Raw genomic sequence first — 57,308 nt, 5'->3', positions numbered from 1 at the left:
CGGCCCAGTATGGCTCGGATGCCATTGCCGGAGTCATCAACATCGTTTTGAAAAGTGCAGTCAACCACTTCGACGCCAACGTGACGACGGGCGGGTACATCACCCAGAGCAACGGAAAGAATATTCAGGATGGACAAAACGTACAGGTCGCACTGAATTACGGGTTGCCCTTGGGTGAAAAAGGTGGTTACATTAACTTCTCCGGCTCATTCGACCAACGCGAACCGACCAATCGGGGAGGCGTATACAACGGGGTCATTTACCCGACGTATCCCGGCGGGGCAGATGATACCGAAGGCTTTCTGGCCCGCACCAACACTACGCGTGAAGATTACAGCCTGATTGTCGGACAGTCGCAGTTCCGGAGCGGTCAGTTCTTTTTCAATGCCGCCGTGCCGCTGGGAAACAACGCCGAGATTTATTCTTTCGGGGGCCTGGGTTATCGTCGCGGACTTTCGCCCGGCTTTTACCGGTATCCCAATGATGCCCGAAACGTACTGGAGGTCTACCCCCTGGGTTTTATGCCGTATATCGGGTCAGACATTTACGATCGCTCGGTCTCCGTGGGAATTCGGGGAGATGTAAACGACTGGCACATTGACTTCAGTAATACCCTGGGACAAAACCAGTTTGAGTTCCGGGTTGAAAATTCGATCAATGCTTCTTTGCTGACGGCGTCGCCTACGGTATTCCGGGCAGGTGGTCCACGGTTTACGCAAAACACATTCAATCTGGATTTTACCCGAAAATTCGATGTTCTGAGCGGATTGAATCTAGCGTTTGGGAGTGAATACCGCTTCGAGCGTTACCAACTGCTGCCCGGTGATCCGAACTCGTATACGAATTACGGTACGGCCCGGCAGGTTGGCGTAGATGCCACGGGTAAACCTATTCTGATTCCCGATCCAGCCGGTCCGGTCAATACCCTGTTTGGACCCAACGGTTCGCCGCGTCCCGGTGGGGCTCAGGTGTTTCCGGGCTTCCGGCCGGAGAATGCGGTGAATGCCAATCGGACGTCGGTAGCGGCATACGGTGAGGTTGAATTAAATCTGAGTGAAGCCTTTTTGGTGGATGGAGCCATTCGGTACGAGAACTACAGTGACTTCGGCTCGACGCTGAACGGGAAAATCTCGCTTCGCTACAAAATCACCGATCAGATCGCCGTCCGGGCTTCGACCAATACGGGTTTCCGGGCTCCTTCGCTGCAACAGCGATATTACACGAATACGTCTACAGTCTTTACGAATGGAGTAGCGAATGAAGTAGGCGTATTTCCCAACAACAGCCGGGCGGCCCAACTGGTGGGTATTCCGAGTCTGCGTCCCGAGAAATCACAAAGTGTGAGTGCAGGTGTAACCGGTAATCTGGGGTCGTTTAAGGTAACGGTCGATGGCTATTTCACCCGGATCAACGACCGGGTTATTTTCACGGATCAGTTTGCGGGAAGTAATGCCGCCAACGCTTCGGAAGCCGACCGGCAGTTGTACGACATTCTCTTACAGGCTAATGCGACCCGAGCCCAATTTTTCGCCAACGCTATCGATACGGAAACCAAAGGAATCGATGCGGTATTGACCTACAGCGAGCGACTGGGGCGGGGAACCTTGCGGGCGGATTTAGCGGGTTCTTTCTTCCAGACTCGGCAGGTCGGTGCGGTAAAAGCCTCCGAGTTGCTGCAGGGCAAAGAGGATATATACTTCAGTAATGCCAGCCGGATTTACCTGGAACGGGCCATTCCCAACAAAAAAGTGAATCTGACACTCACGTACAATCTGGGTAAGTTCAACGTTTTTTTGCGGAATAATTACTTTGGTGGCGTGACCGAAGCTGTCAATGCGATTGAGCGACAACAGTATTACACGCCTAAAGTCATTACGGATGTTGGTTTAGGCTACTCGATTGCCAAACCCGTCCGGATCACGATCGGGTCTAATAATCTGTTTGATGTATATCCCGACCGTATGACCGTCGCGGCGAATTCCAACAGTGGTCAGTTTCTGTATTCGCGTACGGCTAATCAGTTTGGTTTCAACGGTCGTTATGTCTTTGGCCGGGTAGAGATCAATCTGTAACGAAGTATCGAATCCTGCTTTGTAAGCTCCGGCTCTTTCTGGGTTTATGAAGCAGGATTTTTATTTTATATCTGCTTGCTGTTACCCCGTATTGCATACGGGGCTATTCCTGTTGGACCCCTGCGGGGTTGGCGAGGGTCAATGGATAGAGGTTTCTTACCCCTTGGTACAAGTTTGGAAACCTGCACCAGTATTCGCCTCTTTAAGCGAATAGCATTTACGACTAATTACCACGCAGGACAGCTTACGGCAACCGGTTTACCGATAACACAAAACTCTGCAAATCCTGATTTAGTGAACGAATGCTGGATTGCAACTGATTGAGCAAATCGGCCCGGTCGTGCAGATCATCGGCCTTGTACTTGCCGCCTTTACCGAAAAGCAGGTTTTGCTTCCGGCCTTCCGTTTCACCATCAAACTGTAAGGTCAGCCAGCGATCGCGAATGGAACGAATGATGCCTTGTTTGTGCTCGTTACTAAAGCTCTTTTCGTTCAGCATGTACCAGATGAAAGGCGTATAGATGCTGGATTGCTGGGGTACCTCCCAAATGTCTTTCAATACATTTCTCGGATGATTGAAGGGTACTTTCCGACCCTTAATCAAGCTACTGCCCCCCAGACCCCCACTCAACAAACCGCCTACCAGACCTACAACGTTCTGCGTAGCATCGGATGAAATACTAACGGTAGCGATGGTCGTAACGGCTCCCACGGCGATAGAAGCTACGGTAAGCACGTCGTTGCGGTTGTTGGCTCGTTCATCCAGGTACGAAGCCAGCTGATCGGCCCGTTCACCTTCACAATCCAGCTCAGCCGAGAAAGAATTCAGTTCGGTGGTGACAAGCAACAGCCGATTCTGTAATTCATTCTTGATGTGCAGGCGTTCAACTTTTCCCTCTAGAGAAGTATCAGACTGATTGTGAACTAGTTTGTGTAGAAAAGACAAGGTTCCCGTAGCATTGGCCATCAAAATATCGTGGTCAGAGAAATAGGGTATTAAGTCCGTCGCACGACGCAAAAGAGAGTCCGCATTGGAGCTTGGAACATGCGTATTTTTTAGGTTAAAGGCTGGCGTACAATAACTAGATCGCACGGATGGATGAAACCGCGAACAACTAGTTGTAAGAAAGAATACTCCTAAGAAAAGTACAATAAAAATGTTTTTCATACGCAAGGTGCTTCAGGTTGATTGAGCTAATAGTGCACTGGGTTAGTGAGACGTATATAGGAATTTTTTGGTTGGAATGCCCTTATTAAGCGACGTTCTTAACGGAAGAATTAAAAGTTAGAAATGAATTAGATTAAAAAGTACATTAAAATAATTTAATTCTTATTAAAGGAAAAAAAATAGCGATTTATCAGACCTGAAAATACATTTGCTCAATTCGTTACTCACCCCATTTATGAAATCTATCAAAGCATTCTTTTCAAAAGAAGGAACGGTGCTTCTGAGTTTTTTGCTGCTTGGCGGAATTATTGGTGTGCAGCATATTTTTGAAGGCCCCAAGTCCTACAACAATTACCTGATTTTCAGGCAGTCTTTCCTGCACGTACTGGCTGGTACGAATCCCTACGTCGAGTATCCTTCCGAGTACTTCGATATTTTTCTGTACCATCCCAGTTTTACGCTGTTTTTCAGTCCGTTTTCCTATCTGCCCATCTGGGTTGGTTTAATAATCTGGACCGTAATCAGTTCCTACGTGCTCTTTTACGCGATTCGTTCGCTACCCATCACGCATTCACAAAAGCTATTTTGCTGGTGGTTTGTTTTCATTGAACTGAGTTTCGCTCTGCATTATCAGCAAACCAATCCGCTCATTACGGCATTGGGGCTGCTGACCTTTTCAAACCTGGAAAACGGGAAAACGGGTAGAGCGGCTTTGTTTCCGCTGTTGGCCTTCTGTATCAAGGGCTACGGGCTCATTTTTGCGGCTCTGTTTGTCTTCTATCCCCGGCCCGGTCGGTACATCGCTAGTTCGGTAGGCTGGTTTTTATTATTAAACCTGTTACCGTTGCCAGTACTGGGGTGGGATCGGTTTCTGGAAGTGTATCAGCAGTGGATTGCCTGTTTGCAGGCGGACTATAAAGTAAACTATGGCTTTTCAGTCATGGGTTTGCTGAAGCTAATCTGGCCCGCGTTTCAGGCCGTTAGCACCGTGCAGATCCTGGGCGTGTTGCTACTGGCGGCAACCTGGAGTATCTACTGGTTGAAATCACGGGTTCAACCCTTAAATCTGACGACCCGTTTAAGTTTACTGGCTTATGTACTGCTCTGGGTAATCCTGTTTAATCACGCGGCCGAAGCTCAGACGTATATCATTGCCGTTCAAGGTGCAGCTCTGTACATTTTACTTGAAAAAGAACGGTATCCCCGTTGGGCGGCTCTCTGCACGCTACTGGTATTTTTTCTAACCGTTCTCTCGGCTTCCGATGTTTATCCGCCCCTGTGGCGAAGAACATTCTTCTACCCTTATCTCATTAAGGTGATCCCCTGCACGCTGGTCTGGTTTGTTTTACAATTTGAATTAATTAGTCGTGGGCTTCAACAACGTAAGCACCGAATCTCAGAAAGTCAGTATCGTTCTCCCGTGCTATAATCCGGCCCGTGGCTGGAGTGATCTGATTCTGAAACGTATGCAGGAACTGCGGGCAGTTTTACCAGCGTACGAACTTGAGTTTATCCTTTCCAATGACGGTTCCACCCGTTTGCAGACGGAAGAAGTCAATCGCATTACCCAGGAAGAAGGAATTATCTTTCTAAATCACCCGGTGAATGAAGGCAAAGGTTCCTGCATTCGGAAGGGGGCAGCGTATTCGCACGGTGAATTCATTGTGTACACCGACCTTGATTTTCCCTTTGGCATTGAACCCATCGTACAAATGGTTTCGCTCTTGCACGATAATCCAGGCTGTCAGTTCGTGTACGGAGCCCGTACGAAAAGTTACTTCAAACAATTACCGCTGAAGCGAAAGGTTATTTCGTACGGCCTCAAAATGCTAAACCGTGTATTATTGTCCCGAAAAACCAAGGATACACAAGCGGGTATTAAAGCGTTGAAACGTGAAGTGCTACAGGACTTACTACTGACGAAAACCAATTCATTTGTGTTTGAAATCGAGTATATGTGTAAGCTGATGCAGAAAAAGGTAGAAATACAATCTATCCCGGTCCAACCTGAACCTAACCTGGTATTCACGGATTTTTCTAATAAAACGATCTGGCGGGAGTTAGTAAATCTGATTTGGATCTACGCCCATCGCCGGGTAGAGGCAGTTCCGCAGCCAACCATTCGTACCAACCATTCATCCGAAACGTATGCAGGCGGTTACGCTGACTTTTGATCTCGAAGAATTTGATATTCCCGAAGAGTACGGGCAGACCGTACCCGATTCGGAGCAGATGGAGGTGACCCGACGAGGAACCGAAGCCTTACTGGCCTTGCTGGCGGCGTACAACATCAAGGCTACTTTTTTCACGACCGGTCACTACGCCCGGGTCAATCCGGACTTACTACAGGCGGTGGCCCGCGATCATGAAATCGCTTCACACGCTTTGTATCATTCACCCCGGCACATCTTTGAGATGGACGATGTCCGGCAATCCAGGGAAATTCTGGAAGAACTGACGGGGCAGCCGGTTACGGGTTTTCGTATGCCCCGTCTACAGCCCTTTGATCGGGGGAAATTGCGGGCGTATGGGTTTCAGTACGATGCTTCCGTCAATCCGACGTACTTACCCGGACGGTACAATCTGCTGCACGAAAATCCGCAACCACACGTGCGGGATGAGCTGATCGAATTGCCCAGTTCCACGACGCCCCTGTTGCGATTGCCCTTATTTTGGCTATCGTTCAAAAACCTGCCTCCGGCTCTGTTTCGGTACTGGGCTGTACGGACTTTGCAAAAACGCAAAGTCCTGATGTTGTATTTTCATCCCTGGGAATTCACGAATATTCAGGCATATCAATTGCCTGGGTACGTAAAGCGAGTGGATGGCAAGGCTTTGCTGGCCCGCCTTGAAAAGTTGATTCAGACGCTACAAAAGCAGGGAGCCTCTTTTATGACTTGTCAGGAATATATCCGGACAAGTATGGTTTGAGAATAGAGAATGTATGGAAGTGGTTAAGCGAACCGATGGAAGAGAGGCCGTCGGTTCGTTGCGTTTGTTGGAAGACATGATACCCCGCATTTCATACGGGGCTATGTGCATTGAACCCCTTTGGGGGTTAGGAGTACTCAATTGAAAGACGCCGCTGGTGCAAGTTTCCAAACGTAACCAGCTTAAAAGTCAGTAAGTCGTAACAACGTGTGTTGAGAGTTTACTGTGGAGAAGAATGCAAAGATGATTTGCTTATTCCCGATTCAAATTTGGTTTTTCTATATAAAATAGCACGAAAATTAGGACTTCTGCCTGACGTCGCAACTTTTCTTTTACTCGTCGTCGGTTTAGATAATCTTTCTTTTGTCTTTTATCAAGAAGGTTATCTTTGATTTTTGTATCATTTTCCACATCAACATCCTTCATCTTCCCATGAAGAAACGAGTACTTTTCTGGCTATGCCTCGTCCTTTGCGGCGTCCGAAGCATGGCTCAAACGCCAACGTTCCCCACGAATGGCGTACAGGACGACCGCCCCAATCGGGTCGCGTTTACGAATGCAACCATTGTGACCAATGCCCAGACTACGCTGGAAGGAGCTACGCTGCTCATCAAAGGGGCGTTGATCGAAGCCGTAGGGAAAGACGTAAAAATTCCGGCGGGTACGCAGGTCATTGATCTCAAAGGCAAGCGAATTTATCCTTCGTTCGTGGAAGGCTACGCCGCCTACGGGATGCCCGAAGTCAAGCGTGAAGCGGGCCGCATGGGCCGCGGAACACCGCAGATGGAATCCAAAAAGAAAGGAGCCTTTGGCTGGAATCAGGCGGTACTGCCGGAACTGAAGGCCGCCGAAGTGTTCACTACGGATGCCAAAGAAGCCGCTGAATTACGCAAAATCGGTTTTGGCTCCGCCATCACGCACTCGCAGGACGGAATCGTTCGGGGTACGTCCGCACTGGTGGCCCTGCTCGACGGTCGCGATCAGGAAGCTTTGCTGAAAGGCAACGTTTCGGCCCATTATTCCTACTCCAAAGGAACGTCAACGCAGGATTATCCCAACTCACTCATGGGTTCGGTAGCCCTGATTCGTCAGACGTATTACGACGCTCAGTGGTACAAAGGGCTGAAAGGCAAGACGGAAACGAACCTTTCGCTGGAAGCCTTCAATCAGAACCAGTCCTTACCGCAAGTTTTTGAAGTAACTGACAAGCTGGGCGTACTGCGTACGGCAAAAATCGGGAAAGAATTCGGCGTGAACTACATCATCAAAGGCAGCGGCGATGAGTACCAGCGACTGCCCGAAATCAAGGCGACTGGATTATCGCTGATTCTGCCCGTAACGTATCCGACGGCTTTGGATGTAGAAGATCCCTTCGATGCCAGCGTGGTCGATTTAGCCGCGATGAAACACTGGGAAATGGCTCCCGCCAACGCGGGTCTACTGGCGAAGGAAGGCATTACGTTCAGCTTCACTTCGTCGGGATTACGCAACAAAGCCGATTTCCTGGCCAACATTCGTAAAGCCATCGAAGCAGGTTTGGATGAGAAAGCGGCTCTGGCGGCTCTAACTTCCGTACCTGCTCAGTTGATGAAAGTGGAAGATCTGGTGGGTAGTCTAAAGCCGGGTATGCTGGCGAATTTTCTGATCTCTTCGGGTAGCCTGTTCAGCGAATCAAATACGCTGTACGAAAACTGGGTGAAAGGAAATCGCTACATCGTAACGGACATGAACGCCAGCGATTTCCGGGGTTCGTATGATCTCGCGGTAGGGTCACGTCAGAACCTGAAATTGAACATTACAGGTACGACCGATAAACCAACGTATCAGATTCTGGTGGATACGGCAAAGGTGACGCCGAAAGTGACTCGGCAGGGCGATCTGCTGACCCTTTCGTTTAAGTTCAACAAACAGGAAACGGGTGAAAACCGGATTGCGGCGTACTATGATGGCAAGAATATCAAAGGCGATGGCTTCGATGCGGCGGGTAATCCGTTGACCTTCGTAGCGACGTACCGTTCGGCTCCGCCCGTGGGTCGGCCCCGTCCGGATTCAGCTCGTAAAGCTATGGCTCCGATGGGTAAGCTGATTTTCCCCTTTACGGCGTATGGTGCCGAACAAAAGCCCAAAGCCGAAACGATTCTGATTAAAAACGCTACGGTCTGGACGAATGAAAAAGATGGAATCGTACCAAATACGGACGTTCTATTGCAAAACGGCAAGATTGCCCGCGTAGGCAAGAGCCTTTCTACGCCTTCGGGTGCGAAAGTGATTGACGGTACGGGCAAGCACCTCACTACCGGAATCTTCGATGAGCACTCGCACATTGGTCTGTACTCGGTGAACGAAGGTACGCAGTCCGTTACTTCGGAAGTACGGATGGGTGATGTCGTAAACTCCGAGGATGTGAACATTTATCGTCAACTGGCAGGCGGCGTAACGTCTTCGCAACTGCTACACGGATCGGCTAACTGTATTGGTGGGCAATCGGCGGTCATCAAGCTGAAATGGGGGGAAACGCCCGAAAACCTGCTGATTCCCGAAGCTCAGTTCATCAAGTTTGCTCTGGGTGAGAACGTGAAGCAGGCCAACTGGGGCGATGCCGCCCGCGTACGCTTCCCGCAAACTCGTATGGGCGTGGAGCAGGTGATGATGGATGCCTTCATTCGGGCGAAAGCTTACGAGAAGGAGTGGAAAGAATACAATGGTTCTTCGAAAAAAGCAGGTACGACGGCTCCCCGTCGCGATCTGGAACTCGATGCCCTGGTAGAAATCCTGAATAAAAAACGGTTCATTACCTGCCACTCATACGTACAGTCGGAGATCAATATGCTGATGAAAGTGGCCGATTCGCTGGGTTTTACCATCAACACGTTTACGCATATTCTGGAAGGATACAAAGTAGCCGACAAGATGAAAAGCCACGGAGCAAACGGTTCGACGTTCTCCGACTGGTGGGCGTACAAGATGGAAGTGAAAGACGCCATTCCGTACAACGCCGCGATGCTTTCGAAAGTGGGCGTGAATACGGCCATTAACTCGGATGATGCCGAAATGGCTCGTCGCCTGAATCAGGAAGCGGCTAAAACGGTACTGTATGGCGGTGTTTCCGAAGAAGAGGCCTGGAAAATGGTAACCCTGAATCCCGCCAAAATGATGCACCTCGAGAATCGTCTGGGTAGTATCAAAGCCGGTAAAGATGCCGATGTAGTACTCTGGAATAACAACCCGCTGTCGGTATACGCCAAACCCGAAAAGACCATCATTGAAGGAGCAATTTATTTTGACATCGAAAAGGATAAAACGCTGCGGAAAGAAATCGATACGGAACGTAACCGTCTGATTCAGAAGTTGCTGACGGCCAAGGCCAGCGGTGCCGCTACGCAACGCCCCACGGCACAGCGTCCGCGTCACTTCCACTGCAATACGCTCGGTGGTTTGTCGGAAGAAGAAGGCCACATGCGTTTCTTCGGTCAGTTTAACTGCGATGGTTCCTGCGGTTTTTAAAACTAGTTTGAGGTGGGATGCGGTTTGAAGTTTGAAAAGGGTTTAAGAAAGTTTGAAATGGGAGCGGGGCTACGAAAAGGTGCGAAGGACATATGTTGTTCGAACCTGACACCTATTCAAACTTGAAACTTATTCAAACCCGTTCAAACCTAAAACCCCTTCAAACGTCACTTTCCAACGATCTTTATATGAAAAAAATACTATTCACAGTACTGGCGTTCAGTGCTTTATTGAAAACGGCTCAGGCTCAGAATGAGGCGGCGGCCAAACCCCAGACGAATCCCATCGCTCTGACGGGCGGTACCATTCACGTGGGGACGGGCGAGGTTATCCAGAACGGAACCGTCATTTTTGAAAAGGGAAAAATTACGTACGTCGGCAGCGGTACGCCGAGCTTGCCCGCGGGTACGCAAAGCATTTCGGTAACGGGAAAACACGTGTACCCGGGCCTGATTTCGCCTTCCAATCAATTAGGTCTGGTGGAAATTGCTTCTGTACGGGCGACTAACGATCAGGAAGAGGTAGGCGATTACACGCCCAACGTTCGGGCTTTGATTGCCTACAATACCGATTCCGAAGTAATTCCGACCGTTCGCGGCAATGGTATACTACTCACGCAGGCCACGCCGGTGGGTGGCGTAATCTCCGGCATGTCTTCGGTCATGCAGCTCGACGGCTGGAACTGGGAAGATGCCGTACTGAAGAAAGATGACGGTGTGCATCTCAACTGGCCGGGTTATTTCCGCCGGGGGTACAACTTCGAAACGGGCTCTTTTAGCGTGGGCAAAAATGACCGCCGAGAAGAGCAATTCCGGGAGCTGGAGAAGTTTTTCGGCGATGCCATTGCCTATGCTCAGGTTCCGGCCAATGATCCCGTAAATATGAAGCTGGAAGCCATGCGGGGTTTGTTCGACGGAACGAAAAACCTGTACATCGCCGCCGATTATGGCAAGGAAATCATTGAAGCCGTACGCTTTGCCCAAGCCAAAGGGGTGAAAAAAGTTGTCATCATTGGTGGAGAAGAATCACTCATGGCGGCTGATTTCCTGAAAGAAAACAATGTACCGATTATCGTCAATACTACGCACCGACTGCCCAACCGTACGGACGACGACACGGATCTACCCTACAAACTGCCGTATCTGCTCAGTCAGAAAGGTTTGACGGTAGGTTTAGGTTACGTCGGACTCAACTGGCGTACGCGAAATCTGCCCTTTCTGGCGGGTACGGTAGGTGGTCACGGCATGACACCCGAAGAGGCTTTGAAGCTGGTTACGCTCAATAACGCCAAAATTCTCGGGATCGATAAAGTGGTGGGTTCCCTGGAAAAAGGCAAACACGCCACCCTGATCGTTTCTACAGGAGACATTCTGGATATGCGGACGGCGAAAGTGGAGCAGGCCTATGTACAGGGTAAATCCATCAATCTGGATGATAAGCAGAAACGCCTGTACCGGACATTCTCGGAGAAATACAGCAAGTGAGGGTAGTTTACCGTTTCCGGTTTGCTGTTTTCAGTGGCCGTTAGGGGTTTGGAGTTTAGGGTTTTGAGTGTTGACCGCAGCCGTTTAGGATACACCGCTCATCGCTCGCCCCGATTTATAACCGTCATGGAATGACCGTCATAAATCGGGGCGGTGATGGTCTCGCGTCTTAGATGCGACATATCAAGTGAGAGATTTAGATAGATAGATTATTAAACAGAACTGGCCTGCGTCCCAATTGCAATCGAGGACGCAGGCCAGTTCTGTAAACTGAGAACCTCAAAGGGAAAGCCTGAATGGCTGCGGTCGCCACTCAAAACCCTAAACTCAAAACCCTAAACTCCAAACTGTAAACTAACTAATCTTTATCGCCACTTTCCCCACAAAATGTCCTTCTTCTAATTTATGATGAGCCTGAGCGATTTGTTCGAGTGGGAAGGTTTGGGCTACCAGGGGTTTGAGATGTCCGTCCTCCAGAAGAAGTTTGATTTTTTCCAAATCCTCGGCATTGGGCTTAGCCATAAACATCTTCATCTGTTTCCGAAACAGTAAATCGATACCCGTTTCTACAGCACTTCCGAAGTCTTTAGCGTCTGGTCGTGTGGTTACGTAATATGCATCGTCTTTCAGGTGGCCTTTCACTTCGGAAAAGGAGAACTTGCCCGACGCATCAAAAATCAGATCGTATTTTTCGGTGGGCGGAAGAGTTTCTTTTTCATAATCGATCACTACATCGCAACCTAATTCACGGGCTGTTTCCAGATTTTTCCCGCTGCACATTCCCGTGACGATAGCCCCCCAGCTTTTGGCAACCTGCACGGCGATACTACCGACACCACCGGTACAACCGTTGATGAGCACATGATCGCCCGCTTCAATTTTCCCTTCATCGACAAGCCCCTGCCAGGCAGTCGTAGCTACCAGCGAAAGGGAGCCCGCTTCTTCGTAACTAATAGTTTCCGGTTTAAGAGCAGCGACGCTGTCATCCACCGCTACGTACTCAGCGTAGGCCCCGCCCGTAATAGGGCTGACGTGGCCGAATACCTGGTCGCCAATTTTAAACTTAGGGGACTTGGTAGCCACGACGGTGCCGCTGAAATCGCTGCCAATAATTTGTGGTCCGAACAGTCCGGAAGCCAGTTTCAAACTGCCTGACCGTACCAGTGCGTCAACTGGATTAACCGATGAGGCTTCATTACGAATAAGAATTTGTCCTTCTTTAAAATCAGGGGTAGGTACTTCCTTGATTTTAAACTGATCGGCAGAGCCGTATGATTCTAATACTGCTGCTTTCATGGTAGGGTTGGTTTTAATCAAAATCTTGGCTTGTACTAAAGTTGTTCCAGACGGACTTTAATAGCGATTTAATACTGATTTAAATCCTCCTTAACGCTCAGAGCGGAACTTTGACCCAGTCAATCGGCTATCAATTGCCTATTCTTATGCAAACGGTCACTTTCCAGCCTGAAAATCGCTTCGGTACTTTCAATGCCATCGTGAAAGCATACGAGCGTAAACTGAATTACCACATCCGCCGCTACGTTCGCGATCCGGAAGATGCCCGCGACGTTACGCAGGACGCTTTACTCAAGATCTGGCAGGGATTACCCAATTTTCGGGGTGACTCGCAACTGTTCAGCTGGATGTACCGCATTGCGACGCACGAAGCTCTGAATTTCCTACGCCGACAGAAACACCAGGTAGGGGTTCCAGCGGATACAGAATTGATGGAAAATCGAACCGTATTTGCCGACGTAGATACGACCTGGAACGGGGAAGAAGTTACCATTTGGCTAAGACAGGCCATTGAGGCTCTCCCTGAAAAACAGCAGATGGTTTTCCGATTACGGTACTTCAAGGAATTGCCCTACGAAGAAATTGCTACCCAAACGGGTACGTCGGTAGGAGCCCTGAAAGCGAATTATCACCTGGCAGTTCAGAAGGTAGAACGGTTTATCCTAAGTCGTCGGAATGACTTTTAGAAAGATTAACGAAGGGAGATACCTGATTTTTTAGCCCTTCATTTAGAGGACAAAGAGGTGTTGACAGAACCATACGTGAAAGCGAAGTTGGGGAATGAGCAACACCTTTCACGGAACGAATACAAACCAGCGACTGGATTAAATGTAAGCTAATCGGGTCACTGGTTTCGCTGTTACTGAATGCATTCAATCAATAAATAGCAGAAACGGATGATGCTCTATCAAAATATTGCTACTTTCCGGGAAGAAAATGTACCAACGATACCGATGAAAGTACTAATCGTAGAGGATGAACCTAAATTGGCGGCTTTTGTCAAACGAGGATTGGAAGCGGAGGCCTTTGAAGCACAAGTTGCCTACGATGGATTGATTGGCCAGAAAATGGCCCTGAGTGAATCTTTTGATGTGATTATTCTGGACGTCAACCTGCCTTACGTGAATGGCTTTGACTTAGTCAAGAAAATCCGAAACGAAGGAATCAATACCCCCGTGCTCATGCTGACGGCCCTGGGCGAACTGGAGGACAAAGTCACCGGCCTTGATTCAGGAGCGGATGATTATCTGGTGAAGCCCTTTGAATTCAGGGAGTTACTAGCTCGTCTGCGTTCACTACATCGTCGCAGTCAGGCGGGCCCGATGACACAACATGTATTGCAGGTGGCTGATCTGGAGCTGGATCTGGAAGAAAAGGTAGCCCGCCGGGGTGGCAAGCGAATTGACCTTACTGCCAAGGAATTCAGTCTGCTGGAATATCTGATGCGAAACCGGGGGCGGGTTGTTTCCCGGGTGGATATTGCCGAAAAAGTCTGGGATCTTCACTTCGATACCGGCACCAACACCATTGAGGTATACATTAACTTCCTTCGTAAGAAAGTCGATAAAGACTTTTCCCAGCGGCTCATTCATACCGTCATTGGTATGGGGTACGTGCTACGGGAAGAGGGGGTATAGGGGTCTCTAAACGTGTTTATATTCCAATAGGAAAGTCGTAAGTCTGTTGCGTACGGATTTACGACTTTCTGTCTTCTGGCTCAGAGAAAGCTTCGTTCGCATGTTGATCCGTAACAAACTCATCATCCTCTTTACGCTTCTGACTATGGGCGTACTGGGGTTATTTTCAACGTTCCTGTATTCGACATTTTCGCTGTACAGGCAGGTCATTTTCCGCACCCGCCTGACTGAAAAAGCCCAGACAGCGGCGAGTCTGCTGATTAATCGTCGGCATCAGTTCGACGATTTTTTCGATCAGCTCATGCAGAGCGACATGCTTACCATTGTGGATGAGCACATCATGATTTTTGACGAAAGGGGTACGATGGTGTATACCAACCGCCGGGGTCGACCTACGTCGGGCGTACTGAATTTCATCAAAACGCTGAAAACGCCGCTACCGGTATACGTTGCTTTGGATGAAAACGAAGCCGTAGGGATGGTCTATCAGGACTCGAGTCGGGTATTCCGCGTAGTAGCGATGGGCTACGACCAGGTGGGATTTACGCGTCTGATCATGCTGCGTCAGTTGATGCTCTGGGGGAATCTGGGAAGTGTGATTTTGCTGGTGGCGGTAGGGTACGTGTTTGCTCGTCGGGTTTTACGGCCCATTTCCAAAGCGATGGACGAGGTAGACACGATCTCGGTGCAGCACCTGGACCGACGGCTCGACGAAGGGAACCGTCGTGACGAAATTGCCCGCCTGGCCATGACCTTCAATGAAATGCTCAATCGATTACAGAAATCGTTTGAAGCCCAGCGTAGTTTCGTGTCCCACGCCTCGCACGAACTGCGTACACCGCTGACGAATATGCTGGGTACCCTTCAGATTTCCCACGATTACGACGAAGATCCCAGGGAACTCAAGGCTTCGATGGCGTCGACGATGGAAGAAATCCGGCAGTTAATCTCGCTGACGAATAGCTTGCTTTCCTTAGCTCGTACGGGCGAGGGACTGGTGGGGCTGGAAGTGATTTCAGTGGATGACTGCGTAACCAACGCCCTGACCCATCTGCACAATAAGTACCCCAATCGTCAGATTCGTTACGATTTTGGCCAGTTGCCCGAGGATGCGACCACGTTTTTTGAAACGTATGGGAACATGTCTTTACTGACTACCTGTATTCTGAATGTGATTGATAATGCCTGCAAGTATTCCGAAGGACCCGTAGAGGTATTGCTGAGTCAGGAAAAGATGATTACGCTATCCGTACGCGATTACGGTCAGGGCATCAGCGAAACCGATCTGCCGCATTTGATGGAACCTTTCTTCCGCAGTAATGAGGTATCGAACGTGAGCGGGTTTGGCATTGGTCTGGCCGTAGTGCAGAAGATTATCGGCTTGCACGGGGGGACCATCCAGTTTCAGTCGCAAGTGGGCAAGGGAACGACGGTTACGCTGAAACTACCCACTACTTCGAGTCAGAAAGCAATCATTGAAGAGAAATAAGTTCCAAAAGGGAAGGTTGCTTCAGGTAAAGCCAGAGATCGTCTCTGGCTTTACTTGGAAGAATTAGACGAGCATTTTTTTCAGATGAGCCATCTGGCCGCTGTGGTAGGCTTCGTGATGTAGTAAACCGTGCAGCAGCGTATAATAGTTATACCGCCGACCGGGTACGGGATCACTAAGTTTGGGCGTATGGATACGACTGAGTGTTTCCAGCAATTCGTCCTGCGTATCCTGTAAATTTTCCAGCTTTTCCTGCCACTCTTCTTCGGTCAGTTCGTTAATGACGGGCCAGTCGGCTTCGGAGTTAAGAATAATATCGTAAGTAACCGAGTCCGTTAGTTTTTCCAGAGCGAATACTCGCCAGTTGGTTAGGTGAACCACCAGTTCGGCTAGGTTATGCACCTGGGGTGAGGGACGATAAACGGCCATTTCGGCGGTTACGTCCGTCAAAATTTCACGGGTGCTGGGTCCGTGCCAGGCTTCTCCGTCATAGATCGCTTGTAATAAACCAGTAATACGTTCTACTTCTACTCGCATGATTGATGAGGCGTTTGTCGTAAGGTTATGATACGGCAACAATAGGATGGAAAATGAAGAAAAATAACCAGTTGGCGTCGATTCTTCTCAAAAAAGACCGTTTTTTGAGTTTAGTTTATCAAGGCGGGCTGGGTAGTACTAGAGAAATGGTTGGTTAGGGAAAAAGCTGATCCTGAGAGGCTCGGGAAACTCATGAATGACAATTTGAATAAAAATAGTATGCGTGTGAATAACCGTAGGAATTTCCTCAAAAAATCTGTGCTAGGCGTCGTGGGTTCGGTATGGAGCAGTGAACTAGTATATGCACTGCCTGCCGGTTACGTACCCCTGGGACTACATCCGGTAGACAACGATAAAGAAGCCCTGAAAGGGAAAAGTCCGGAGATGGTGGTACTCAACGACCGCCCCTGGAATGTGGAAGCCCCGGCTCATTTACTCGATGATGCCGTGACGCCCGCCGAGAAGATGTTTATTCGGAATAACGGCATCGTTCCCGAAACCATCGATAGCAAAAACTGGACGCTCACCATCAAGGGTGAATCGGTGAAGGCTACAAAAACGTACACCCTCGAAGAGCTGAAGAAACGCTTTAAAGTTCATACCTACCAACTCACGCTTGAATGTGGAGGAAATGGTCGGGCCGGATACTTTCCCAGTACCTCGGGAAACCAGTGGACGCAGGGCGGCATCAGCTGTGCGGAATGGACGGGTGTACAGCTAAAAGATATATTGGCCGATGCGGGTATTAAAGACGATGCCGTCTATATCGGTTACTACGGAAAAGATATTCACCCCAGTCGGGAGCCGGGTAAGGTCGTTATCTCGCGGGGTGTACCGATCAAAAAAGCCCTGGAAGACGAAACGCTGATTGCCTGGGCCATGAACGGAAAGGACATTCCCGTCGTGCATGGCTTTCCCTTGCGACTGGTTATCGGTGGCTGGCCCGCGTCCGTATCCGGCAAATGGCTCCATACGATTGCGGTTCGGAATAAAGTACACGATGGCCCTAAAATGACGGGCAAGAGCTATAAGGTTCCCATTGAACCCGTAGAGCCAGGGGTTGATCCGCCGGAAGATCAGTTTCGTATCATCGAATCAATGCCGGTGAAATCGCTCATTACGTATCCCCAAACCGGAGCGATGCTGGAGCTAGGAAAAACGCTGAAGCTACGAGGCCATGCCTGGGCGGGGGATCTGGAAGTAAAAAAACTGGAAGTGTCGATTGACTTTGGGGCCACCTGGCAAAAAGCTCAGCTACAGGCTCCGAAAAACCGTCTGGCCTGGCAACACTGGACGGCTGACGTACAATTTCCCCGAAAAGGCTATTACGAAGTCTGGGCCCGGGCAACGGACTCGCAAGGGGTGAGCCAACCGATGGTCATGCCTCAGTGGAATCCAGAAGGCTACATCAATAATTCCTGCCACCGGATTGCGGTAAAGATTGTTTAACCCCAGCCTACTGGGAATGTCAAAGGACTCGTACGTATGAAATACCTGCTCATTTTGTCCGCATTTGTGTTGCTGGGGAGCGTAGCCTTTACGACTCGGATTCCGGCGGAGGCTACTACAGGCCGGGTGTGGGCGGATTCTGTGAAGAAGGATCCGGAAACGGGTCTGGCCGTTGATTCAAACCTGCCCCTGATTAAAGCCCATTGTACCGCCTGCCATTCCAGCAAGCTGATTACGCAGAATAAGTTTACCCGCACGGGCTGGGTAGATAAAATTCGCTGGATGCAGAAATACCATAAACTCTGGGATCTGGGACCCTCGGAAGTGGCCGTACTGGATTACCTGGAAAAGTATTACGGCCCTTCCAAACAAACCTTTGATGGAAGACGAAAACCACTGGAAAAACCGAGTTGGTATAAGTTGAGGTGAGTTTTCAGTTTTCAGTTTTCAGTTTTCAGTTTTCAGTTTTCAGTTTTCAGTTTTCAGTTTTCAGTTTTCAGTTTTCAGTTTTCAGTTTTCGTAGGATAAAACCCGGTAAAGTTAGCGGGACGGGTTGTCCGTAGTATTCACTACGGACTTTTTAAGTTGGTAGGCTGTGCCTACCAGGCTGTACATACCCCGCATTGCATACGGGGCTAATGATATGGAACCCCTCCGGGGCTGGCGAGTTGGCATGCAGAAGCGGCTCTTTCGGATTTGCAATCCGAAAGCGATCGGAGAGGGATTTATAATCCCGTGCCTCACCAAGGTACCGCAAGCAAATCTCAGATTGTAATCTACAACAGCGAACATTGCTTAGCCCGTATGCTTCTTCGTAACTTTCTTTGAAGGCGTTACTTTAGTCTCACAAGCAGCGAGACTCACGGAGTATTGGATACCGTGAGTCTCGTAGATAACTTTCCGAAAAGGGCCTGAGAGAGGTCAGAAAAAAACGTTCTTATTGATACCTAAACCTCAGCTTTTCGGGTTAGATGGTCTTCCAAACGGAAGACCTTATTTCTTCTGCAACACAAACTGATTTTTTACATCAATAACCTCAGCAATTTTGGCGAAGACGAGTTTGGGTACTTCAATCTTGTGATCGACCAGAGCGACCTGTAAATCCGATTGCAGCGTGATCTTGTCCCCCTGTACGGTAAGTTTGCCCTTCATCGTACGGTCCTGCTTTACGCCGTGGATATCCAGGCTACCGGGAGCCGAAATGTCGTACGTTCCGGGTTTCGTCAGGTCGGGTAAATTCTGAACTTTTCCCCGAAACAGACCATACGGATACTTTTCCGATTCCAGGTAGTTTTCGTTGAAATGTTCCTGCATCAGTTTATTCGGAAAATTAAAATCCGTGATGGCCATGCGTACCACGATTTCGCCCGTCTGACTATTTAGCACAACGCCCACTTTCTTATTTACGGCAGAAATGTCCTCCACGGGAGTTTTGGAAAAGAAACGGGTTTCGCCCGTCTGCGTCAGGAAAAGTTGAGCATGAGCGGAAAAAGACAGAGCAAATGCCAACAGAAATGAAAGCGTTTTCATGGTCTGGATAAGAATTTAGGATGAGCAATTACCAGTCTTTTTTCGACTTCCGGTCGAAGCTAAAGGTGCGGGAAATGTTAAAGCCGTAATGAATATCTCCTTTGAAGAAATTGCCCGTAGCCTGACTCAGGAATTGCTTCTCGATCATGCCCTGCGAGTTGGTGAAGTGTAATTGAAAGACGTGACCGCCGGTTTCAATATCAACGCCTACGGCAACGGCATTGTAGGATTTTACGCCACCGGGAGCGGTTAGCTGGTCACTTTCACTGAGGAAACGGGCGTAATATTCGGCATTAATCGATACGCGTTTGCTGACTTTAAACCGTCCACCAATACCCACGGCTGGAATCGCTTTGGGGCCTTGTTCGGGCTTCGCCAGGGTGAGAAGCGTGGGCATGAGTTGCAGCGAAAAACGATCGCTGAATTTACGGGCAATCAAGGCCTGAAAAGTCCAGTTCTGGCGTTCGCCGTTGTTATAATACAGGGTGCTACTGGCGTTGCTACGCGTGGGTTCGGTGACGATGGCATCCGAAGCAAACAACGTAACACTCAGCGGTGAGCCCTGCGTACTCTGGCGAAGCAAGCGGTATTTCAGGTACAAATCGACGGTTTTCTGAATATTACTGCGACCTACGCCGGCCGTCAGTCGATCCGTAATACCGTATTCGAGGCCGAGACGGATCGAAGCTTCATCCAGGCCGTAGAAATTATCAACACCCGAATTAAGCCGACCAAAACGGTGCGAAATCAGGAAATCAAGGTGCTTACCCTTGACGGTCTCGACCGTATGACCATTAATCAGGCGAGTACCTTTAAACGTCGCTGAAGTAAACGTTTGGGTGGTAGGCTGATCCAGCGATTTAAGCAGATCATCGTCCTGAGCACGTACCGTCTGACTCAGGCATACGAATCCTAGAAGGAAGAAAAAAACGGAGGTTTTCATACAAAAGACGGGTGAAGAGCGGAACAAAAAACGACTATTCAAAAACGCGTAGCGTCGTGCCAGTAAGTTCAGTTTTGTACTGTTTGAGAGCGGCATTCGCAGGGCCTTGTACCACCGAACCCGTAGTGCTGAAGCGGGAACCGTGAGCGGGGCAATACAGATCATTCGTTCCGGTTCGGTACTCCACCGAAACGCCCTGGTGTGTACAGGCCTGAGACACGGCGATGTACGTGCCCGCATTGGTACGAGCGACGATGATGCCGTTGGTATACACGTAACCGCCGTTAGTAGCTAGTTTGGAATACGTCGCATTCGTCAGGTCAAGGGAGAGGTTGACGCCCCCAGTACCGCCATTGCCGGAATCGGGATCTACGGGATCATCTTTCTCATTTTTACAGCCCGAAAGGCATTGTTGCAGAATAATCGCACCGATACCGGTACCTACCATACTCATAAATTGTTTGCGGTCCATCGTCGCCATGTCGTTTACAGTTATAGGGTTCAAAAAGGGTAATACGTTTCAGAGTAGCCTTTCGGTTACGAATCATTACGGCCAACGCTAACGCAGCGTTGCACGCAAGAGGGAAATGGACGGTTAGCAGCTAGTAATGTTCTGTATACTAGAATTTTATAGTTGGCTTTTGTAAGTGGTAGCGAAGCGTAAAGAATATACCTTCCGTACGCAAACGCACGTTTCCAAAGCCTACACCTCCCAGCGGCATTTTTACGAAGGGTTCTATACGCAACTGCAAACGGGAGGTAATGGGTCGTTCGAAACCCAGCGATAGATTGACCGTGGCCAGCCAGTGATTTCCCGTACGCTTTTTTTCGATGTCGTACTCATAGGTGGTATATTGATACCGGTAATTCTCCCGTAGCATGAGATAAGACGTACTTCCCAGACTCACGAAAAATTGATTCTGTTTGATTTTCCAGGCATCAAAGGTCACACTGAGTGGCAGATCCAGCATCCGGCAAGTGGCGTCGATCTGGTCCGGGCGATGGTAAGTCGTCCAATATCCCTTATAGGGTCGGTAATCGTAACTGGTAGCGGCGTAGTTTTTAAGTGAGTAAATAACTCCGGCTGCTACTCGCCAGCGTGGGGCCAGCCGGTATTCCAGTTGAAGCCCCGTATTGACGCCCGTAGCCGCTCTTCTACCAGGAACGCGGGTGAAATCTGGCGACAACATCAATTGTAAGGCCCAGCGGGGTTGGGGCTGGGGTACCGAAGCCGCCGGCTCGTTGGACTGTTCTAAATCCGGAACCTGAAAAGCCAGGTCAACCGGTAACGCTTTCCAGGACAACGCGGTTAATGCCTTTATTCCCAGTTTCGTACTGCTCGTATCAGCAGAAACCGTAGGTTGAGGTACGGCTAACTTGGGTACCAGGTTCTCCTCTTCTCGCCGACGCGATTGCCGCTTGGAATAGTCGGGAATGGACTGCCTGCGAGAGTTAAAAGTCCGGGCTTTCCGAGGGCTTACGTCCGAAGCCACTAATGGAGCTTCGGAAACGTAGCGACTCGGCGTAGTTGGACGGTGTATTGGCTTTAAAGTCTTGCGTATGGTGGACGAACGGTTTACGGACGTATCCTCATTAGTTGTACGGATTGCTTTTTCTGAATCCGAAGCAGCTAATGGTGAGGCCTCCGGGTTACGCTGAGCGGATGAAGGCTGGGTTGTTGGTACTGATTCTACTTGAGTAGAGGGCTTGGTCGCACGTACGACCGCCGTTTCTGAGGGCTCCGTGCCCATTTTCGCCGGGATAGGTCCGTGACTGGCCCACCAGAATAAGCCCAGCATACTCAGCACCACCAGTGCCTCAATGAGCGTAAATCGTCTAACTGCCGATTTGAAATACTGATCCCCGCCGAGCTTTTGCTCCATGCGTTTCCAAGCCTCCGGATCGAACGGCGGTTCGTAGCCCGAGGCAGCCTGTCTGAACAGGTCATCCAGCTGATCATCAGACATATTTGGAGGATCGTTCTTCATGACTTTGTTTTAACAGCTCCCGCAGGTATTGTCTGGCTTTTGCTAAATTTGATTTGGAGGTGCCAACGGTGATGCCCAGTTGTTGGGCTACTTCTTCGTGCGAATAGCCGTCAATGACGTATAGGTTAAATACGGCCCGGTAGCCGGGCGTCAGTTGTTGTACTAATCCAATCAATTCTTCATAAGCCAGCCCGTCGAGCGGACTTTCGGTGTGGGAAACGGAAATACCTTCTTCCAGATTTACCTGGTGACTATGCTTAATGCTGCTTCGATACTGATCAATGGCTGTGTGAATGATGATTTTCTTGAAATAGCCTACGAACGACGGTACGGGTTCGTGTTTTTCAATCTGATAATGCGTCATGCCGTGAAAGACCTTCAGAAATCCGTCGTTGACTACCTCCAGACTTTCTTCTTTCGTCGGACAATACCGTGATGCAATACTCATCGCGAACGAATAAAAAAGCCGGTACAGTCGCTCCTGGCTTTTTCGTTCGTTCCGGGCACAGCCCTGTAGAAGGGGCAATAGCTCTGCGGGAGTGATTTTAATCACGTTTTGGCTAGTTTCAATCAAATACTCGCAGGGTAAGACGAAAGGGTTGCCCGGTTGTAATGAATTTTTCTGAAAAAGTAGAGAATAGTTGAATAGGCTACTGATAATCAGAATAATAAAATTGTAAAGATTTTAGAGTACTGTTCTAATTTAAAGGCTCAAAACGAGCGGTAGATGCTGAAATTTCTGAACTAAGAAATTCGATTCAGTACTTAAACTAAAAATCAGCTCCTAACGCTACGAGCGTTCAATACTAGCAACCAGAAATGACATTCGTGGCTCTCAAACCTGCACCTTAAATCAACCGTCAAACCTTATGCACCTTCGCAGCATCTCGTCTTTTTTCTGATATTTGCCGGTATGCAACGAGCTTTATTTTCTATCCTCTTTCTGGGTTGTCTGGCCTGCCAGCCCGCTTCGAAAGCGACGCAGGCGGAAGCAACTGATTCTACTTCGCAAGCTCCGAAGGCAAGTACGGATTCCTTATCGATTGACTTAGTGGCGTGGAAAGGTAAGCTGGGGCCAACGGAATCAATTACCGTACCAAATGATCCCGTTTTTCACCGCAACAAGACCTTTGATGCCATACCCTTAGCTACGGTTTTGAAACAGATACCGGCGTATAGGAGCGTCAATCCTGCCGAAACGCAGGTCGTCTTTGAATGCGAGGATGGCTATAATCCTTCCATGCCACTGACTAAGGTACTGGGCAAAAAAGCCTATCTGGCTGTTCGGGACCACGATGCTGCTCAGGGAGAGGACTGGACGACCTTGCAGAAAGGTTCGGAAACCAAGAAAATCGCTCCGTATTACATCTGTTATACCGACGTTCCGGGTGATGATGCTACCTATAAGTGGCCGTATAACCTGGTTAAAATCTCGCTGACCTCCGCTTCCAAAGAGACGCAAGCTCTGTTGCCGAAAGACGATGATTCCGTCGTCAAAGGGTACGGATTGTTCAAAACGCATTGTTTAACCTGCCATGCCCTCAACGGCGTCGGGGGTACGCTTGGTCCTGAGCTGAATTTTCCTAAAAGTGTAACCGAGTACTGGAAAACGGATGATCTGAAGGCCTTCATCGCTCACCCCGATCAGTACCGGAATAAGGTGAAAATGCCTACGTTGGGACTGGAAGCGAAAGAAATTAACGAAATTGTCGGCTACCTTTCCTACATGGCCAAACATAAATCCAGGTAGTTAAACCATTGGATCCCTTCAACATGAAAAAAATTGTATTGACGAGTGTATTAGGCCTGAGTATCTTCTCGGTACAGGCTCAGCAAACGGAAGAATCTGCGATTCGGGCCGTCGTGGATCGGCTTTTTGAGGGAATGGCCAAGAAGGATACCAACCTCGTACGAAGTGTCTTTCATCCCTCAGCTCGCCTTCAATCGGCCTTCGTTAATCGCCAGGGCCAGCCTTTACTGCTTAGTCAGAGTATTGATGCCTTCGTCAAGGCCATTGGCTCGATTCCATCGGACACGAACATTGAAGAACGACTGACGTCCTGTGAAATTCGCGTAGACGACCGGCTGGCGACGGCCTGGGCATTCTATGAATTTTACGCCAATAAGGAATTTAGTCACAAAGGGGTGGATGCTTTTCAATTCTATAAAACTGACCAGGGCTGGAAGATTATTCAGCTTAGTGATACGCGTAGAAAATAAAAACAGCTCCGGACGATGAATCCGGAGCTGTTTTCTTAAAGTACTAATGTCTATGTCTACATCATTCGGGTGAGTCGTCTCGACAACAGGAACAGCAGTACCGCTGCTACGCCGGACATCACCACAAACAGCAGGAAAAAGTCGTACAGACTCGCCATTTGATAGCCGAGGAAGTTAGTAATTTTACCCGCTTCAGGATAGTACGAACTCAGCGTACCCGCGAATTTATTGGCCGCTACGTTGGCCAGAAACCACACCGCCATCAGCAAAGAGCTGTACTTGGCCGGGGCCAGCTGGTTCACCAATGACAGACCAATGGGAGAGAGGCAAAGCTCCCCAACGGAATGGAAGAAGTACAAGGCCGCCAGATAGCCCGCACTTACCTTCACACCCGGTACCGGATCTTTTACGGCCGGTAACATAATCAGATACCCAATGGCCAGTAAGGTCAGACCAATCGCCATTTTGTAAGGCGAAGCGGGTTCAATACCCTTGTTACCTAAGTACGTCCAGATGCCAGCCATGATCGGGGCACAAGTGACGACGAAGAAGGGGTTGAAATTCTGGAACAATGCCGGTGGAATGGTCCAGCCAAACAATTGGCGATCCACCTGTTCATCGGCGAAAAATGTTAGCGAAGCACCGGCCTGCTCGAAAGCAGCCCAGAAGAAAATAACGAAAAACGAAACGATGTAAATAACAATCACCTGTTGCTTTTCTTTCGCATTCAGGGATTTATCCATCAGGATAAAAACCAGTGAACCGACGCCACCAATCAGCGGAAACCAAAGCAGAATGGGATACACGTTTACGTCAAACCATAACATGCCCAGGCCTACCACCAGCAAAACCGGCAACACCCAGTACACCGACTTTACGGCGGGAGAGTTAACGGGCGTTTCGCCTACGGGTTCACCTTTCCAGGTGACGAGGTACTTGATTTTTCCCCATTGAAAGACAACGGTACCTAGTAAGAGGGCAATGCTACAGGCGAGGAAAGCCCAGCGGAAATCTTCGGGGCGACCCGTATTTCCCACCAAGGCACAAATCGTTTGTCCAATGAACGAACCCAGGTTAATCCCCATGTAAAAAATGGTATACGCCGCATCTTTCCGCCGGTCGGCCGGATCGTACAACGTCCCTACCATCGAAGAGATGTTGGGTTTGAAGAATCCATTCCCAACGATCATCAGACCTAGCCCGACGTAGAGTAGCATATTTCCGCCGGGCTGGTCATAGATACTCCCCGAACAGAACAGGAAAAACTGGCCCAGAGCCATGACCAGTCCGCCTACCAAAATCGAGCGACGGTTGCCCCAGTATTTATCCGCGATATACCCACCAATCAGGGGCGTCAGATAGACCAGTGACGTATAACCACCGTAGAAGTTAGACGCAAAGGCTTTGTCTTGCATCAACGCCTGCGTAAAATACAGCGTAAGAACGGCCCGCATGCCGTAGTAGCTGAAGCGTTCCCACATTTCCGTGGTGAAAAGCAAAAAAAGGCCCTGGGGGTGGCCTAAAATCCGTTTCGTCTGAGGCGGTTTAATAAATTCGGGCATCCGATTTCGTTTTGATGAATGAAGTTAAGTAAACTTTGGAGTTCGTATAGACGTGTGCCGGGCAACCGCTACTTTACTAAAGCCGTTGAAAAGCTGCTGGACAGCTTTAAATCAAGTGCAGGGTAATTCGTAGCACCCCAAATATAAACGTAGATTTGGGGCTTGCCAAATACAGCCATCCATGAAACTTACTGATACGCTTCTTAAATACCAAATTTCCTTTGCTTCCGTAGTACCCTTCGACTGGCAGCGTTTTCGCGTAAAAATTCTTGATTTTACCGCCGGAAATCAGGCTCTACAGCAACAGGAACTCGTCGATACGGCCGATTTTTCCCGCTTCGTCACGCAGGAAATACAGGAAGCTGGAGCCCTTTGCGGAGTCGGGGGTTACAATGAACACCGGGTTCTGTATCGGCGGAGTCCACATTTTCAGCAAACGACCGAACCCCGGGAAATTCACCTCGGAATCGATATTTGGGCCGAAGCGGGTACGCCCGTTTCCGCTCCGCTAACGGGTACCATTCATAGCCTGCGGGATAACGCTAATTTTGGTGATTACGGGCCCACGATTATCCTGCAACACGAACTCGAAGGAACTCTTTTTCATACGCTGTACGGTCACCTCAGCCGTGCGTCGTTACGCGATAAAGTGCCCGGCCAGACCATTGCCGCGGGAGAGCCCTTTGCGGAATTCGGACCGTATCCGGAAAACGGTGACTGGCCGCCGCACCTGCATTTTCAGATCATTGAAGAGATGCAGGAATGGTCGGGCGATTATCCGGGCGTATGCAGCCTGTCGGAGCGGGCGATGTATCTGGCCAACTGCCCCGACCCCAACCTGATTCTTCGGATTCCAGGCTTGTAGGTAGCCTTTTCCCAACCATTCATCATACAGTTGAGCCCCGTTGCGAGGTTTGCCTGTAACTTTCCTATTTTACACTTTTCCCCTTATCTGTCATGCTAAAACGCTTTTGTATGTGGGGGCTGGCCTTCTGGCTGAGCGTCCCCGCTTTCGCTCAGCTAAAAGCGGAAGATGTCCAGTCGTTTACCCTGAAAAATGGAATGAAAATCTTCGTGCTGGAAGATCATTCGATTCCTAACGCGAACATGTATTTGTTCTGGAACGTGGGTTCGCGGAACGAAAAACAGGGCATCACCGGACTGTCGCACTTTTTCGAGCACATGATGTTCAACGGAGCCAAGAAATACGGCCCCAAGCAGTTCGATCAGGTCATGGAATTCAATGGCGGGCAAAATAACGCCTATACGAGTCAGGACATGACCGTGTATACGGACTTTTTCCCGGCCACCGCTCTGGAATCTATTTTCGATCTGGAAGCGGATCGGATTCGGGATCTGGCTCTGGATCCCAAGATGATTGAGTCGGAACGCGGCGTAGTGCATTCGGAATATACGACCGGGTTAGAAAACAGCCCCGAAGAAGAACTGGATCAGGCGATGCTTTCGGTCGCTTTTTCCCAACACCCGTACATGTGGAGTGTCATTGGGTATGAGTCAGATATTCTAAACTGGAAACGGGAAGATCTGGTCAACTACTTTAAAACGTATTATGCCCCCAATAACGCCATCACCTTTATCGTCGGTGACGTCAAGCTGGCCGATGTCAAGCGATTGGCCGAGCAGTACTTCGAGCCCATTCCCGTACTGGCTCCGGCTCCTCCGGTCGTCCACAACAAAGAACCCGAGCAAAAGGGAGAACGCCGGGTAATGGTAAATCGGGACGTACCCTCACCTTACGTACAGATTGCGTATCACACCCCAGAAGCCCGACACCCGGATTATTACGCCCTGGATTTGCTGTCGGCCATTTTATCCCGGGGCCAGTCCTCGCGTCTGTACAAAGCCCTCGTCGATACGCAGATCGCCAGCGAGGCCTATACGAGTTTTGCTCCCAGCATTGATCCGTACCTGTTCTCCTTTACCGCCCAGGCTTCAGATGGCAAAACAGCGGATACCCTGGAAGCCGCTCTGCTCGCTGAAGTGGATAAGGTCGTGAAAACGGGCGTGACGGAAGCAGAGTTGGAGAAGGTAAAAAATCAAAAGGTAATGGACTTTTACCGCAGTATCCAGACCAATAACGGAAAAGCGAATACGCTGGGTCGGTACGAACGCTACTTCGGCGACTACCGCAAGTTTTTCACGGCGTCTGAGGACTATCGTAACGTGACAGTGGCTGACATTCAGCGGGTCGCGAAAACGTACTTCAAAAAATCGAATCGGACGATAGGCGTATTGCAGAAGGAAACTGAATAATCATTCGACATGAAAAAGATCTTATTTTTTTTACTACTGGCTCTTCCGGGATTCAGTCAGAATTTTAAACTCCCCCGTTACGAAAAACTGGTACTACCCAACGGTCTGACGCTGCTGCTGATGGAACAACACGAGGTTCCGGTATTGGCCGTGTCGGTAGGTCTGCCGGCGGGAGCGGTTTACGATGGTGCCCAGTATGGGCTGGCGAACCTAACGGCTGAGTCGCTGAAGTTTGGCACCAAGTCTTTCCCCAAAGCCCTGCTGGATGAAAAGCTGGACTTTCTGGGGGCTCAGCTCAGTACCTACGCTACGCTGGAAACGGCCTTGCTGACGTCTTCCTTTGCGGTGAAAGATCAGGAAACGGTATGGCCCATGATTAAGGAAGTACTGGTTAATCCAGCGTTTGATGCCAGCGAGTTTGAAAAGCGGAAAAGCCGTTTACTGGTTGAATTAAAGCAGGCCAAGCAACGCCCTTCGGCTGTACTGGGTGAGTATTTCAATCATTTCTACTACGGAAACCAGCCCTATGGCTCACCCGCTGATGGAACGCCCGAGAGTATTGGCGGGATTACGCTCGATCAGGTGAAAAACTTTTATCGAACGCACTATCAGCCCAATGGTACGGTCGTGTCGGTCGTGGGTGATTTTAATACGGCGGCGATGAAAGCAAAGCTGACGACGCTATTTAAAGACTGGAAAAAAGGAACGGCTGCCACACAACCTCCAGCCCTGAAAGCCGTGCCCAATCAATCCCGCGTCCTGCTTGTCAATAAGGAAAATGCGACCGAAACGCAGATCATAATCGGGCAGAAGGGCGTGCCCATGAACAATCCCGATTACGTAGGTATTGAAGTAGTGAATACAGTACTGGGAGCCCGTTTTACGTCCTGGCTGGTGGACGAACTGCGGGTAAATCACGGCTACACGTACGGCGTTCGCAGTAGTTTCGACATGAAAAAAGCCGGTGGTACGTTTGTCATTCGCACATTTACGCCGACTAAAACTACGATTCCTGCCATCGATCTGGCCCTGGAAGTCATCGGTCGTTTGTATACGAAGGGGATCGACGAAAAGTTACTGGCTTCGGCGAAAAACTACGTCAAAGGTCAATTCCCGCCGCGTTTTGAAACGCCGGCCCAACTGGCCAGTTTGCTGACTACGATGTTTACGTATGGTTTGAACGATAGCTATATCAATGATTTTCAGGCGAAAGTCGATGCTCTGAATGTAGATTCCGTGAAACGAATCATTCAGACCTATTTCCCGAAAGATCATTTTCAACTGGTGCTGATTGGCAAAACCGCCGAGTACCGCGAAGCTGCCAAAAAGTACGGCGAGGTTTCCGAGAAACAAATCGAAACCCCCGGCTATTAAACGTGATATGAAAACAGGGAAGCCCGCGTTCACAAACGCGGGCTTCCCTGTTTTCATATCACTAAGGATCAAATCACTAACCAAACAGATTTTCGTACAAAAAACTGAAAACCGCAAACTGAAAACTAAAATACCGCCCGCCACTCATACGGCCCAAGCGTAATCGTAGCGGCACCGGGCAGGCGTATCTGTAGCTCTTCGGTCGTATGATTGGCCAGCAGGGTAGTTTTCCACTTGTTGCCCTTTTCCAGAATCAGGCTACTGCACCGCAGGGGTTGCGAAACCCGACTGGGAATGACACGTTCGGGTTTAAACTCACTCAGAAAAGCAAACCATTGGTACAGTGGCGTAGGCTGGTCATCGACAATGATACCGTTGGGGCCAAACGCTTCGTAATACGTAACCGAGGCAGCCCCGGCTTCGGCCAGGTGTTTGAAACTTCCTACCGTCCAGCTGGCGGCAAAATTTGTATGCAGGCGTTCGTCCGGATCAGGAGCGAGCAGCACGGGCGACACGTACACGGGTTTGCCCGAGCGTGCGGCGGCTGTACGAACGGTATCCGCCTGACCCGCCAGATTTTCAATGATGGAAACTTCATCGAATGTATGTACTTGTGGAGTAACGGAATAGCTGACAAAATCTACCCGGCTGTACTCGAAGGGATGGCGATTGAAATTGACAAAAAAGCCGTTAGTACCGCCACCAATTTGTAAAGCCGGCCAACGGGATTCGAGTAGGGGCAAAGCCCGGTCGAGTAATTCCGAGGTTGTGAGTCCGTTTTCGTTAAGCAGAATGACTTCCTTAATCAATGGCTTGGATTTAAACAACCTCAGACTCGGTACGTATTGCTCGTCAATCAATACGGCTAACTGTACCGGAACGCCTACTTTTTCAATCTGCTCGAACGTAGCCTGAAAATCCTGCTCCCAATCGGGCTTCCGCAAATCCAGACGGAGCAAGATATGAGCAGGGGTAAGCTTCCGAAGTAGTTCAATTTCTTTCGTGCTGACCGAACGATCCAGCTCCGGCCAGGTGAGTCCCCAGGCGGGGATGGACTGTGGGTCGCCAGCCATATCAATCCGAACGCTGGTATCGGGCGTAATGAAAGGTGGCCATTCGCCCGTAAAGGTTAGTGTAGCTCGCTGATGAAACGTTTCACCCGCCTCTACTTCGACGGGTTTGGGCAAACTCTGCGGCGTAGCATACGTTTTATAGGAAGTATCCGAGTAATTACGCTGGTCTTCCGTTTCAAATATATCGCCTTCCAGCTCAATCTGGGCTTTTAGTTTAGAGGTAACGTCCCATTCCATAGCCGCAATCGTCAGAAAGGGTTGATGCGGCATAATAAGATCCGGAAATTCGGCGGACGTATCCTCACCGTTCGGATGAATGATGCGAACGGGTTTACCCCGAAAACCCTCTACCGGGTGCAGGATACAAAGGCCTACCCGGTTTTTGGAAAAACTTTCCAGAGCCGTTCCCTCCCAGTCGAAGGTCACGGAGCCATCCATGTTCCCCTGAATATGAACGTGGCCTTCCATGCGGGGCGTTTCGGTGCTCCAGCGGTACTGAATTTCAAAGGTATCTTCTGAAGGTTCGATGCGTTCTTCCTGAATCTGAATGTCGGCCGTACCCCAGTTACCATCCCGGATGGCAACGTAAATTCGACGAAGTACTTCCTGGCCCTCTATCGTAAAATAGCGTAAAGAGCCTCCATGGTACAGTAGCGTTAGGTTTCCGGCACGTAATAACATCAGTAATTTCAGTTTAAATCTAGCGGGAATGAATAAAAAAGAATGCCTAAGCGGAAGGGTTTACTGACGGTTCGGTCGGATTTTCCATTCCTGTAACAGACTATCCCGAAAGGTACGGGCGGAACGGGACGATGGAATTTCAAACGAACCAATGGTCGGTAAACCCACTACTTCCAGACGGGTACGGAACTGACGATCGGGCAGGCTATCCGGGAAAAAATCAAAATGCAGTACCTGGTTACCCTTCGGGGTTGGATACGTATACGAGTCGGTTTCCTGCTGAAGTTTCTGTTGACGAACCCGTACTTCTTTCTTCCAGAAATGGGGACGATTCGGAGACTCAACGCGGGCCGGAATCCAGCTAATACGGGTAGTTCCGGCCGAGTCGGTGGTCAGTCGCGTTTGGTCGGTATCGAGTAAAAGCTGCATCCCCCGATTGGCTCGCTGAGCATTCAGATCCGTACCGAACGTTTTCAGATACCCCTGGTCACGGGAGGAGCGGGGGTAGGTTTGAAGCACTCGCCAGCCCAGAACACCCACGCCGATTAGTAAGAGAAAAAAAATAACACGTTCGAGTTTACGGAGCAGAGCCATGAAAATCAGGTAGCTAGAAAATAAGCGGAAATTTTTACAGCACTCATTCATGCTGTAAAAGCCTTTCGACACACCTAAAGCTAGGAGAGACCACTCATCCGCAGAAAAAATCACGGGATTTTTTGTATTCACTAAAACCATAGGGAGCAGGTAACTGTTTTACAGCTTATAAGTATAAGAGCCAGAATTTTAACGGATACGTAGAAAAATAGACCCTTTGTGTCGCAAAAAAGGCAGACCCCTTCCAATGCTTCAAAATGGTGCCGTACATTCCTTGGTAGTTTCGTAGAAAAATCCTATTTTCGCGGCCGTAGAAATCGTGAAAGAACCGAAATTAATTTTGAAGGAATTACTGGTTTAAGCTAGCCTGTTTTCAGGATAAAATCCAACCATAAAAAATTAATTTTGGTCAAGTATAAACAATAAAAATTGACTGAACGTGGCAGATATTTTTGAACGTCGTCTGGCGAATCTAGGCCCTCTTGGACAGTACTCTGATAAAGTCCATGGCTATTTTGCTTTCCCTTATCTCGAAGGTGAAATTGGTCCGCACATGAAGTTCCAGGGCAAGGAAATGCTGAACTGGAGCCTTAACAATTACCTGGGATTGGCTAACCACCCCGAGGTACGACAGACCGACGCCGAAGCTGCTGCCCAGTGGGGTATGGCAGCTCCGATGGGAGCCCGGATGATGTCCGGCCAAACGCCTTACCACGAGGAGCTGGAACGTCAGCTGGCTGAGTTTGTTCAGAAAGAAGATGCATTCCTGTTGAATTTCGGCTATCAGGGGGTCATGTCCACCATTGAAGCCATCGTCGATTATAAAGATGTGATTGTATACGATGCCGAAAGTCACGCCTGTTTGATCGACGGTATACGCCTGCATAAGGCGAAAATGGGTAAGTACTTTACCTTCAAGCACAACGATATGGAATCGCTGGAGAAAAATCTTCAGCGGGCTACCAAGCTGGCCGACGAACAGGGCGGTGGAGTGCTGGTAATTACCGAAGGCGTTTTCGGTATGTCCGGAAACATCGGAAAACTGGATGAAATCGTAGCTCTCAAGCAAAAATACAATTTCCGTCTGCTCGTGGATGATGCCCACGGTTTTGGTACAATGGGAGCCACGGGTTCTGGCGTAGCCGAGCACCTGGGTGTACAGGATGGTGTTGATTTGCACTTCTCGACGTTTGCCAAATCGATGGCAAGCATCGGCGGATTCATCGCCGGCCCTAAAGCGGTCATTCAGTACCTGCGGTATAACCTGCGTTCGCAAACGTACGCTAAATCACTACCGATGCCGCTGGTTATCGGAGCGATGAAGCGTCTGGAATTGCTGCGTACGCGTCCGGAATTGCGTCAGAATCTCTGGAACATCGTAAATGCCGTACAAAACGGTTTACGTAGCCGGGGTTTTGATATTGGTACTACGCAGTCACCCGTTACGCCGGTATTCCTGCACGGTGAACACGCCAATTCCGTCGTGACGCAACTTGTTGTGGACTTACGCGAAAATCTGGGAATCTTCTGTTCGATTGTTGTTTATCCCGTTGTTCCGAAAGGTGTAATCATGTTACGGATCATTCCGACGGCCGTGCATACGCTTGAAGACGTTGAACGTACACTGGATGCGTTCGATATTATTCAGGAGCGACTGACGTCTGGTACTTACGCCGATAAAGGTTTTGCTCAAGTGGTAAAAAGTGCCGTTTAAGGCTCTTAAACACTGATTTTACCCCATTTTTTTCAGTTAATACTGGATAAAATGGGGTATTTTTCTGCTCTGGGAAATAAATTGTATAATTTTTCCAAGAACTTTCACATTTTTGAGCTACTAACACTTGCAGGGAAAGCGTAAATGCCTAAATTTCGCCAGAAACGCACATTTGCGTACTTTCAATCGTTTGTTATACATTAAAACACCAGACTCACATGAGCAGATTTTCAGAACTCAAAGATTTAGTTATGTCACTGGAAGGTGACTTCGAAAAATTCTACGATAAACAAAATCAGGCTGCTGGTACGCGGGTGCGTAAAGGAATGCAGGACTTGAAAGTACTGGCTCAAGACATTCGGTCTGAAGTACAGAACAAGAAAAATGAAAAAGAGGACTAATACTACGCCTCTCAAAACATTCAACCCCCGATTGTAAGCAGTCGGGGGTTTTTTGTTGCTTAAAAATGCTCGCGGTTCATGACGACGGCCACGCCTTTAGTCGTTACCTTCTTCGTCTGAACATCAATAATTTCCGTAGAAATCTCCGCCGTATGTTTATCCACGTTGATGCTTAGAATTTCGAATCGGGCTTCGTAAGCGGTATCAACAAACATCGGACGAAGAAAATCGAGCGATTGCTTCACGTAAATACTGCCCGCTCCCGGAAACTTGGTTCCGATTACATTGGAGAATACACTGGCTCCGAGAATGCCGTGAATGATGGGTCGCTTGAACGGTGTGCTGGCCGCAAAGTCAGCGTCGAGGTGAAGCGGGTTATCATCACCGGAAACCTGGGCAAAAGCCACGACGTCATCTTGCGTAAATTGAAACGGGTAAGCGTAAGTTTCGCCCTGAGTCATAAGAATAAGTTTGAACGTTTGTCCTGAAATCTTTCGCAAAGTAAGGCCTCTTTTAAATCGCTTCGGACTTTAAGAATTGATTTTGTCCACTTAGGCACGAACAAAGTGTTGGGGATTCCGTAACATTGCCCTTGAATAGACCCCAACAAACATGCAACAGTTCTGGCAATCTTTGTATAGTTACCGACGATACATCGGCGTAGATGGAATGATGTATCTGGCCTTTATTCTGGTATTGATCCTGCTTTTCATCTTTTTCTCGTGAAAGGAAAATTTTATTATTTTTTTGTGAAAAGATAGTATTTAATAAATGCGAATCCCTACTTTTAGGGTAAGAAGTCCTTCATTTCACCTATTAAACCGTTCATGTTCATGAAAATCACCGTTGTAGGAGCCGGGGCCGTAGGAGCCACTTGTGCCGATAACATCGTTCGCAGGGAATTAGCCCAGGAAGTGGTCTTGCTGGACATTAAGGAGGGACTGGCCGAAGGAAAATCGCTGGACATTTTTCAGACGGCAACCTTGCTGGAATTCGATTCTAAAATCATCGGATCTACCAACGATTATACCAAAACGGCGGGCTCGGATGTAGTGGTGATTACCTCGGGTATCCCCCGAAAACCCGGTATGACGCGTGAGGAACTGATCGGTATTAATGCAGGCATTGTAAAAACGGTAACTACCCATATTCTAGAGCATTCGCCCGATGCCATTGTCGTGGTTATTTCCAACCCCATGGATACCATGACTTACCTGGCCCTGCAGGCTTCGGGTTTACCTAAACACCGGATCATCGGCATGGGTGGTATTCTGGATTCAGCCCGTTTCAAAACGTACCTGTCACTGGCGATGAACGTACCCCCTTCTGACTTGCAGGCAACCGTAATCGGGGGCCACGGGGATACCACCATGATTCCCCTGACGCGACTGGCTACGTATTCGGGTACACCCGTCAGTGAGTACCTCAGTGCGGAAGCCTTACAGAAAGTAGCCGCCGATACGATGGTGGGTGGAGCAACCCTGACGAACCTGATCGGAACTTCCGCCTGGTACGCTCCCGGTGCCTCCGGAGCCCTGCTCGTGGAAAGTATCGTACGTGACCAGAAGCGTATTTTCCCCTGCTGCGTATATCTGGAAGGGGAATACGGACAATCCGATATTTGCCTGGGAGTACCCGTAGTGATTGGTAAAAATGGATGGGAAAAGATTGTCGATTTTAATTTGAACGAAACCGAGCAGGCTGCTTTCAACAAGTCAGCTGAGGCCGTACGGTCGATGAATAGCGTACTGGCAAGTTTATAAGAACAAAGAAGTAGTAAAGAGAAGAGCCGGTTTTCATCGCTGAAAACCGGCTCTTTTTACTTAACTCTGGCAATAAAACGCTGGAACCTTACTCAACAATGAAATTACCTTTCATCATGCTGTAGTGGCCAGGGAAGCTACAGATAAAGGGATAGGTACCTTTCTTGGGAGCGGTAAATTCAATGGTATCGCTTTCGCCGCCACCCAGCAGTTTGGTGTGAGCTACGATGCTCGCGGCTTCTGATTTAGGAATGTATTCCGTACTGGCAGCCATGTTGGCTTTGGAAGCAAAGGCTTGCAAATCCGTACCCGGTTTCAACAATACAAAGTTGTGGCCCATGGCTTGTTTGGCAAATTTGCCGGTATGTTTAAGCGTCAGCTTCACCTTTTGGCCCGCTTTCACTTTAAATTCTTTCTTGTCAAATTGCATGCCGTCGGTACCATTCAGCGTCAGCACTTTCACACCTTTGCCGGTCTGAGCTACGGCTTCATTGGCAGAAAAATTCAAACCAAAAACGGTAAGAGCGAAAGCCGCTACTAAAACTCGCAAACCTGATCGTTTCATGTAATTATTTTTATTTAGTTTAAATTAATGCAATGTACAGTCAATCTGTTAATACTATAACATATGTATTCAAGTTTTTAATTCATTTTAGAGCGAAGCTTAACACTTATTAGGAAATTCATTGGCATGAGAAGCTATACAGAACGCTGTTCAGCCAACGGAGTAAAAGCTTCTAGATACAACATACGAAAGTAAAAGAAGGTAGAGCCATACGGACTGCATTGACTAGAGCACCGAGCAGTATTCCTTTTTTCTCGTTAGCTTTGAAAAGAATATTGATGCGTCAGTCTATGCCGATTTCTTCCCGTCTCTTCTATAGTCCTCCCATTTTTCGTTCGTTCCCGGAACTCATTGCAGCCGAAAGTACCCGCCATGGTGGGGTCAGTGAGCCGCCGTATGCCAGTTTAAACCTGGGTGGTTCGACGCAGGATGATCCCGAGCACGTAGCCGAAAACCGCCGCCGTTTTTACGCAAGTCTCGGTATTGCAGCCGATCAGGTGGCGTCGTCTCATCAGGTGCACGGTTCCAAGACTTGGGTAACCGATCAGCCCGGTCGCCAGCAGGGGCACGATGCCGTCCTCACGAATCAGCCCGGCGTATTTACGTTGGTTACCGTTGCCGACTGCACACCGATTCTGGTGTATGATGCCGGTACGAAAGCCGTAGCAGCTATTCACGCGGGTTGGCGGGGAACAGTGGCCGGGATCGTCGCGAAAACCTTACAAACGATGCAGAAGCAGTACGGTACCCAGCCGAAAGATTGCTACGGGTACGTTGGGACCTGTATTGATGAATGTTCGTTTGAAGTGGGAGCGGATGTAGCCGACCATTTTATCAGTGAGTTCAAACGCTGGGACGAAACGCGAGAGAAGTTTTTCGTGAACCTAAAGGCTGCCAATGCCCAACAACTCCGCAACTTTGGTATTCCCGAACATCAGATTGAAATTTCCCCGTATTCCACTGTACTGAACAATCAGGACTATTTTTCGCACCGACTGGAAAAAGGCCTGACGGGTCGGATGGTAGCCATTATCGGTAGAAAATAAAAAGAGACCGACAATAGCTACTACTGTCGGTCTCTTTTCGTGATTAAGATAGTTTACTTACCAAAGGCACTCTTCAAACGGGAAGCTGCATAATCCTGGGCATCTTTTGCACTGGGCTCGATGGCATACGTACCGAAAAATTCGTGCGTTACCCCTTCGTACATGCGGTATTCGGTGCTAACTCCCGCCTGTTTCAGTTTAGCAGAAAGTTGTTCACCTTCCGTCAGAAGCGGGTCAATTTGAGCGGCGATGATAGTCACAGGGGGCAGGCTTCTTAGGTCTGCTACGTCAACGAGTGAAATGTATTTGCTGTCACCGTCGGCCATCGTGTTGAAATATTTATCCACAAACCATTCAACCAGCGGTTTGCTGAGGGGTTTGGCATTGGCGTACTGCTGGTACGAAGCAGTCGTCAAATCATTATTCGCTACCGGATAGACCACAAGCTGGTGAATCGGCATGGGGAATTTTTCGTCCCGAGCCATCATACTCACGTTGATGGCCATATTGCCTCCGGCACTTTCACCGGCTACGGCAACTTTCGAGGTATCACCACTGAATGAGGTAGCATTTTGACGCACCCATTTATAAGCTGCATAGGTGTCCATGTGGGCTGTCGGGAATTTGTTTTCGGGTGCTTTGCGGTATTCAATCGACACTACAATCGCCCCTACGTTATGAGCCAGTGCCATGGCCGAAGCTTCGTATACTTCCGGACTAGCAATGACCCAGCCGCCCCCGTGGTAGTATACAATCACGGGTAAGTTGCCGGATGTGTTTTGTGGTTTGTACATCACGGCCTGAATGGAAGCTCCGTTGGCTCCGGGAATGTTCCGCTGCGTTACTTCTACGCCCAGATTCGGAGCGGAGATATTATTTCTGGATAGCAGTGAGTTTACGGCGTCTTTCACCGTCGGCTTTGTACGGGCTTGCTGGGGTGTCAGGGTATAGAGGGGCGTCGAATCAAGACGAGCCATTTCTTCAATGATCGCCTGCATTTGCGGTTTGATGTTGGGTCCCCAGGCGGGTTTAGGTCCAGTGGGCTGAATGTTGTTACCCGGGTTGACGTTACCGTGATCTTTTGTGCACGAGGCTAATGATACGAGGGCTGCCAGGGCAAGCGTAGAGCCGCTAGCCAGTAGCGATTTCTTTTTTGCTGAATAAGTACTGATTAAGTTTTTCATGTATCCGTGGATTGGTTTGAATCTTCTACGAGTGATGCAAAAGCAGAATACCTTGAAGAAAATCACATACCATTCCCTATACGTTTATCAGCACTCTGTCTTTTGAAAATTAAGTAATAATGCTCAATGCATGCGGGTGATAGAAGGGAGAGAATATCATTAAATAAATTCAATTTGTAGCACAGAATAAAATGATAAGGTATTGACTGACTTGAGGCTAGCGTAAGTTAATGTGTTAGGGGATAATGAATGGATAACCTGAAATACAGGCAGATATATCAGGAATAAACCAAGCTTTATTCCTTAAGCGATATTGAAAACGTATAACTAATACCGTTGTAAAGGTAGTAAAAAGACAAGAGTTAATTCGCGGTTAATTGAGCAAGTCTTACCTCAGGTCAAGTTTTCCGTTTTCCGTTTTCCGTTTTCCGTTTTCCGTTTTCCGTTTTCCGTTTTCCGTTTTCCGTTTTCCGTTTTCCGTTTTCCGTTTTGGTAGGATAAACCCGGTAAAGGTAGCAGGACGGGTTGTCCGTAATATTTACTACGGACTTTTTAAATGGGTAGCTGTGCCTACCGGGCGGGACGCATCCATACCCCGCATTGCATACGGGGCTACTGACATTGAACCCCTTCGGGGTTAGCGGCTCGGAATGCACGCCTGAATGAAATAGGGAAGGTAGGGTCTTTAACCCTGGATGGGTTTCATTGAATTAGCCATGGGGGCAACCCATGATTAGCTTCGCATTGCATTCACCCGTATGGCAGGCCGGGCTAATTACCCGGAATCCCTTCAGATTTATGAAAGAGAAAAACGGATATGAAAATACTGGCTTAGGCCTTTTTCCTGATTCAAGACAAAAAAGGATAGCGTTAGAGTTTACCAGCGATGACACATATAAAAAAATGCTGTTCTTACAAGGCAGCGTTTTTTAGCTAATCTTTAAAAATAATGGACGTACTATTTTGTCATAAAGTAAAGAATACTTTACATTTGGTAAAAACTATTTTCCACTCTAATAACTTAATTTACACGTATGAAAACGAGATTTCTTTTTCCGCACTGGGCCAAGGCTTTGGGATGGGGTCTGACTTTTTGCTTTTTGATTCTGGGGATTATATACATGGTTCGGGAGAGCTATTTCCCGAATCTGGAAAAGTCGGTTGACTGGCTTACTATCAAAATTCCTCAGAAATTGACCTGGGACTCGGAGTTTTTGGGCACTACGGAAAATAACCTGCTAGATGAAATCATCACGGTAGGACTGACCCTCGGCCTCGTGCTGGTAGCTTTCTCCAAAGAACGGAAAGAAGATGAATGGGTGGCTCAGGTACGGCTCGAATCCCTGCAATGGGGCGTCATGATTAACGCGGTGCTGATTATTCTGGCCACGCTTCTGGTATACAATGGGGCCTACCTGAGTATTTTGATTTACAACGTTTTTACGGCTTTGGCCTTCTTTGTCATCCGGTTTAACTGGATTCTGTATATCAAACCCCTGGTGTTCAAACGCAACATGATGCCGCTAGTCTAGGCAGGGCGGTTTTATCGGGAGAATTCATACGCTTATGAAAAACACCATTCGGGTCGAACGGGCGATCAAGGATATTACGCAGGCCACCCTGGCTGATGCCGTGCAGGTGTCCCGCCAGACGATCAACGCCATTGAGGCGAATAAGTACGTACCTTCTACGGTACTGGCCCTGAAAATTGCCCGCTATTTTGACAAACCGCTGGAAAGCATCTTCCAACTGGAAGCGGAAGATTAGCTCTTGGGCCAAATGCAAAACGGGTACTTCCCTGAACGTCCAGAGAAGTACCTGCTTCCTATACTTTATAAGTTACTATTTTTTTCGTCTGGTATGGTTTGGGAGGCGTACTACGTACCGTTTGGCGAAGTTGTTTAATCTGTAAGGAATGTCGGTAAAGTCTGGATACGAGAGGTCTTTTAAGGGAAACGGGACTAGTAGCAGTAGTAGCTTTTTTTTTGTTTGCTTCGCTTTCGGTCAACCCACTGCACAACGAAGGCAATGCAAAGAATCAGAATAACGCGGAGGGTTTCTTCGGACATATGGCGTGGGTCTTATGGGTTAGCATCCCTGTTTTGTGATAACGGTAATCACTGTACGCCAGAGAATGTAGCTTCCAGCCGAATACTCCAGTGCTTGATGTAATAAAGGTCATACATAAGTTTATGACGAGCATCTTTTACGCCTGCTCCGTACGGATAACAGATTTGGGCATAGCCCGTAATGCCCGGTTTCACCCGATGACGGGTTTGATAATGCGGAATCTGGTTTTCAAACGAAGTGGTAAATACCTTACGCTCCGGACGAGGACCTACCAACGACATTTCACCCTTGAGTACATTCAGAAACTGGGGTAATTCATCCAGCCGAATTTTTCGCATAAACGCCCCAAAGGGAAAGGTACGACGATCGTTTTTACTGGAAAAGGCAGCTCCGGATACTTCCGCGTCCAGCCGCATGGAGCGAAACTTGACGCAGTGAAATTCCTGATTCTGTTGGCCGACCCGAGCTTGTCGGTAGAAAATAGGCCCTGGTGACTGTTGTTTGATTCGTAGGGCACTCCACAACCAGAAGGGGGAGGTAAAGACTAAAAAGACGATGGATGAAACGACATCTATTCCTTTTTTTAAACCACGAATATTAGGCTTGAAAATCGGCAAATCGTTTGTAAACGTACGTTCGTGGGCGTTTTGAGCAATGTATACTTTCCCCAGGATCTGTTCGCAGAAATCAGCAATGGTACTGACCCGAATCATCTTACTCTGTCTGACGATAAACTGGTACACCTGGTGGTGTTGCTGATCGTAGTCTGGATTCGCAACCAGATGGATCAGGGTATGTTCATTCAGGATCGGGTGAAGAATGACATTCAATAGATAATCATCGTCGGTATGGCGAGGCACCAGAATGATTTCTTCGTATTGGGGCAAAAGGCGTTTATAATCCCGTTTGGTTAAAAAATAATCATAACCTGTGATTAACAACAAGCCTTTTCCAGTACGGTTTCCCCTACGCAGGCGATGGATGACCCGCCGGGATGGAGCTGCAATAAGGGATGAGGGAAGAGTAAAATGACTCATAAGTAATCAGGGTTGGATGGAATAGGTAGTTTGCCCTCAATACCGGAGTCTATCGCCGGTTGAAAGCAACGCTGGCAGAAGTGAATCTGCCAGCGTTTTCAGGATCGCCAACTAGTACTTATTGCTTAATGACTTTGTAGGTTTCCGTGGAACCGTTCTTGAACTGGAACCGCACCAGATACAGCCCCTTGGTCAAATTACTCACCTTCACCTGAGCGGCGGGAGCGGCACTTTCGTAGACGGCCCCACCCGTCGTCGAGAGAATCTGCACCCGCTCTACCTTGCTGGCATCCTTCACCTCCAGGGTCAGATAATCCACCGCCGGATTGGGGTATACGTTGGCTTGCAGACCTCGCTCAAACGACAGACTCTGCGATCGCGACAGCTCGGTGTGGCCATCAAAGTCCACTATCCGCAGGCGGTAGTAATTCAGACCGTTGGCCGGGTCGGTGTCCAGGTGGCTGTAGCGTTGCTGGGTGGTGCTGTTGCCCACCGCCGCTACCGAAGCGATGCTTTTCCAGCTGCGTCCATCCAGACTGTGCTCGACTTCGAAGCTTTTGGTGTTCCGCTCCTGCAGGGTGACCCAGGTTAGCTGAGCACTGGCTGCTTCTTTTTGGGCCGTAAAGCTGGCCAGCGTGACGGGGGTGGGGGCGTCAACGACGTTCACCGAGCTATTGGCTCCCTGGTTGGTGCCATTGGGGTCACTCACGCCCGGACCAAAGACCGTCGAAGATACCGTGAGGGAACTCTGACCTACGGCTACCGCCCGGATGGGAATGTGAATGTAACACTCGGCCCGGAAGTTGAGCGATCCGCCGTTGTTACGAATCTGAATCTGGGCCGTGGTGCCCGTCACATTCGTAGTTTGCAGCGTCCACAGCCCCCCGCATTCATCGGTAATGGTCAGCGGCGTCACCCAGTTGATGTAGCGGGTGTCCATCGAAATCGACACCCGGGCCGAACCCGTGGGCAAGTCCTGGGGACCATTTTGATTGACCTGCAGAATCAACTCCGAGGTTTCGCCCACCGAGAGCGGGGACTTTAAGGGGTCAAGGGCAATGACTTCTAAATCGCCCGATTGAGCGTAACCTTGCAGGAACGTACCTAGTACTAAAAACCAAGTAAAGAGGGCTAGTTTTTTCATAACAAATTAATTTTCAAGCTTGGTAATAGGATTGGCGATGGTGTTGTTATTGGTCGGGGTCTCTCCGCCACCGGTGTTGTTGATAATGGTGACGGTGTTGTTGGTCGTACCAGGTTGGCCGCCCGTGCGGGTGATGGTAAAGCCGATGTACTTGTAGCCTGGGGAAGGGATGGTTACGCTGGCTTTGGAAGCGAAGCTGAACCGGCCCGTGGTGGTGGTGATGTCGAAGTCGTTGTTGCTCAGGGGAAACTCATCACCGTCGATGGTAATACTGGCGGCCGTGCTCAGGGTGATGCTTAAGCCGGTAGCCGAGCCAAAGCGGGAAACGAAGAATTCAATGAGGCCGTTGGTAGAGCCGGGGCCGACATTGCTGATACTGACCACATAATCGGCGGATTCACCCGTCTTGAGGGAGGTGTTGGAGAAGAACTGTCCGGGAGTCAAATCAGGCACGGGATTGACAACCGAAGCCAGTGTATAAGCCATGTAAGTATTGGGGACAATCGTGGCATTGGTGGTGATGGAACCCGCCGTCAGGGAGCTGGCACCGCCGAGTACGGAGGTAGCATCGACGGTAGCAGGAATTCGAACCCACTTGGTGCCGTCCCAGCCGACGATGCCGAGCTTGGTGAGGCTGCTGCCCGTCAGGGTGGTGACGTCACTGATGCCATCCCAGGTGAGGGTGAGTTTAGTAGCCGTAGCACCATCGATGTCCCAGTACTCTTTGGTGCTGACGGTGGTGACGTTGGCGTCTTTGCTGGAGGTAGCAAAGGGGCCACCGGTGGGCAGGACGGGGTAGTTGCCGCCGCCGACCATGGAGGTGATGGCCGAGGAAGGGTCGACGTGGAAGTAGGCTCCGGTAGTACCATCGCCTTCGGCAGCGAAGGGGCCGTACTGGCCGTTGTCACCCACGGGGAAGATAAACGAAGTCGTACCCAGCTTGCGAACGTAACCATCGACGTGGTTGGCATCGTTTGCTCCGGTCTGGCTAGCCGCCGTACCAAAATTCAATACGCCGTAAGGAGCCGTACGAATAGTATTAACGATGCCAGGCTGCACACCGCCGCCGCCCGTAGCGAAGCTATGAGCACCAAAGACGGTCATTTCAGCACCACCGAAGATCGTAGTGTTACCCTGAGAACCCTGTTGGGCGAAGGTGTTTTCGGCGAGTGAAAGTAAGGACATCACTGCCACCGCTTGAGCTAATGCTTTGAAGCGGATTGAACTCATAAATTTCTTTTTCATTTCATGTATGTTAGAAAAGGGTGACCTGAGTTATTTCTCAGCTTATCGCTTAAGCCTGAGAAGGAAAGAACGACTTACTGCGTTACCGAGATGATGGTACTGTTGCCGTCGGTTGTTGCACCACCGCAACCGGTGGCTGACAAAGAGCCAACGCCAAAATTTGCCTGATTAGAACCGCCGTTGTAAGTAGCATTGGCCAATATTCGAACCGTATAGGGCTGGGCACGAACAGGGAGGTTTTTCAAAACGAACTTGGCATTCGTTGACAAGCCGCTACAGGCGGTACCCTGAAAAGGAAGGCTGTAAAAACCGATTCGCTCAAACGTGCCGGGTGTGGTTTTATCCACTTGAATCAGATACGTCATCACCACATTAGCGTTGTGATTGGATACGGATGAAAAGTTGACCACGTCTATCACCACATCACTCGTAGGATTGGTAATCGAAAAAGTACCTGTCTGGTTGATATCGACGTTACACGTAGGACAACTGTTAGCAGCCAGATTTGCGGGTACGTTTAAGGTAACCCCTGCAGTTTGCGGCCATGACGTAACCACGGTATTGCGTTGAGCCGGAGCTAAGCCTACCCAGCCGTTGCCATCCCAGTAGTACTCGCCAATTTTGGCTGCCAGGGCTGGGTAGGCCGCACTACCGGCGGTAATACCCGTGTTGGTGTTATACACGTGCATACCCGCGGCGGGTGTACCGAGCAAACCCCAGGTCGTCGTACTGGTCAGCGAAATGCGGGGCATTAGCAAACCCTTGTTCGTACTCTCCACCTCCAGGGCAGAGCCCGCATTGATCACCGTTGGATTATCCCCTATTTTCACCTGAGCCATCAGCGTGGAAGAGGTAAAAAGAGCGGCTAAAAAGCAGGCCGTGCGTAGTAGTTGTTTGGGTTTCATGCGAATGGTGGAGTTTGATTAGTAATGAAGTCAACAAAGACCACGTAAAACCTAATTACTAGTACAGTCAATTCTGGAACCTGAAAACTTGATGTTCTGTACATCGATGGTTGCAGCAGGCTTCGTTCCAGATATATGTGTAATTTGACACTTAGCCGTTACTTTATCGCCGGCAGTCAGATAGGCTACGGCTACTACATCATTATAGGTGCCATTAAGGTAAGCTTGATCGGCAGTTACGGAAGAAGATAATGCCCCTCTAACTGCTGAAACGATTGTTAGCGTACTGTTTCTTCGGGCTGCTATACCAGGAATATAGTCTACTGCACTTGATTTAAATACGTACATACCGGTACTAGGAATCGTATATTCGCCTGTCGATGGATTGTAGGCATTCAGAGGATCATAGACCTTCGTAGTACTAACTAACACTACAGCTGGGTCAGTTACGTTATCAAGAATTGGTACGTTCTGAGCGGTGCTTCGGGTGGCATCAAACGAACCGCAGCCTACCTTACCCACTTGCCAGCTAGCTCCGCCGTTGGCATCGGAGGTGAGCACTTTACCGGCTCCCTGTGTACCATCGGCGATGGTCATCTGGCCGGTGGTCTTATCGACCTTGACCTTACGGCCCGACGTAGATGCTTCTACTTCCAGATTGGAGTTGGTTTCAATCGTGGTTGGATTCGTGCCGACTTTCACCTGAGCCATCAGGCCGGAAGAGGTCAGCAGGGCTGCTACAAAGCAGGCCGTACTGAGTAATTGTTTGGGTGTCATTGGAAATTGTGGGGTTTGGTTTTTAAAAAGGTTGGGGTACTGAAGGCTGATTCAGATTAAAGGAAGTAGGATGTGAATGGAACGGTAGTAGCAATACCAACAAGTAACAAACGGACCTAGAAGAGTTTGGTAACGGACATAAAGGCACTCGTTACGTTGATGTTTTGGGCATCACTGACATTACCTGATGCTGTCAGATTATTAATAAAAACGTTGTAGGTGGATCCAGCAGTTAAATATCCCTCCCAGAAAACAGTTAAATAAGGCCGATTACCCGTAGAAACTTTGTCATAAAGCATTAAAACTCCAGGTCCCGTATTAAAGCCAATGTAAAAGTGTACTAAAGCATATCGGGCAGGATCAGAAACAGTACCGGCGACGTTTCCACCGGCATGAATTCGATAATACCCACTTTCCTGAATAGTGTATAGCTTGGTAGTCGTATTATAACCAGCTATTGAGCCAGTGCGGGGAGCAAGGGGTATCCGGTCTTTTACTACATTGTGGACACCTTCCCAAGGAGTTACAGTATAAGTTCCAGACTGTTGGCCAATCCATACGGTTTCAGGAATTCGAAGGTTGCCAATAGATTGCCAGCTAGCTCCGCCATTAGCATCGGAGGTGAGCACTTTACCCGCTCCCTGCGTACCATCGGCGATGGTCATCTGACCCGTAGTCTTATCCACCTTGACCTTACGGCCCGAGGTAGAGGCTTCTACTTCCAGATTGGAATTGGTTTCAATCGTCGTTGGGTTCGTGCCGACTTTCACCTGAGCCATAAGGCCAGAAGAGGTCAGCAGGGCTGCTACAAAGCAAGCCGTGCTGAGTAATTGTTTGGGTGTCATTGATACGTGTGGATTTGGTTGAATGAATAGTAAAAGCGAGGTACTAAGCTTCGCTGATTACAAACCAGCGGGGGATGCGGCGGCGGCTCCGGTATTCGTACCACCTAGATCTACGTTTTGTGTGGGCAATTGCTGAATAAGTGCTTTACTAATCACTAAGCAGTTGATCGTCCAGTCGCCGTTTAAGTTATCTGCAGTTGTACCACCGGCGTAATCCGCCTGAATCCGCCAAGTACCATTTAGAATATAGGCCCTGAAAACAAGTGGATTATACGTATTCGTATTATTAGAGGAAACCAAATTTTGTTTACTATAATATAAACCGGTTACAATGACGGTGTAATCGTTACTGTTGATCTTTGTATCGAAATTACTTACAAAATCACGCTGTACATTCGTAAGATTATAGGTAACATTGGAAAGCGGAAAGGAGTTTGTAGGGGTGACCTGTAACACCTTTAATTCGCCCGTTGAATTATCCCGCACCACTTGCGAAGTGGCTGAAATAGAGCTCAAAGAAGTCGCCTGCCCCAGAATCTGATTGCCCGCTACGTGCAGTTTTGCCCCCGGCGTAGCCGTACCAATACCGACATTGCCATTGTCTTTTTGAACGACGGTTTTATTGCCATTCGTCGCTTCCACTTCCAGGTTAGCATTAGAGCCAATCGTAGTTGGGTTAGAGCCCACTTTTACCTGAGCAAATAGCGTAGAGGAGGTCATCAGAGCTGCCAGAAAGCAGCCCGTGCTGAGTAATTGTTTGGGTGTCATTGAAATGGGTGGGAATTTTTGTTGGATATGCAGTAAAAAAGTCAATGCAGACGAGGCAAATCGCTGTTAGTTAGATAGTTTAACCATGGTTAAATAGCTACCTGAAATATCATAAGGGTTGAAGTTTGAAGTAATTCTAACGTCCACTACGTCTCCTGCATTTAATTGAAGCGTAAGGGAGCCAGTGGCTCGTGGTAAAGTGCTTGGCGTAGTCCAGGCATCTTCATAAATAATGGTGTGGTTAGCCCCATTAACGAACACATATAAAGCCATGTTAAACCCTCCAGCATTGGTATTGATCTTCTTGGTACCGCAACTGATCTGGTAAATACCACTGGAGGGAACAGTGATCTTGTCTGTAGACGGATCGAAATTACTGCCGCGGTCCGCTGTTTCGATATTAAAATCAATAGGTGTTAAACCACTGATGGTTTGCGTGGTACTTTGTTTGGCGTAAATCCACACCGGTGAGGTCTGACTGGGAGCAGCTTGCCAGCTTGCCCCTCCATTCGCATCGGAAGTGAGCACTTTACCCGCTCCCTGCGTACCATCGGCAATGGTCAATTGGCCGGTGGTCTTATCCACTTTAACCTTACGGCCCGTAGTAGACGCTTCTACTTCCAGGTTGGAAGCGGTTTCAATGGCGGTTGGGTTAGTACCCACTTTTACCTGAGCGAAAAGGCTGGAAGAGGTCAGAAGGGCTGCCAAAAAGCAGGCCGTACCTAGTAGTTGTTTCGGTTTCATTGCTACTTGTGTATTTGGGTTAAACTGGTGATAACGCTAATGAATATACGTGAACAAATAAAGTGGGTACAGTTCAGTAAAGGCACAGCAAAACAGGGGGTAGTGGCAGGCCACAACCAGTTGGAGGATTGGGAAAACGGCGGGGGAGCGGCGGAAACCGGCGGACTCTGGTCTGATTAGCAGTAGCGAACGGCTACCGGTGCTTTGCTGGCTCGTTTCAGTTTCAAAAAACGAAGACTGGTGAACAGGCCGATACATTTAAAAGGAAGGCACAATCAGAAAAGTAGGTAGATCTTTTTTGCATAAAGTAGGGATTGAAAGTAGGTATTACTGCTGGATTATGATGCCAAACTAATAGATGTATTTTGAAAAAAAAATTATTCATACTTAAAAATATTTTAGTAGTAATTATACTACAACATATAGGTACTTAATTTTAGGTAGGAGCTTGTCTAAACATTTTAACTACACATGAGGTAAGTAAAAATAAGAGTAGGTTAAAAAAATATCAATTATACAGATATGAGTAAATGATTACCTGTTAGTTAGGTAGTGAGTATTGAAAAACAACTACAGAATTTTAGTTATCAATTGTTTATTTTAAGGGTATACACTAGAATAATTAGTGATTTTAAGGTCAAAAAAAATTTTTGATGATGTCAAAAAATAGTTGTGTCCAAGTATTTCTGTTGACAAAGATCTGAACAATGACCCCAGCCAGCCTTTCCTAGGCTGACTGGGATTGGAACAGAAATCCTACTTCGGTGTTAGCCGCTACTTTCCTGTCGATTGCCGGGCGGGCTGGCATGGTCTCTTCGCAAAATCGAATCAATCGTAACAAGCCTGCATTCGTTTGGTTAAGGAGGTAGATGCCTTTTATCCCATTTAACAATTGAGCACATGAATTTTAATCTGGATTTTCTACAGCGAGTATACTGGCGAAATACGGTACAGGATTACCTGATTACGCTGGGAATCATCCTGTTGGGACTAGCGTTAGTACGCGTTTTCAAGAAATTTGTACTGGGTCAACTACGCCGCTGGACCAGCCGGACCAAAAGTCACCTGGATGATTATCTGGTGGATAGTATGGAACGCTTTGGGATTCCGGCTCTGAGTTTTGCGGTCATTTACTTCGCTCTGGATTTCATTCGCCTTTCCCGGAAAGTGGATAAGATTGTAACAATGATTACTACAATCATCATTACGATCCTGATCATACGTATTTTGTCATCCACGATCCTGCTGGTTTTGCAGGCCAATCTTCGCAAGCAACAACAGGGGGAAGAAAAGGTCAAACAGATGGGCGGATTGATGCTCATCATTAATAGCGTCATCTGGATTCTGGGTATTCTCTTTCTGATGGATAACCTGGGCTACAACGTTTCCACCATCATTACGGGTCTGGGGATCGGTGGTATTGCCATAGCTCTGGCGGCTCAGAACATCCTGGGTGACGTATTCAACTACTTCGTCATTTTCTTCGACCGGCCTTTTGAGGTCGGGGATTTCATCATCATTGATACCAAAATGGGGGTGGTGGATTACATTGGCCTGAAAACAACCCGAATTAAAAGTCTTTCGGGGGAAATGCTGGTGTTTGCCAACAGTGATTTAACCGGCTCGCGAATTCATAACTATAAGAATATGCAGCAGCGGCGGGTGTTGTTCAAAATTCAGGTGAATTATAGTACGCCTCCCGAGAAGCTCACCCAAATTTCAGCCATGCTGAAACAGGTCGTGGAAGAACAAAGTCCGGTACGTTTTGACCGGGCTCATTTCTCGAATTACGGAGCCTACGGGCTTGAATTTGAGATTGTTTACTTCGTACTCGACGCTGATTACACCGTGTACATGAATGTGCATCAACGAGTCAATATCCGGATCTATGAAGAAATGCAAAAAATGGACGTAGCTTTTGCCCTGCCAACGCAGCATTTGTTTTTGGCCAATCTGAATAACGAAACTGAATCTTCTCTGGTTGGATTAAAATAAATGCAAAACTTTCAGGCTGTATTTGGCTGATTCCTACGAAAAGGCTATCTTTGCGACTCGTTTTACAGAACTGCTTTTACAGAGCTGATTCTCAAGAAATTAAAGCCGATTTTAGATCGGTCTACTGATAACTAATAAAAAATACTAATTATGGCACGGGTTTGTCAAATCACGGGCAAGAAGACGCAGACGGGTTTTAACGTCTCGCATGCCAACAACAAAACGAAGCGGAAATTCTATCCGAACCTGCAAACGAAAAAATTCTTCATCCCTTCTACGGGTGAGTGGGTTCAGATCAAACTTTCGACGCAAGCGATCCGTACGATCAACAAGAAAGGCATTGAAGCCGTTCTGAAAGAAGTTGGAGCTAAATTCTAAGTAGTAATCACTAGAAGTAGCCGTAAAGGCCTTGGCATTTCGTTGTCAAGGCCTTTTTTACGTCACAAGGTTCATGCGGAAGTTACGCACCTATCTCGTTGATTTTATCCGGGCGGATTTCAGGCCGGGCCTCTACGGTGTTACGGCCCTGTTTCTGGCGGCCTGTATCGCCTTCAATTACGCCGTAGATCTGGAAGACAGCTACATTGATCCGCACCGGGGAACCTGGATTCGTTTTGTACTCTTTCTGGGGCTCGATGCCGTGGTGTACTATACGGTAACCCTGTTCTGGGTGTTGGCTCACCAGCAGCAGGCTTTGATCCGCAGCTTCAGGTTCTGGCTGTACAGCGGCTTCGGGATGCTGGTGCTGGCCTGGTGGCAGGATTTTACGGGCTACCAAGGCCTGGCGACGCTGCCCGCGTTCGAGTCCGTGTATCGGTTTGCCTTTCACTGTTTTTCGAATCTGAGTTCGGTTTTGACCGTATGGGTACCGCTCGCCCTGTTTTATCGTTGGACTGACGCCCAACCTTCGTATTTTTATGGCTTCCGGCCGGATCGGGGGAGCCTGCGTATGTATGGAACCATGTTACTGATCATGGTACCTCTCATCGGCTGGGCATCTTTTCAACCGAGTTTTCTGGAAACCTATCCCGTTTATAAAGGCTGGGGAGCGGCAGAGGCTCTGGGTGTACCCGAATGGGTAACGGCTCTAAGCTTTGAAGCCTGTTACGGCTTTGATTTTGTGTCAACGGAACTACTCCTGCGGGGATTTCTGGTAATCGGTATGGCCCAGGTACTCGGGCGAGGGGCCGTACTGCCGATGGTGGCGGTATATGCCTGCATTCACTTTGGCAAACCGCTTGGCGAAACGCTCGGCTCCGTGCTGGGAGGGTATATTCTGGGGATACTGGCCTATAAAAGCCGGACGATCTGGGGTGGCATTGCGATTCACCTGGGCGTGGCCTGGCTAATGGAACTGGGGGCTTTTTTACAAACCTATAGTCAGCAACGTCAATAATAGGCAGAAGCCCGGTTAAACTTCCGGGCCATTATTTGTCTGAGCAACACACATAATAAGCGATACGTCAACTGCTCCTGTATGTTTAAACAACGTTTACTGATCCTTCTGGGCACGCTGATGCTGGGTTGGGCTTTGTACGTGATCTGGTCGAATAAAAACCGGAATATTGCTCTGCCCCCCGCCGACGTTCAGTATCGATCTTTTGCTGAAATGGGTCGCGATTCGGGGCGGGGCAACCTGATTGGCATTCAGCCGTATATGTTACCCGTTGATTACTCCAGCGAAGAAGCCTTCTTTCAGAAGCTCAATGGCTATTTTGCCGAAGCTCGCCGGAAAGGCTGGCTTAACCGGAAAAGCATTGTGGTGTTACCGGAAAACATTGGATTGTGGCTGGTAATCGCGGGCGAAAAACGCGAAGTATACGCCGCAACCAAACTACAGGATGCAATTCGTACGCTTACCTATAGTAATTTCTTTACGTATCTCTCTACCCGAATGCAGGCTCCGCAGGAGCTGCGGGACCCCACCAGCTATAGTTTACTGGCAATGAAAGCCGCCGACATGGCCAATATTTACCAGCAAACCTTTTCGCACCTGGCCAGTACCTACGACGTTACCATCGTAGCCGGAACCACGGTACTGCCTGAGCCCGCCATCAAAGAGCAAAAGCTTACCTTCGAAAGTGGAGCCCTATACAGCGTTTCGGGTGTTTTTCTGCCCGATGGTTCGCTGGCGGGACTGGTAAAGAAAACGTATCTCTCCACGCAGGAGCAAACGTATATTACCCCCGGAACCATCAAAGATGTACCCGTGATTTATACACCCGCCGGCAAACTGGGCGTACTGATCCATCAGGATTCGTGGTTTCCGCAGGCTTATGCCAGTCTGCGGGAGAAAGAGGCCTGTATTCTGGCCGTTCCGGCGAATATTATGCTGGATAACTATCTACGACTTCCCTGGGAAGGGTATCAGAACCATCCCACGCCCGCCGAAGCACGGGTGGATATGAATAAACTGACAGAAGCAGAAGCTTGGGATAAATACAGCTTCCCCACGCGGGCTCCCCAGGAAGCATCCATTACCAAAGCAATGGGCGTTTTTCTGAAAGGAGAACTCTGGGAACTGGGAGCCGAAGGCCAGCCCCTGATGTTACAGGGATCCACCTACAAAAAGGGTCAGACGACGCAGGGAGCCAGTCTTTCATGCGTTTGGTTGTAGGAACTCGTAGAAAAACGAACCGGTACATTCCGAAAACTCCCCTTCGCGGCCTACTTTTGTTCTGCGAAACAAACCTTATTCACATTGGGCTGGGTTTCACTCACTTATTTCATTCCATTCCTTGCGTTCTGAATCTATGAATACGACGGTTCATACTACTGCCAACATTGTCAATCTGGAAGCCTGGAAGGCCAAATTACCGGAGCTGAAAGCCCAATATCAGAGTGATCATCCGTATCCGCACATTTCCATTGACAATTTTCTGGAAGAGTGGGCTGCCGAAAAGGCCATGCAATCTTTCCCAGCCATTCAGGACGAAGGGTGGATTCACTACGTACACGTAAATGAGAAAAAGCACGGCCTCAACAAAATGGAGCTGCTGCCGCCTTTTATTCAGGAAGTGATTACCTACCTCAACTCCGATGCGTTTGTCGCCTTTATGAGCGAACTCACCGGAATTCCGAACCTGAAGGCGGATGACATGCTCGAAGGGGGCGGATTGCACCAGTCCAAACGCGGGGGCTTCCTGAACGTGCACGCGGACTTTACCGTACACCCGCACAAGCGAAACTGGCGACGTCGGGTAAACCTGCTGTTGTACCTCAACAAAGACTGGAAACCCGAATACCGCGGTGATCTGGAACTGTGGGACCGTAAAATGACGGGGGTGGAAGCAAAAATCGCTCCGATCTTTAACCGGATTGCAGTATTCAATACCGACGAAGATTCATTCCACGGTCTGCCAGATCCCATCCAGTGCCCGGAGGATATGACGCGTAAGTCCGTCGCTCTATATTACTTCACCGAAGAAAAAGAAACCCCCAAACTGCGTTCGACCAACTACCAGGCCCGCCCCGGCGATGGTATTAAATCGGTTGCCATCTGGCTGGATAAACAAGCCGTAGCTACCTATACGCGGGTGAAACGTACCCTGGGTATTGATGACAAGATGGTTAGTAAAGTGCTCAATATCTTCGGAGGTAAGAAAAAGTAAGGGGATCATCTTTCACGTATGAATCGTTTAACCACTTTAGTACTCATCGCCCTGGTGGCGGGATTGTTCTTTATTCCCTTCCTGGGCGGCGTACATTTGTTCGACTGGGATGAAATCAACTTCGCGGAAATCTCCCGCGAGATGCTGGTCCTCAATGATTACCTGCGGGTGCATGTCGACTTTAAGCCCTTCTGGGAGAAACCACCGTTTTTTTTCTGGCTACAATCGCTGGCCATGCATACGTTTGGCGTAGGGGAGTTTGCGGCCCGTCTGCCCAATGCTTTATGCGGAATCCTTACGCTGAGTTTGTTGTATCTGCTGGGCGAACGGCTGTTTAATCGGCGATTTGGCTTGATTTGGGTAGGAACGTACCTGGGCTCCATTCTGCCGCATTTGTACTTCCGTTCGGGCATTATTGATCCCTGGTTCAACCTCTGGATTTTCATTGGACTGAACGGAATTATCTTTTTCCGCTGGAAAAAGGATCATTTCACTTTTCTGCTCCCTAAAAATAAGTGGTTTTACCTCCTGCTAGGTGGCTTCCTGCTGGGGATGGGCGTACTAACGAAAGGCCCCGTAGCTTATATGCTGGTTTGCGTTACCCTGGGAGTTTATTTTGTGGTGAACGGCTTCAAATTATTTATTAGTCCGCTGCACTTTATTGTGTATACGGTGATGACCTCGCTGGTAACGCTGGCCTGGTACGGCCTCGAAACCTGGCAGCACGGTCCCTGGTTTATTCAGGAGTTCATCAAATATAATTATCGCTTGTTCTCGACCCCGGATGCCGGACATGCGGGTTTTCCGGGGTATCACTTCGTCATTCTGTTCTTTGGCTGTTTCCCGGCGAGTACGTTTGCCCTGCGGGCCCTGAACTTCCGTACGGAGTCGGGAGAAACGGATTACCAGCGGGATTACCAGAAATGGATGGTGATCTTATTCTGGGTGGTACTGATTCTCTTCACAATCGTGAAGTCAAAAATTGTCCACTATTCATCCATGTGCTACTTCCCGCTGACGTACTTAGCCAGTTTAACGATTTATCGCCTCTGGACGGGCCGGATTGTCTTTAGTACCTGGATGAAGGTAAGTCTGGCGGTATCGGGGGGTATTTTTGTCATTCTAACGATTGGTTTACCCATCTTATCCCACTATGTCGATTGGCTACAGGCCCAGATTGCCCCCGACGATAGCTTTGCGGCGGCTAACCTGGATGCTAAAGTCAACTGGACCGGTTGGGAAGCTATCCCCGGTGTGGTTCTGTTTTTCGTCATTCTCTTCGGTATTCGTTTCCTGAGCCGTCAGCAATACGAACGCGGACTAGTAACGCTCTTTATCGGTACGGCTGTGTTCACAACTCTAACCTTGTGGTTTTTTGTGGCCCGGATTGAGAGTATTTCGCAGGCGGCAGCCATCCGGTTCTTTGAAGCTCGTCAGGGCGAAGATTGCTACATTGTAACCTATAAATACCGCAGCTACGGACCTTTCTTCTACGCTCGCCAGCAACCCGAACGCCATCCCAAAAGCTGGGACGACGAGTGGGCGATTCACAGTACGGAAGTAGATAAACCCGTCTATGTGATTGCTAAAAACCTACTGGAAGCGGAAGTAGATACCATTCCGACCTTACGAAAAATCGGTTCGGAAAACGGGTTTGTGTTTTACAAACGGAAATAGCCGATCAATTACACATAGATTAATAAAAAAGAGCCATCGATTAACCGATGGCTCTTTTTTATATAGCATGCGAATAGTGCTTAACGGCTTACCGAAGCAGTCTTGGCCGATTTTTTCTTCATGAAATCGCCGCGTGAAAAGAACTTCTCAATCATGCAATACAGCAGAATAAAGAAGTAACGGCTTCCCATTTCCTTGATTTTCAGTTTAGACTCGCCGTATTTCCGGTTTGTCCAGGAGTTAGGCATAACCACGAACGAATAGCCGCGAACGTACGCTTTCAGGGGTAACTCAACCGTCAGGTTAAAGTGCGGAGAAAGGAAGGGCTTGATGCCTTCAATGGTTTCGCGTTTGTATAATTTGAATGCGTTCGTCGTATCGTTATACTTAATGCCAATCATCATGCGGATAATCAGGTTGGCAATCCGGTTGATGAATTTCTTCAGTCCGGGGTAATCAATCACCTTGCCGCCCTTCATCCAGCGGGAGCCGAATACCGCATCGGCGTCGGTTTCCCGCATTTTGTAGTAATACTTGACCAGATCTTCGGGATCATCCGACAAGTCGGCCATCATGACGGCCACGCAGTCGCCCGAGAACCGTTCCAGGCCGTAACGCACGGCGTATCCAAAGCCGTTGGGGCCAAGGTTGGTTTCGTAATGGAGTGTAGGAATCTGAAGCGACAGCCGTTCGAGTACCTGCAGGGTATTATCCTTGGAGTTATCGTTCGTTACAAAAATCTCGTGTTCAATTCCCTCACGGGCTAACGTTTGATACAGCGAAAGCAAGGTTTCTGAAATAGAATCCTGTTCATTATACGCGGGGATGACGACACTAAGTTTCATAAGCGAAGGATCAAGCGTTGCGAATGGGTCGATAGTTAATTGAAAGTCATACGACTGGTTCTACAAAGATACGTATGAATGGTATGTATTGGCAAGGGCTTTAACAATCAGGCAATAGCCATTCTATACAAAAACACCGGACCTGGGCCCGGTGTTTAAAAAAATGCTAGACTCTTGGCTTAGGCGGTACGTAAACGTTCCGCAATACCGTCGTGAATTTCAGCCAGCGTCGAGTGGATATCATAGGTCCAGTTCCAGCCAGGGTAGTGGGCTTTGAACTTCGACAAGTCCGAAACGTACCAGATGTGGTCACCAATGCGGTTGGTGTCTGAATACGTATAGCTCATCGTGTTACCAGAAATCTCTTCACAAATCTTGATGGCTTCCAGCATGGATACGTTCGCAAAACGACCTCCACCGGCGTTGTAAACTTCACCCGGACGTGGATTCTGGTAGAAATGCCAGAACATGTTCACCAGATCGTGAGCGTGAATGTTGTCACGCACCTGTTTGCCCTGGTAACCGAAAATGGTGTATTGCGTTCCGGTAATTGCACATTTCATCAGGTACGAAAGAAAACCGTGTAACTGAGCACCCGAGTGGTTAGGGCCCGTCAGACAGCCTCCCCGGAATACACCGGTTTTCATGCCAAAATACCGACCGTATTCCTGTACCAGCACGTCGGCGGCTACTTTCGAAGCTCCAAACAGGGAGTGCTTGGTGTGGTCGATGCTCAGGTTTTCGTCAATTCCGTTTTCGTAGTAGGCGTGATCTTCAGAAATCTCCCAACGGGATTCCAGCTCTACCAGGGGCAGGAAGTTAGGGTTGTCGCCGTATACTTTATTCGTAGAAGTGAAAATGAAGACTGCCTCGGGGCAGTGCTGACGCGTCATTTCCAGCATGTTCAGGGTACCGGTAGCATTGACCGAGAAATCGGTGAATGGCTCGCGGGCGGCCCAGTCGTGGCTAGGCTGAGCGGCCGTGTGCACGATCATTTTTACGTCAGTGCCGTACTCTTTGAAGATAACGGACAGTTCTTCTACGGAACGAATATCAGCGGTACGGTGGACATAGTTGCTGTATCTTTCCTGCAGACGGTTGCGATTCCAGTCGGTGCTGCTTTCAGCTCCGAAGAAATACTGCCGCATGTTGTTGTCAATACCTAC

54 protein-coding genes (2 of these 54 running past the window's edge) are annotated in these 57,308 nt (G+C 48.8%); 30 read left to right on the top strand and 24 right to left on the bottom strand.

Annotated elements, in window-relative coordinates; all coding sequences use genetic code 11:
* Positions 1 to 2,072, top strand: the 3' portion of a protein-coding gene (locus tag BWI97_RS13200; RefSeq protein ID WP_233207842.1) for a TonB-dependent receptor domain-containing protein. Its footprint begins 535 nt before the window's first position; 2,072 of the gene's 2,607 nt are visible here — the last part of the coding sequence; its start codon lies beyond the left edge, outside the window; the stop codon is at positions 2,070 to 2,072.
* Between the two features lie 244 nt (positions 2,073 to 2,316).
* Here BWI97_RS13200 and BWI97_RS13195 read toward each other — a convergent pair whose 3' ends face one another.
* Positions 2,317 to 3,090: a hypothetical protein gene (locus tag BWI97_RS13195; RefSeq protein ID WP_146010932.1), complete on the bottom strand. Its 774-nt coding sequence runs from the start codon at positions 3,088 to 3,090 to the stop codon at positions 2,317 to 2,319.
* Positions 3,091 to 3,475: 385 nt separating this feature from the next.
* On the opposite strand from BWI97_RS13195, the gene BWI97_RS13190 reads away from it, so the two are divergent.
* The 5 genes from BWI97_RS13190 to BWI97_RS13170 all read left to right on the top strand — a co-directional run bounded on the left by BWI97_RS13190 (position 3,476) and on the right by BWI97_RS13170 (position 11,159).
* Positions 3,476 to 4,669, top strand: a complete 1,194-nt coding sequence (locus BWI97_RS13190; protein WP_102201304.1) for a glycosyltransferase family 87 protein — start codon at positions 3,476 to 3,478, stop codon at positions 4,667 to 4,669.
* Between the two features lie 37 nt (positions 4,670 to 4,706).
* Positions 4,707 to 5,414, top strand: coding sequence for a glycosyltransferase family 2 protein (locus BWI97_RS13185; RefSeq protein ID WP_233207836.1), 708 nt, complete (start codon positions 4,707 to 4,709; stop codon positions 5,412 to 5,414).
* A complete protein-coding gene (locus tag BWI97_RS13180; protein WP_102201302.1) occupies positions 5,389 to 6,171 on the top strand; it encodes a polysaccharide deacetylase family protein in 783 nt (260 codons plus the stop codon). Before BWI97_RS13185 ends, BWI97_RS13180 begins: the two co-directional genes overlap by 26 nt.
* Positions 6,172 to 6,603: 432 nt before the next feature.
* Positions 6,604 to 9,675 (top strand): amidohydrolase family protein, encoded by a 3,072-nt coding sequence (locus BWI97_RS13175; RefSeq protein ID WP_102201301.1) that lies wholly within the window; start codon positions 6,604 to 6,606, stop codon positions 9,673 to 9,675.
* A 188-nt stretch (positions 9,676 to 9,863) separates the two neighbouring features.
* The gene (locus BWI97_RS13170) at positions 9,864 to 11,159 is read left to right on the top strand and encodes an amidohydrolase family protein (RefSeq protein WP_102201331.1); all 1,296 of its coding nucleotides are present in this window, start codon (positions 9,864 to 9,866) and stop codon (positions 11,157 to 11,159) included.
* Between the two features lie 354 nt (positions 11,160 to 11,513).
* On the opposite strand, the gene BWI97_RS13165 is transcribed toward BWI97_RS13170, so the two are convergent.
* Positions 11,514 to 12,455: an NAD(P)-dependent alcohol dehydrogenase gene (locus BWI97_RS13165; protein WP_102201300.1), complete on the bottom strand. Its 942-nt coding sequence runs from the start codon at positions 12,453 to 12,455 to the stop codon at positions 11,514 to 11,516.
* A 146-nt stretch (positions 12,456 to 12,601) separates the two neighbouring features.
* On the opposite strand from BWI97_RS13165, the gene BWI97_RS13160 reads away from it, so the two are divergent.
* From BWI97_RS13160 to BWI97_RS13150, 3 genes are all read left to right on the top strand, one after another.
* Positions 12,602 to 13,141: an RNA polymerase sigma factor gene (locus BWI97_RS13160; protein WP_102201299.1), complete on the top strand. Its 540-nt coding sequence runs from the start codon at positions 12,602 to 12,604 to the stop codon at positions 13,139 to 13,141.
* Positions 13,142 to 13,408: 267 nt separating this feature from the next.
* On the top strand, positions 13,409 to 14,092 hold the full coding sequence (locus BWI97_RS13155; RefSeq protein ID WP_094808264.1) for a response regulator transcription factor: 684 nt from the start codon (positions 13,409 to 13,411) through the stop codon (positions 14,090 to 14,092).
* 100 nt (positions 14,093 to 14,192) lie between these two features.
* On the top strand, positions 14,193 to 15,581 hold the full coding sequence (locus BWI97_RS13150) for a HAMP domain-containing sensor histidine kinase (protein ID WP_102201298.1): 1,389 nt from the start codon (positions 14,193 to 14,195) through the stop codon (positions 15,579 to 15,581).
* A 63-nt stretch (positions 15,582 to 15,644) separates the two neighbouring features.
* On the opposite strand, the gene BWI97_RS13145 is transcribed toward BWI97_RS13150, so the two are convergent.
* Positions 15,645 to 16,118, bottom strand: coding sequence for a DinB family protein (locus tag BWI97_RS13145; protein WP_094808261.1), 474 nt, complete (start codon positions 16,116 to 16,118; stop codon positions 15,645 to 15,647).
* 192 nt (positions 16,119 to 16,310) lie between these two features.
* On the opposite strand from BWI97_RS13145, the gene BWI97_RS13140 reads away from it, so the two are divergent.
* Positions 16,311 to 17,567, top strand: a complete 1,257-nt coding sequence (locus BWI97_RS13140) for a sulfite oxidase (protein ID WP_102201297.1) — start codon at positions 16,311 to 16,313, stop codon at positions 17,565 to 17,567.
* A gap of 36 nt (positions 17,568 to 17,603) precedes the next feature.
* Positions 17,604 to 17,996 (top strand): hypothetical protein, encoded by a 393-nt coding sequence (locus BWI97_RS13135; protein WP_102201296.1) that lies wholly within the window; start codon positions 17,604 to 17,606, stop codon positions 17,994 to 17,996.
* A gap of 564 nt (positions 17,997 to 18,560) precedes the next feature.
* Here BWI97_RS13135 and BWI97_RS13130 read toward each other — a convergent pair.
* The 5 genes from BWI97_RS13130 to BWI97_RS13110 all read right to left on the bottom strand — a co-directional run bounded on the left by BWI97_RS13130 (position 18,561) and on the right by BWI97_RS13110 (position 22,581).
* On the bottom strand, positions 18,561 to 19,097 hold the full coding sequence (locus tag BWI97_RS13130) for a YceI family protein (protein WP_102201295.1): 537 nt from the start codon (positions 19,095 to 19,097) through the stop codon (positions 18,561 to 18,563).
* Between the two features lie 28 nt (positions 19,098 to 19,125).
* On the bottom strand, positions 19,126 to 20,040 hold the full coding sequence (locus BWI97_RS13125; protein WP_233207835.1) for a DUF5777 family beta-barrel protein: 915 nt from the start codon (positions 20,038 to 20,040) through the stop codon (positions 19,126 to 19,128).
* 34 nt (positions 20,041 to 20,074) lie between these two features.
* Positions 20,075 to 20,545, bottom strand: coding sequence for a ubiquinol-cytochrome c reductase iron-sulfur subunit (locus BWI97_RS13120; protein WP_199182008.1), 471 nt, complete (start codon positions 20,543 to 20,545; stop codon positions 20,075 to 20,077).
* Between the two features lie 115 nt (positions 20,546 to 20,660).
* Complete coding sequence (locus tag BWI97_RS13115; protein ID WP_102201294.1) at positions 20,661 to 22,007, bottom strand: outer membrane beta-barrel protein; 1,347 nt, start codon at positions 22,005 to 22,007, stop codon at positions 20,661 to 20,663.
* Positions 22,000 to 22,581: an RNA polymerase sigma factor gene (locus tag BWI97_RS13110; protein ID WP_094815561.1), complete on the bottom strand. Its 582-nt coding sequence runs from the start codon at positions 22,579 to 22,581 to the stop codon at positions 22,000 to 22,002. The genes BWI97_RS13115 and BWI97_RS13110 overlap by 8 nt, the downstream gene beginning before the upstream one ends.
* A gap of 360 nt (positions 22,582 to 22,941) precedes the next feature.
* On the opposite strand from BWI97_RS13110, the gene BWI97_RS13105 reads away from it, so the two are divergent.
* Positions 22,942 to 23,778, top strand: coding sequence for a cytochrome c family protein (locus BWI97_RS13105; protein WP_102201293.1), 837 nt, complete (start codon positions 22,942 to 22,944; stop codon positions 23,776 to 23,778).
* Positions 23,779 to 23,801: 23 nt separating this feature from the next.
* The gene (locus BWI97_RS13100; RefSeq protein ID WP_146010930.1) at positions 23,802 to 24,248 is read left to right on the top strand and encodes a nuclear transport factor 2 family protein; all 447 of its coding nucleotides are present in this window, start codon (positions 23,802 to 23,804) and stop codon (positions 24,246 to 24,248) included.
* A gap of 56 nt (positions 24,249 to 24,304) precedes the next feature.
* On the opposite strand, the gene BWI97_RS13095 is transcribed toward BWI97_RS13100, so the two are convergent.
* Positions 24,305 to 25,810, bottom strand: a complete 1,506-nt coding sequence (locus tag BWI97_RS13095; protein WP_094815551.1) for a peptide MFS transporter — start codon at positions 25,808 to 25,810, stop codon at positions 24,305 to 24,307.
* 181 nt (positions 25,811 to 25,991) lie between these two features.
* Here BWI97_RS13095 and BWI97_RS13090 point away from each other — a divergent pair, with 181 nt between their 5' ends.
* The 3 genes from BWI97_RS13090 (at position 25,992) to BWI97_RS13080 (ending at position 29,458) form a co-directional block, all read left to right on the top strand.
* On the top strand, positions 25,992 to 26,675 hold the full coding sequence (locus tag BWI97_RS13090) for a peptidoglycan DD-metalloendopeptidase family protein (RefSeq protein ID WP_102201291.1): 684 nt from the start codon (positions 25,992 to 25,994) through the stop codon (positions 26,673 to 26,675).
* 92 nt (positions 26,676 to 26,767) lie between these two features.
* Positions 26,768 to 28,084, top strand: coding sequence for a pitrilysin family protein (locus BWI97_RS13085; protein ID WP_102201290.1), 1,317 nt, complete (start codon positions 26,768 to 26,770; stop codon positions 28,082 to 28,084).
* A gap of 9 nt (positions 28,085 to 28,093) precedes the next feature.
* The gene (locus BWI97_RS13080) at positions 28,094 to 29,458 is read left to right on the top strand and encodes a pitrilysin family protein (RefSeq protein WP_102201289.1); all 1,365 of its coding nucleotides are present in this window, start codon (positions 28,094 to 28,096) and stop codon (positions 29,456 to 29,458) included.
* 125 nt (positions 29,459 to 29,583) lie between these two features.
* Here the strand turns inward: BWI97_RS13080 and BWI97_RS13075 are convergent, their stop codons facing one another.
* Complete coding sequence (locus tag BWI97_RS13075; protein WP_102201288.1) at positions 29,584 to 31,212, bottom strand: hypothetical protein; 1,629 nt, start codon at positions 31,210 to 31,212, stop codon at positions 29,584 to 29,586.
* Positions 31,213 to 31,272: 60 nt separating this feature from the next.
* The gene (locus BWI97_RS13070) at positions 31,273 to 31,806 is read right to left on the bottom strand and encodes a hypothetical protein (protein ID WP_133163286.1); all 534 of its coding nucleotides are present in this window, start codon (positions 31,804 to 31,806) and stop codon (positions 31,273 to 31,275) included.
* 439 nt (positions 31,807 to 32,245) lie between these two features.
* Between BWI97_RS13070 and BWI97_RS13065 the strand changes: the two genes are divergently transcribed.
* Both BWI97_RS13065 and BWI97_RS13060 read left to right on the top strand, forming a co-directional pair.
* Complete coding sequence (locus BWI97_RS13065; protein ID WP_233207834.1) at positions 32,246 to 33,520, top strand: aminotransferase class I/II-fold pyridoxal phosphate-dependent enzyme; 1,275 nt, start codon at positions 32,246 to 32,248, stop codon at positions 33,518 to 33,520.
* Positions 33,521 to 33,738: 218 nt separating this feature from the next.
* A complete protein-coding gene (locus BWI97_RS13060; RefSeq protein WP_094811031.1) occupies positions 33,739 to 33,921 on the top strand; it encodes a histone H1 in 183 nt (60 codons plus the stop codon).
* Between the two features lie 59 nt (positions 33,922 to 33,980).
* On the opposite strand, the gene BWI97_RS13055 is transcribed toward BWI97_RS13060, so the two are convergent.
* Complete coding sequence (locus BWI97_RS13055) at positions 33,981 to 34,382, bottom strand: MaoC family dehydratase (RefSeq protein ID WP_094811033.1); 402 nt, start codon at positions 34,380 to 34,382, stop codon at positions 33,981 to 33,983.
* 372 nt (positions 34,383 to 34,754) lie between these two features.
* Here BWI97_RS13055 and mdh point away from each other — a divergent pair, with 372 nt between their 5' ends.
* Positions 34,755 to 35,684 carry a malate dehydrogenase gene (gene mdh / locus BWI97_RS13050; RefSeq protein ID WP_102201328.1) on the top strand — a complete coding sequence of 310 codons (930 nt, stop codon included), beginning with the start codon at positions 34,755 to 34,757 and terminating at the stop codon, positions 35,682 to 35,684.
* A gap of 88 nt (positions 35,685 to 35,772) precedes the next feature.
* On the opposite strand, the gene azu is transcribed toward mdh, so the two are convergent.
* A complete protein-coding gene (gene azu, locus BWI97_RS13045; RefSeq protein WP_094811035.1) occupies positions 35,773 to 36,249 on the bottom strand; it encodes an azurin in 477 nt (158 codons plus the stop codon).
* A gap of 263 nt (positions 36,250 to 36,512) precedes the next feature.
* On the opposite strand from azu, the gene pgeF reads away from it, so the two are divergent.
* Entirely contained in the window at positions 36,513 to 37,295 is a 783-nt protein-coding gene (gene pgeF, locus BWI97_RS13040) for a peptidoglycan editing factor PgeF (RefSeq protein WP_369826582.1), read from the top strand.
* A gap of 53 nt (positions 37,296 to 37,348) precedes the next feature.
* Here the strand turns inward: pgeF and BWI97_RS13035 are convergent, their stop codons facing one another.
* A complete protein-coding gene (locus BWI97_RS13035) occupies positions 37,349 to 38,479 on the bottom strand; it encodes an alpha/beta hydrolase (RefSeq protein WP_102201285.1) in 1,131 nt (376 codons plus the stop codon).
* Positions 38,480 to 39,277: 798 nt separating this feature from the next.
* Between BWI97_RS13035 and BWI97_RS28910 the strand changes: the two genes are divergently transcribed.
* The 3 genes from BWI97_RS28910 (at position 39,278) to BWI97_RS13015 (ending at position 40,246) form a co-directional block, all read left to right on the top strand.
* Positions 39,278 to 39,412: a hypothetical protein gene (locus BWI97_RS28910; protein WP_255402854.1), complete on the top strand. Its 135-nt coding sequence runs from the start codon at positions 39,278 to 39,280 to the stop codon at positions 39,410 to 39,412.
* A gap of 101 nt (positions 39,413 to 39,513) precedes the next feature.
* On the top strand, positions 39,514 to 40,011 hold the full coding sequence (locus BWI97_RS13020; RefSeq protein ID WP_102201282.1) for a hypothetical protein: 498 nt from the start codon (positions 39,514 to 39,516) through the stop codon (positions 40,009 to 40,011).
* A gap of 34 nt (positions 40,012 to 40,045) precedes the next feature.
* The gene (locus BWI97_RS13015) at positions 40,046 to 40,246 is read left to right on the top strand and encodes a helix-turn-helix transcriptional regulator (protein ID WP_102201281.1); all 201 of its coding nucleotides are present in this window, start codon (positions 40,046 to 40,048) and stop codon (positions 40,244 to 40,246) included.
* Positions 40,247 to 40,596: 350 nt separating this feature from the next.
* Here BWI97_RS13015 and BWI97_RS13010 read toward each other — a convergent pair whose 3' ends face one another.
* The 8 genes from BWI97_RS13010 to BWI97_RS12975 form a co-directional block, all read right to left on the bottom strand.
* Positions 40,597 to 41,586: a sugar transferase gene (locus BWI97_RS13010; RefSeq protein WP_233207833.1), complete on the bottom strand. Its 990-nt coding sequence runs from the start codon at positions 41,584 to 41,586 to the stop codon at positions 40,597 to 40,599.
* Between the two features lie 118 nt (positions 41,587 to 41,704).
* Entirely contained in the window at positions 41,705 to 42,730 is a 1,026-nt protein-coding gene (locus BWI97_RS13005; RefSeq protein WP_102201280.1) for a T9SS type A sorting domain-containing protein, read from the bottom strand.
* 6 nt (positions 42,731 to 42,736) lie between these two features.
* Positions 42,737 to 43,975: a hypothetical protein gene (locus BWI97_RS13000; protein WP_102201279.1), complete on the bottom strand. Its 1,239-nt coding sequence runs from the start codon at positions 43,973 to 43,975 to the stop codon at positions 42,737 to 42,739.
* Positions 43,976 to 44,049: 74 nt separating this feature from the next.
* The gene (locus BWI97_RS12995; protein ID WP_102201278.1) at positions 44,050 to 44,880 is read right to left on the bottom strand and encodes a hypothetical protein; all 831 of its coding nucleotides are present in this window, start codon (positions 44,878 to 44,880) and stop codon (positions 44,050 to 44,052) included.
* Between the two features lie 51 nt (positions 44,881 to 44,931).
* Positions 44,932 to 45,657, bottom strand: coding sequence for a hypothetical protein (locus tag BWI97_RS12990; protein ID WP_102201277.1), 726 nt, complete (start codon positions 45,655 to 45,657; stop codon positions 44,932 to 44,934).
* A gap of 116 nt (positions 45,658 to 45,773) precedes the next feature.
* Positions 45,774 to 46,502 (bottom strand): hypothetical protein, encoded by a 729-nt coding sequence (locus tag BWI97_RS12985; protein WP_102201276.1) that lies wholly within the window; start codon positions 46,500 to 46,502, stop codon positions 45,774 to 45,776.
* Positions 46,503 to 46,559: 57 nt separating this feature from the next.
* Positions 46,560 to 47,270 (bottom strand): hypothetical protein, encoded by a 711-nt coding sequence (locus BWI97_RS12980; RefSeq protein ID WP_102201275.1) that lies wholly within the window; start codon positions 47,268 to 47,270, stop codon positions 46,560 to 46,562.
* 66 nt (positions 47,271 to 47,336) lie between these two features.
* Positions 47,337 to 48,014 carry a hypothetical protein gene (locus tag BWI97_RS12975; protein WP_094812050.1) on the bottom strand — a complete coding sequence of 226 codons (678 nt, stop codon included), beginning with the start codon at positions 48,012 to 48,014 and terminating at the stop codon, positions 47,337 to 47,339.
* Between the two features lie 39 nt (positions 48,015 to 48,053).
* Between BWI97_RS12975 and BWI97_RS27675 the strand changes: the two genes are divergently transcribed.
* The 7 genes from BWI97_RS27675 to BWI97_RS12945 all read left to right on the top strand — a co-directional run bounded on the left by BWI97_RS27675 (position 48,054) and on the right by BWI97_RS12945 (position 55,297).
* Positions 48,054 to 48,194: a hypothetical protein gene (locus BWI97_RS27675; RefSeq protein WP_158242749.1), complete on the top strand. Its 141-nt coding sequence runs from the start codon at positions 48,054 to 48,056 to the stop codon at positions 48,192 to 48,194.
* Between the two features lie 720 nt (positions 48,195 to 48,914).
* Positions 48,915 to 50,009, top strand: a complete 1,095-nt coding sequence (locus BWI97_RS12970; RefSeq protein WP_102201274.1) for a mechanosensitive ion channel family protein — start codon at positions 48,915 to 48,917, stop codon at positions 50,007 to 50,009.
* 150 nt (positions 50,010 to 50,159) lie between these two features.
* Positions 50,160 to 50,387 carry a 50S ribosomal protein L28 gene (gene rpmB, locus BWI97_RS12965; RefSeq protein ID WP_094812054.1) on the top strand — a complete coding sequence of 76 codons (228 nt, stop codon included), beginning with the start codon at positions 50,160 to 50,162 and terminating at the stop codon, positions 50,385 to 50,387.
* 73 nt (positions 50,388 to 50,460) lie between these two features.
* Positions 50,461 to 51,405, top strand: coding sequence for a CPBP family intramembrane glutamic endopeptidase (locus BWI97_RS12960; protein ID WP_102201273.1), 945 nt, complete (start codon positions 50,461 to 50,463; stop codon positions 51,403 to 51,405).
* Positions 51,406 to 51,486: 81 nt separating this feature from the next.
* On the top strand, positions 51,487 to 52,626 hold the full coding sequence (locus tag BWI97_RS12955) for a nitrilase-related carbon-nitrogen hydrolase (protein ID WP_094812056.1): 1,140 nt from the start codon (positions 51,487 to 51,489) through the stop codon (positions 52,624 to 52,626).
* A gap of 136 nt (positions 52,627 to 52,762) precedes the next feature.
* Positions 52,763 to 53,620 carry a 2OG-Fe(II) oxygenase gene (locus BWI97_RS12950; RefSeq protein WP_102201272.1) on the top strand — a complete coding sequence of 286 codons (858 nt, stop codon included), beginning with the start codon at positions 52,763 to 52,765 and terminating at the stop codon, positions 53,618 to 53,620.
* A gap of 18 nt (positions 53,621 to 53,638) precedes the next feature.
* A complete protein-coding gene (locus BWI97_RS12945) occupies positions 53,639 to 55,297 on the top strand; it encodes a glycosyltransferase family 39 protein (RefSeq protein ID WP_102201271.1) in 1,659 nt (552 codons plus the stop codon).
* 80 nt (positions 55,298 to 55,377) lie between these two features.
* On the opposite strand, the gene BWI97_RS12940 is transcribed toward BWI97_RS12945, so the two are convergent.
* Both BWI97_RS12940 and BWI97_RS12935 read right to left on the bottom strand, forming a co-directional pair.
* Complete coding sequence (locus BWI97_RS12940; protein WP_094812060.1) at positions 55,378 to 56,142, bottom strand: glycosyltransferase family 2 protein; 765 nt, start codon at positions 56,140 to 56,142, stop codon at positions 55,378 to 55,380.
* 179 nt (positions 56,143 to 56,321) lie between these two features.
* Positions 56,322 to 57,308: the 3' portion of an NAD-dependent epimerase/dehydratase family protein gene (locus BWI97_RS12935; RefSeq protein WP_094812062.1), read on the bottom strand. Its footprint extends 84 nt past the window's final position; only the last 987 of its 1,071 coding nucleotides appear in the window; its start codon lies off the right edge, out of view; it ends in the stop codon at positions 56,322 to 56,324.

The organism is Siphonobacter sp. BAB-5405 (assembly GCF_002872335.1).
Taxonomy (GTDB): Bacteria; Bacteroidota; Bacteroidia; order Cytophagales; family Spirosomataceae; genus Siphonobacter.
This window is presented reverse-complemented; position numbering and strand designations above follow the sequence as displayed.

What these genes read in the sequence shown, in the direction of transcription:
- BWI97_RS13190 (WP_102201304.1), top strand. Translation starts at nt 3,476, where the DNA reads ATGAAATCTATCAAAGCATTCTTTTCAAAAGAAGGAACGGTGCTTCTG.
- BWI97_RS13185 (WP_233207836.1), top strand. Translation starts at nt 4,707, where the DNA reads ATGCAGGAACTGCGGGCAGTTTTACCAGCGTACGAACTTGAGTTTATC.
- BWI97_RS13180 (WP_102201302.1), top strand. Translation starts at nt 5,389, where the DNA reads ATGCAGGCGGTTACGCTGACTTTTGATCTCGAAGAATTTGATATTCCC.
- BWI97_RS13175 (WP_102201301.1), top strand. Translation starts at nt 6,604, where the DNA reads ATGAAGAAACGAGTACTTTTCTGGCTATGCCTCGTCCTTTGCGGCGTC.
- BWI97_RS13170 (WP_102201331.1), top strand. Translation starts at nt 9,864, where the DNA reads ATGAAAAAAATACTATTCACAGTACTGGCGTTCAGTGCTTTATTGAAA.
- BWI97_RS13165 (WP_102201300.1), bottom strand. Translation starts at nt 12,455, where the DNA reads ATGAAAGCAGCAGTATTAGAATCATACGGCTCTGCCGATCAGTTTAAA.
- BWI97_RS13160 (WP_102201299.1), top strand. Translation starts at nt 12,602, where the DNA reads ATGCAAACGGTCACTTTCCAGCCTGAAAATCGCTTCGGTACTTTCAAT.
- BWI97_RS13155 (WP_094808264.1), top strand. Translation starts at nt 13,409, where the DNA reads ATGAAAGTACTAATCGTAGAGGATGAACCTAAATTGGCGGCTTTTGTC.
- BWI97_RS13150 (WP_102201298.1), top strand. Translation starts at nt 14,193, where the DNA reads ATGTTGATCCGTAACAAACTCATCATCCTCTTTACGCTTCTGACTATG.
- BWI97_RS13145 (WP_094808261.1), bottom strand. Translation starts at nt 16,118, where the DNA reads ATGCGAGTAGAAGTAGAACGTATTACTGGTTTATTACAAGCGATCTAT.
- BWI97_RS13140 (WP_102201297.1), top strand. Translation starts at nt 16,311, where the DNA reads ATGAATGACAATTTGAATAAAAATAGTATGCGTGTGAATAACCGTAGG.
- BWI97_RS13135 (WP_102201296.1), top strand. Translation starts at nt 17,604, where the DNA reads ATGAAATACCTGCTCATTTTGTCCGCATTTGTGTTGCTGGGGAGCGTA.
- BWI97_RS13130 (WP_102201295.1), bottom strand. Translation starts at nt 19,097, where the DNA reads ATGAAAACGCTTTCATTTCTGTTGGCATTTGCTCTGTCTTTTTCCGCT.
- BWI97_RS13125 (WP_233207835.1), bottom strand. Translation starts at nt 20,040, where the DNA reads ATGAAAACCTCCGTTTTTTTCTTCCTTCTAGGATTCGTATGCCTGAGT.
- BWI97_RS13115 (WP_102201294.1), bottom strand. Translation starts at nt 22,007, where the DNA reads ATGTCTGATGATCAGCTGGATGACCTGTTCAGACAGGCTGCCTCGGGC.
- BWI97_RS13105 (WP_102201293.1), top strand. Translation starts at nt 22,942, where the DNA reads ATGCAACGAGCTTTATTTTCTATCCTCTTTCTGGGTTGTCTGGCCTGC.
- BWI97_RS13100 (WP_146010930.1), top strand. Translation starts at nt 23,802, where the DNA reads ATGAAAAAAATTGTATTGACGAGTGTATTAGGCCTGAGTATCTTCTCG.
- BWI97_RS13095 (WP_094815551.1), bottom strand. Translation starts at nt 25,810, where the DNA reads ATGCCCGAATTTATTAAACCGCCTCAGACGAAACGGATTTTAGGCCAC.
- BWI97_RS13090 (WP_102201291.1), top strand. Translation starts at nt 25,992, where the DNA reads ATGAAACTTACTGATACGCTTCTTAAATACCAAATTTCCTTTGCTTCC.
- BWI97_RS13085 (WP_102201290.1), top strand. Translation starts at nt 26,768, where the DNA reads ATGCTAAAACGCTTTTGTATGTGGGGGCTGGCCTTCTGGCTGAGCGTC.
- BWI97_RS13080 (WP_102201289.1), top strand. Translation starts at nt 28,094, where the DNA reads ATGAAAAAGATCTTATTTTTTTTACTACTGGCTCTTCCGGGATTCAGT.
- BWI97_RS13075 (WP_102201288.1), bottom strand. Translation starts at nt 31,212, where the DNA reads ATGTTATTACGTGCCGGAAACCTAACGCTACTGTACCATGGAGGCTCT.
- BWI97_RS13070 (WP_133163286.1), bottom strand. Translation starts at nt 31,806, where the DNA reads ATGGCTCTGCTCCGTAAACTCGAACGTGTTATTTTTTTTCTCTTACTA.
- BWI97_RS13060 (WP_094811031.1), top strand. Translation starts at nt 33,739, where the DNA reads ATGAGCAGATTTTCAGAACTCAAAGATTTAGTTATGTCACTGGAAGGT.
- BWI97_RS13055 (WP_094811033.1), bottom strand. Translation starts at nt 34,382, where the DNA reads ATGACTCAGGGCGAAACTTACGCTTACCCGTTTCAATTTACGCAAGAT.
- mdh (WP_102201328.1), top strand. Translation starts at nt 34,755, where the DNA reads ATGAAAATCACCGTTGTAGGAGCCGGGGCCGTAGGAGCCACTTGTGCC.
- azu (WP_094811035.1), bottom strand. Translation starts at nt 36,249, where the DNA reads ATGAAACGATCAGGTTTGCGAGTTTTAGTAGCGGCTTTCGCTCTTACC.
- BWI97_RS13035 (WP_102201285.1), bottom strand. Translation starts at nt 38,479, where the DNA reads ATGAAAAACTTAATCAGTACTTATTCAGCAAAAAAGAAATCGCTACTG.
- BWI97_RS28910 (WP_255402854.1), top strand. Translation starts at nt 39,278, where the DNA reads ATGAAAGAGAAAAACGGATATGAAAATACTGGCTTAGGCCTTTTTCCT.
- BWI97_RS13020 (WP_102201282.1), top strand. Translation starts at nt 39,514, where the DNA reads ATGAAAACGAGATTTCTTTTTCCGCACTGGGCCAAGGCTTTGGGATGG.
- BWI97_RS13015 (WP_102201281.1), top strand. Translation starts at nt 40,046, where the DNA reads ATGAAAAACACCATTCGGGTCGAACGGGCGATCAAGGATATTACGCAG.
- BWI97_RS13010 (WP_233207833.1), bottom strand. Translation starts at nt 41,586, where the DNA reads ATGAGTCATTTTACTCTTCCCTCATCCCTTATTGCAGCTCCATCCCGG.
- BWI97_RS13005 (WP_102201280.1), bottom strand. Translation starts at nt 42,730, where the DNA reads ATGAAAAAACTAGCCCTCTTTACTTGGTTTTTAGTACTAGGTACGTTC.
- BWI97_RS13000 (WP_102201279.1), bottom strand. Translation starts at nt 43,975, where the DNA reads ATGAAAAAGAAATTTATGAGTTCAATCCGCTTCAAAGCATTAGCTCAA.
- BWI97_RS12995 (WP_102201278.1), bottom strand. Translation starts at nt 44,880, where the DNA reads ATGAAACCCAAACAACTACTACGCACGGCCTGCTTTTTAGCCGCTCTT.
- BWI97_RS12990 (WP_102201277.1), bottom strand. Translation starts at nt 45,657, where the DNA reads ATGACACCCAAACAATTACTCAGTACGGCCTGCTTTGTAGCAGCCCTG.
- BWI97_RS12985 (WP_102201276.1), bottom strand. Translation starts at nt 46,502, where the DNA reads ATGACACCCAAACAATTACTCAGCACGGCTTGCTTTGTAGCAGCCCTG.
- BWI97_RS12980 (WP_102201275.1), bottom strand. Translation starts at nt 47,270, where the DNA reads ATGACACCCAAACAATTACTCAGCACGGGCTGCTTTCTGGCAGCTCTG.
- BWI97_RS12975 (WP_094812050.1), bottom strand. Translation starts at nt 48,014, where the DNA reads ATGAAACCGAAACAACTACTAGGTACGGCCTGCTTTTTGGCAGCCCTT.
- BWI97_RS27675 (WP_158242749.1), top strand. Translation starts at nt 48,054, where the DNA reads ATGAATATACGTGAACAAATAAAGTGGGTACAGTTCAGTAAAGGCACA.
- BWI97_RS12970 (WP_102201274.1), top strand. Translation starts at nt 48,915, where the DNA reads ATGAATTTTAATCTGGATTTTCTACAGCGAGTATACTGGCGAAATACG.
- rpmB (WP_094812054.1), top strand. Translation starts at nt 50,160, where the DNA reads ATGGCACGGGTTTGTCAAATCACGGGCAAGAAGACGCAGACGGGTTTT.
- BWI97_RS12960 (WP_102201273.1), top strand. Translation starts at nt 50,461, where the DNA reads ATGCGGAAGTTACGCACCTATCTCGTTGATTTTATCCGGGCGGATTTC.
- BWI97_RS12955 (WP_094812056.1), top strand. Translation starts at nt 51,487, where the DNA reads ATGTTTAAACAACGTTTACTGATCCTTCTGGGCACGCTGATGCTGGGT.
- BWI97_RS12950 (WP_102201272.1), top strand. Translation starts at nt 52,763, where the DNA reads ATGAATACGACGGTTCATACTACTGCCAACATTGTCAATCTGGAAGCC.
- BWI97_RS12945 (WP_102201271.1), top strand. Translation starts at nt 53,639, where the DNA reads ATGAATCGTTTAACCACTTTAGTACTCATCGCCCTGGTGGCGGGATTG.
- BWI97_RS12940 (WP_094812060.1), bottom strand. Translation starts at nt 56,142, where the DNA reads ATGAAACTTAGTGTCGTCATCCCCGCGTATAATGAACAGGATTCTATT.